Below are 55,537 nucleotides of genomic sequence, written 5' to 3'. Positions count from 1 at the left end.
CCAGTGCCCGGCGTTCTCGAATTCGACCACCTCGGCATTGCGGAAATGCGCTGCCATGCCGTTGCGTTCCGGGTTGCCAGCCCATGAATCCGCGCCATTGAGCAAGAGCGTGGGGCAAGTGATCGCCTTCCACAGATCATTTCGCTGCTCGACGGTGATGTCATAAGGTGCGCCGTCAACGTTAAGGTGCGGGTCGAACTTCCAGCTGAACGTGCCATCCTCGTTACGGTTGATGCCGTGCAGCGTAAGGTGGCGGGCCTGAACGTCGGTCAGGTACGGGTTTTCACCCTTCATGCGTGCATAGGCGTCTTCCAGCGTGGGATAGCGGCGTGGCAATCGGCCCGCAGCCTTGCGCTTCTCGCCAATGAATTCGCGAACGCGCCGCGCAAATGGCACGTTCTTGATCATCGCCTCGCGCTCTGGCGTGGGGAACAGCCCTTCGATTGCCACGATCTTGCGCACGTTTTCGGGGAACAGCCCGGCATAGCGCAGGCTGGTGTTGGCGCCCCATGAATGTGAAACGATGGTAACTGGCGCCAAATCAAGCTGGTGGATCAGCTGCGCCACATCATAGACAAGATCCATCGTGCGGTAATTGCCGTCTTCGGTCCACTGGCTGTCACCATGGCCACGGTGGTCCATCGCGATGATGTGCCAGTCTTCGCGCAGGGCTTCCGCAGTCCAGTCCCACGAACGACAATGGTCGCGTCCACCATGCACGAGCAGAAGCGGTGGTTTGTCGGCATTGCCCCAATCCACATAGTGGAGGCGCAGACGCTGGGAGATGAACGTGTTCGATGTCGGGCCAAGTAACTGCATGGCAGGGTAACTGCGCCCGAAGCGAACCGGATTCAACCCCTCGAATGGACTAAGGCGGGTCTACCGTTCCTTGGTAGCGGAAAACACAAGTTCAGGATTTCGCTCCTGCTGGTAGCCCACATCCCAAGCCGATCGGGCCATGAACACCGGGTCGCCGTCACGATCCTTGGCGAGGTTCGACATGTTGAAATCGGTGAAGGATTTCAACGCGGCATCACCGCCTTTGACCCAACGTGCAGTATCGAACGGCGAAGGTTCCAGCCCGGCTTCGACCTTGTATTCCGCCTCAAGCCGCGAGACGAGCACGTCAAGCTGAAGCTGGCCGACCACGCCAACGATCCATTGTGAACCGATCTCCGGGTAGAACACCTGAATCACGCCCTCTTCGGACAGATCGTCCAGCGCCTTGCGCAATTGTTTGGTCTTGGTCGGATCTTTCAGCACCACACGGCGCAGGATTTCCGGCGCGAAGTTGGGCAGGCCGGTGAAGCGCAGGTCGTTCTTTTCCGACAGCGTATCGCCCACGCGCAAGGTGCCGTGGTTGGGGATGCCGATGATGTCGCCCGCTTCTGCCGTATCGGCAATTTCGCGGTCCTGCGCGAAGAACAGGATCGGCGAATGGACGGCGATGGGCTTGCCGCTGCCCGAAGGCGTCAGCTTCATGCCGCGCCGGAACGTGCCGGAAACCATGCGCATGAAGGCGATCCGGTCACGGTGCTGGGGGTCCATGTTGGCCTGCACCTTGAAGATGAAGCCGGTCACATCGGCGCGCTCAGGGTCGACCGTGCCGACACTCGACGATTGCGGGCGCGGCGGCGGGGCGAACTTTGCGATGGCCTCGATCAGATCGACCACGCCGAAGTTCTTGAGCGCCGAACCGAAATAGACCGGTGTCAGATCGCCGTTGCGATAGGCTTCGATATCGAATTCAGGGTAGCCAGCACGGGCCAGTTCGATTTCTTCGGCAATGTCGGCGGGGATGTCGACAGCGGGTTCGATCTTGCCGAGAAACTCGCGACTGTCGCCTTCGGGGCGGGCAATGGTTTCATCGGCAAAGCTCATCACGCCCTGAAACACGCCGCCCATGCCGATGGGCCACGACATTGGCACCACATCGAGCGCCAAAGCATCGGCGACTTCGTCCAGTGTTTCGAACACCGAGCGGCCTTCGCGGTCCACCTTGTTGACGAACGTGATGATCGGCACCGAGCGCAGGCGGCACACCTCGAACAGCTTGCGCGTCTGCGGCTCGATGCCCTTGGCCGCATCGATCACCATGATCGCCGAATCGACCGCGGTGAGGGTGCGGTAGGTGTCTTCAGAGAAGTCCTCGTGGCCCGGTGTGTCGAGCAGGTTGAAGACGATCCCGTCCTTCATGAAGGTCATGACCGAGGACGTGACCGAGATGCCACGCTGCTGTTCGATCTTCATCCAGTCCGACCGGGCACGCCGGGCCGCGCCGCGCGCCTTCACCTCGCCCGCAAGGTGGATGGCGCCGCCTTGCAGCAGCAGCTTTTCGGTGAGCGTCGTTTTACCGGCGTCAGGGTGTGAAATGATGGCGAAGGTGCGGCGATTGGACATAAGCCGCGCGGTTAGCGCGGCTGAACGGTTACGTCCATGCGGAAGCTGCGGGTCTGGCCGGATTCCAGCAGGACGATGCCGGGCTTTTCGTGGAAGTCACCGGTGAAGTGTTCAGGGTCCGCATGGCCAGCCCAAGGTTCGATGCAGATGTAGCGTGCGCCGGGGACTTGCCAGACGCCGAGCGAGGGCGTGTCGGGAAAGGCGATTTCGAGTTGTGTGCTGTCGGCTGCGCCGTAGCGCAGGCTGCGGCTTTTCAGGTCGTCCCAGATCAGCGCATCGGCGCGGAACAGGTCTTCGGTCAGGGGGAGTTCGCGCGCAGTGATGGGCGTCGGTTCGCCTTGTGCGAGGAGCAGGCCGGTTTCGCGGGATACGCGGCGGACGGGTTGCGGCTCGTCAGCTTCGAACACCAGCTTGTGTGCAGCTTTGTCGGCCCCGCCGGGGAGCGGCCAGGCGAAGGCGGGGTGATAGCCGAAGCTGAGGGGGAGCGGATCGGCATTGGGATTGAACACGCTGGTTGCGATATGCAGCGTCACTCCTTCGATGCGGAAGGAAACTTCCAGCACGAAGCCGAAGGGGTATAGCGCGCGGGTTTCGGGCGAATCCGTTAGGCGGAAGCGGGCTTCGTTGCCTTCGACATGAACCGGCGAAAACATACTGCGGCGGGCAAAGCCGTGGCGCGGCAGCTGGTATTCACGGCCATCAAGGCGCAGCACATCGCCGCTGAGCGAACCGACGATGGGGAACAGCAGCGGCGCATGACCCGACCAAAACGCCGGGTCGGCATCGGTCATGTATTCCGCGCCGGACGAATCGGTCAGCGACCACAGTTCCGCGCCGAGCGGGTTGATCCGCGCGGTGAGGCCGTCTCCTGTGATCGTGACCAGATCTTCGCTCATCCTCGCAGCACAGCGCCTTGCTTGGCCGCAGCGGCAACGACCTTGTCGGCGATTGCCTTGAGCGCGGCTTCGTCAAACGACTTTTCGGTGGGTTGGAGCGTGACCTCGATGGCGAGGCTCTTTTGCCCCTCTGGCACGCCCTGCCCCCGGAAATCATCGAACAACCGCGCGGCGGTGATCGCCTGCTTGTCCGCGCCCTTTACTGCGCGCAGCAAGTCACCAGCGGGAAGTGCTGCATCGACAAGGAACGCGAAGTCGCGCGTGACAGCCTGTAAAGCGGGCGGGGCGAAGTGCGGGCGGGCGAATGCGCCAGCACCTTTCTTTACGGGAATGCGATCAAGGAACAGTTCAACCACGGCGACCGGACCATCGAGATCGAAGGCCTTGGCGGTGGCGGGGTGGAGCATTCCGAAGCGGGCCAGCACCTGCTTGGGGCCAAGGCGCAGGGTGGCCGACTGGCCGGGGTGGAACTGTGCGCCAGCCTCGCCCATGACTTGCAGGTTGTCGACCGGGGCACCGGCTTCAGCCAGCAGCGCCAGCGCTTCGGCCTTGGCGTCGAACGCGTCGAAGGGCTTGGCCTTGCCTGTTGCCCAGCCTCGCGGTGTGCTGTCACCGGCAAGAACGACGGCGAGGCTCAGTTTCTCGTCGCTCGCGCCATTTGCACCGCGTAGATAGCAGCGGCCGATCTCGAACAGGCGGACTGAGGTAGCGCCGCGATGCAGGTTGCGCGGCGCGGCCGAGAGCAGGCCGGGGAGCAGCGAGGGGCGCATGACCTTGAGGTCTTCGCTGATCGGGTTGGCGAGGCTCCACAGCGTTTCGCCATCGGCAAAGTGTGCGGCCTGCGCTTCGGGCAGGAACGACCACGTGACGGCTTCGTGCAGCCCGCGCGCGGCGGCGGCGCGGCGGACGCGGCGTTCGAGCATCTGTGCTGGCGTCGCAGTCGGCTTGGCCACGCCGTCTGCGCGCGGCAGCGGGGTGGAGGGCACGGCATCGAGGCCGTGGACGCGGATTACTTCCTCGACGAGGTCTGGCGCGCCGTCGACATCGGGACGCCATGTCGGGACGGTGACGGTCCAATCTTCAGCCACGTCAAAGCCGAGCGCGGTCAGGATGCGCTTCTGTTCGCCATTGCCGACATCGATGCCGCCAAGGTTGCCCGCCAGTTCCGGGTCATAGGCCACGGTCTTGCGCGCCAGCGGTGGCTCGCCTGCGCGGACCACTTCGCTGGCCTCGCCGCCGCAGATCTCGAGGATCAGGCTGGTGAGCAGGTCCATGCCGGTATCGAGAAAAGCAGGATCGACGCCCCGTTCGAACCGTCCACGCGCATCGGATGCGAGCGCGAGCGATTGCCCGGTGCGGGCGATGGCGGCAGGGGTGAAGTAGGCAACTTCGAGCAGGACGTCGGTGGTCTCGTCGGTGCAGCCCGAATGCTCGCCGCCCATGATGCCGGCGATGTCGTGGACGCCGCTGTCATCGGCAATCACGGTCATGAAAGGCTGGAGCGCGTATTCCTTGCCATTGAGCGCAAGGCAGCTCTCGCCTTCGCGCGCCTTGCGGGCGACGACGGGGCCGGTGAGTTTGGCGAGGTCATAGGCGTGGGCGGGGCGGCCATAGCCGAGCATCACGTAGTTGGTGATGTCCACCAGTGCCGAGATCGGACGTTGGCCCGCGCTCTTGAGGAAGTCCTGCAGCCACTTCGGGCTGGGGCCATTCTTCACGCCGCGAATGACGCGGCCATAGAATGCCGGGCAGCCTTCGGGATCGTCGGTGCGGACCTCCACTGGGCAGGGGAAGCTGGCGGGTGCTGGCGCGGCGGGGATGGGCTTGAGCACGCCGAGACCCGCTGCCGCAAGATCGCGGGCGATGCCGTAGACGCCCATGCAATCGGGCCGGTTGGGCGTGATGGCCACGTCGAACACCGGGTCGGAACCGATATAGTCGGCAAAGCTGGTGCCGATGGGGGCGTCTTCGGGCAGTTCGATGATGCCGTCGTGATCTTCACCCAGACACAGTTCGCGGGTGGAGCACATCATGCCGTTGGATTCGACACCGCGAATGGCCGACTTGCGCAGTTCCATGCCATTGGCAGGCACCACGCCGCCGGGCAGGCCGAGCACGCCGACGAGGCCAGCGCGGGCGTTGGGGGCACCGCAAACCACTTGCAGCGGGGTGCCGTCACCTAGATCGACCGACAGCACCTGCAACTTGTCTGCCTGTGGGTGCTTCTCCGCAGTCAGCACGCGGGCGATACGGAACTTGGTCAGGGCCGCCGAAGCATCTTCGACGCCTTCGATTTCCAGGCCGAGCGAGGTCAGCTTTTCAGCGATGAGGCGCGCGTCGGCCTTGGTATCGAGGACCGACTGCAACCACGAGAGCGAGAACTTCACGAACGTACTCCAACACCGCCGGAAAGGGTCGGCACGTCCAGCGCGCCGAAGCCATAGTGGCCGAGCCACCGCGCATCGCCATCGAAGAAGGCGCGAAGATCGTCCATGCCATACTTCAGCATGGCGAGGCGATCGACGCCGGTGCCGAAGGCGAAGCCCTGCCATTCATCGGGATCGAGCCCGCCGAATTCGATGACCTTGCGGTTGACCATGCCGGAACCAAGCACTTCCATCCAGCCACCGTCAGCCGCATCGCCGCTGCCGCCAACCACGCGCTTGCCGTTGATGAGGGTATAGCCGACATCGACTTCCACCGAAGGTTCGGTGAAGGGGAAGTAGCTGGGGCGCAGGCGCAGGGTGATGTCGTCGCGCTCGAAGAAGGCCTTGAGGAAGGTTTCCAGCGTCCACTTGAGGTGGCCGAGGTGGATGCCCTTATCGATGACGAGGCCTTCGATCTGGTGGAACATCGGCGTGTGCGTAGCGTCCGAATCCGAACGATAGACGCGGCCCGGCGCGATGATGCGCAAAGGTGCACCCCCTTTCAGCATCGAACGGATCTGCACCGGCGAGGTGTGCGTGCGCAGCAGCATCGAACGGCCTTCGGCATCCTTGTCCGGGAAGTAGAAGGTATCGTGCATCGCGCGCGCCGGATGCGTTTCGGGCATGTTGAGCGCGGTGAAATTGTGCCAGTCGTCCTCGATCTCTGGTCCACTGGCGACGGCAAAGCCCATGTCGGCGAAGATTTCGGCCAGTTCGTCCATGACCTGCGATACGGGGTGGACCGAGCCGCGGGGGAGTTCAGGCGCGGGGAGCGACAGGTCGACCGTTTCGGCGGCAAGGCGCGCTTCGAGTACGGCGCTTTCGAGCGCGGTTTTGCGTTGCGCAAGTGCCGCAGTCATGGTCTCGCGCGCGGCGTGGATCTTCGGGCCTTCGCTCTGGCGCTGGTCCGGGGTCATCCCGCCCAGCGATTTGAGCAGTGCGCTGACCCAGCCCTGCTTGCCAAGCGCGGAGACGCGGATCGCCTCGACCGCTTCGGGCGTGGCTGCTGCGGCTATGGCTTCAAGCGTTTCGGACTGCTGTTGATCGAGGTTTTCCATGCGCGCAGCCGCTAGCGGCAAATCGCGGAAAATTAAAGCGCGGAGTTATCGCGGAACGGGGGCGTGCAAGGCCTGAACCGCGCTGCCCAGAAACTCCTGCCGGGCGCGCATGACCTCCTGCAGGATGGGTTTGGGGGTTGCCGCATATTCGCGGGGGCTCATGCCCATGAAGCGGTGGAAGTCGCGCACGAACTGAGCCTGATCGTGATAGTGGCTGTCAATCGCGCCGATCCAGTGGAGCGTGGGATCGAGCATGTACTGCACGAGGCTGCGCATGAAGCGCTGGCGGCGCAGCAGCAGACGCGGGGCAAAACCGAAGTGGCGGCGGCACTGGCGTTCAAGCGTGTGCGCGGGCAGGCGTGTGGCCTCGGCCATTTCGGCGACGTTTGAGATCTCAGGATCGAGCAGCGCATTGTGACAGACAAGGATACGGGGATCGTCCGCTTCGTCCGATTGGGCTAGCTTTTGCAGGAAGAACTGCGTGATCCGGGAAAGTTCGGCCTCTTCGTCAGGAGCCTGGCCAAAAATCGCGGCCAGGGGCGCGAATGGTTGCAGAAATGGCTGCTCGGCCAAAGCATAGACGCGATCGGCATGGGCATTGGCAGGTTGGCCGACGAAGCGTGCCCAGCCAAGCGGGAGAATCCCAACCCCCCAGGTTCGCAACGTCCCGACCGTGAATTTCAGCGCGGTGCTGGTTGGCCCGGTGAAATTTGCCGCGCTCCCGGTAAGCGGGGCCTGACCCGGCAGTTCGGAATCAGGACAATCGCCTGAAAAGATGCGCACGTTGGCCCATTCCGGGTGCAGGTGATCGGTGACCCGGCCTCCATCTGCAACGACGACTTCAGTGATGTAAAACGTCGTGAAATAGGGGGCCAGCGGCGCGGGTGGCCGATGGAATCGTACCCGGACTGTGCAGTCCCCGGTCAAAGTATGTGCGCCCCGATCTTTGGTTTTCGTACCTGTCGAGCGCACAGTGCATCGCACTTGCATGAGTCGCAACGGAAAAAGGACGGATTTCCGTAGAAACCCGCCCTTTTTCAGGTGCAAGACTTGCAATCGGTTAAAGCTGGTAGCTTAGGCCGGAAGCGCAGCCTTGGCTTGTGCGATCACGGTGGTGAAGATCGCGCCCTCGTTCATGGCGAGGTCTGCCATCGTCTTCCGGTCCAGTTCGATCCCGGCCAGCTTGGTGCCGTGAATGAACTGCGAATAGGTCAGGCCTTCGGCGCGGACAGCAGCGTTGATGCGCTGGATCCACAGGGCGCGGAAGCTGCGCTTCTTAACCTTGCGGTCGCGATAGGCATACTGGCCGGCCTTTTCGACGGCCTGACGGGCGACGCGGATGGTGTTCTTGCGACGGCCGCGATAGCCCTTCGCCTGATCCAAAATCCGCTTGTGCTTGCGGTGGCGCTTGCCAGCCACACCGTGCTTCACCTTGCCGGTGGCGGTGAGCTTGAAGCGCTTTTTCACGCCGCTCTTCGTCTTCATCTTGGGCATTTTGGTCTCCTGATTTCGACGCGTCCGATCTGCCTTGGCAGCCCTTGTGGCCAGGCCGATCATCGAATCCGTGTCGGTTGAAGGACGGGCCGTTAGGCGAAGCGGCCGGGAAAGGCAAGGGTTGAGAGGTTGAGAGCATTTTCGCGGTGTCGGCCCGCTTCCCCGCCCGGCAACCTCTCCGAGTAGGCTTTGGGTGGCCGGGCGGGGGAGCGGGCCGGTGCCGCAAGCCCCCGACGGATGTCGGGGGCGCACCTAACAAGGACTCTCACCTTCCAATATCGGCGAGGTCAAACGACGTGGTCTGGTAGACCTCGTTGACCCAGTTGCCATAAAGCAGGTGCCCATGGCCGCGCCAGGTGTTGGAAGGCTGCGCTTGCGGATCGTCGCCGGGGAAATAGTGGCGGGGTAGATAGTTGCCGTCATCCCGCGCGAACTCCCCCGCCAGCGTCAGCGTATCGTATTCCAGATGGTTGAACATGTGCAGTGTGCGGGTGGCCGGATCATCGATCAGACACAGCCCGGTTTCGGCACTGTCGGCCAGCACGGTGAGGCCATGACCTTCTGGCAGGTCTTCGCGGCGCACTTCGCTCCAGCGCGAGACGGGGACGTCGAACACATCGGGCAGCCCGCGCATCCACGGGCTGGCCGGGGCGTGATTGCGATGGCGGAACACGCCTGAGGCCTTGGTGGGGAGGCCATGCTTTTCGACGCCGTGATAGTGGTTTAGCGCGGCCATAGCGCCCCAGCAGACCGAGAGCGTGCGGTGGACGTTGGTCTGCGACCAGTCGAATATGCGACGCAACTCGTCCCAGTAGCTCACCTCTTCAAACGGAATCGTCTCGACCGGTGCACCGGTCACGATCAACCCGTCAAACTTCTCAACGCGCATCTCTTCCCACGGGCGATAGAAGGCCGAGATATGACCTGCCGACGTGTTCTTGCTGACGTGGTCAGAGATGCGCAGCAGTTCGAGTTCCACCTGCAGCGGCGTTGCGCCGAGCAGGCGCGTGATCTGCGTTTCGGTGGTGATCTTGTCTGGCATCAGATTGAGCAGAGCGATGCGCATCGGACGGATGTCCTGACGCGCGGCTTCGGTCTCGCTCATCACGATCACGCCTTCGGCTTCGAGCGTGCGGCGGGCGGGGAGATTGTCGGCAATCCTGATCGGCACTGTCTTTGCGTCTTTCTTCAGCCTGCTGAAGTTGACGCCCCTGAAGTGTCCGTGTCCGTTTCGTTGCCGGATCGGCCACATCCCCTACCAGCTTTCGCTGATCTGGTACCACCTTGCCCGGATCGGCAGGTTGGCGTTGGAGCGTCACCCCAACTCTTGATGTGAGGCGACATGTAGTGCGATGCTGGTTGATTTGCAACAGGCTGAGTCAGCCACCAAAAGGCTTGCTATTGCGATCCAGTCTCATTATTAATGCGAATCATTGACAGCCCATACCCGCCGAAGGATCGCCGAATGTACATCTGCATCTGCAATGCCATCCGCGAAAAAGACATCCGCAACACGGCGCGCTGCCATGCCGGTGGCGCGGAAGACATTTATGGCCGCATGGGCTTTCGCCCGCAGTGCCGCCAGTGTCTTGACGATGCCGAAGACGTAATTGCCGACGAGCGCGCTTGCGCCATGGCGTGAGCCAGCGCTCAGCGTTCGCAGTGCAAGACATTCGCATTACTGTTTGAATCCCAACCAAACCTTGCATCCCATGCGAGTCGTTCGCGCTTGGTTCGTGGCTTGAGTGCGCCTAGAATCGCCCCATTCTCCCAGCCATTCAAGTTCGAAGGATCCCGCAATGAAGGGCGATGCCAAGGTCATCGAGTTTCTTAACAAGGCGCTGCTCAACGAGTTGACCGCGATCAACCAATACTGGCTGCATTACCGCCTGCTCGCCAACTGGGGCGTAAAGAAGCTGGCCGAATACGAACGGCACGAATCCATCGACGAGATGAAGCACGCCGACTTGTTGGCGGACCGCATCCTGTTTCTGGATGGCCTGCCCAACTTTCAGGCGCTTGGCCGATTGCGCGTGGGCGAATCGGTAGAGGAAATCCTCAAGGCCGACCTTGCGCTGGAAATGGATGCGCTGCCTTTGCTGCGCGATGCCATCGCCCATTGCGAGGAAGTGCGCGATTTCGTCAGCCGCGATCTGTTCGCCAAGATCCTCGAAAGCGAGGAAGAGCATGTCGACGTGATCGAAAAGCAGTTCGACATGATCGAACGTATGGGGCTGGCCAACTATGTGCAGCTCAACAGTGAAGCCGCAGAAGCGTAATTCACGCGCTGCCGGTCTGCCCGACGAGGTGCGAGGGGTCGATCCTCTCGCGCTTCCAGGCCTGTGTCCAACGGCGGCCTGTAGGCGTGCCGAACAGGACTTCAGGGTGACCCTTGGCTGCATACCAACCATGGTGGCGCATTTCACCTTCCAGCTGGCCCGCAGCCCATCCGGCATAGCCTAGTGCCACCAGAAACTTTGACGGACCGCGCCCTTCAGCAATGGCGCGCAGCACATCGAGCGAGGCTGACAGGCTGCACAGCGGGTTTACCGTAACGCTTCCTTCTCCACCCCAATCCGCAGTATGGAGCACAAAGCCTCGTGCGGTCTCCACGGGTCCGCCGTTAAGCACCGGAACATCGGGCGCGACGCCGGGATCAATGCCGATGTCTTCCAGCAACCCGTGCAGGGTCAACCCTTCGCGCACTTCACCAATGCCAATGCCCAGCGCGCCATGTTCGTCATGCACACACATTGCAATTACCGCATGGTCAAACCGGGCATCGCCCATTCCGGGCATGGCCAAAAGCAGCCGACCGGCAAGATATTCCGCTTCACTCATCATCGGCAGACATAGGGATGGCAGCGGCCAGTTGCGAGTCCGCAGATCGGCAGTTTGACGCGCGTCAATTCATATCAGGATTGCCTGATATAGAGATTACCTGATCCTGCAAAAACTGGAAAAGGCCCGCGCCATGTTCCGTCTGATGATGATCCTGCACTCGGTCGTTGCCACCACGCTTATGGGCATTGGCGTGACCGCCGTGCTTGCAGCCGGAATGGACGGGATGAAGCCGATTGCTATTTCTGCGCTCGCCGGTTTCTTGCTGGCCTTCCCGGTCAGCTGGCTGATCGCGCAGAAGATCACCCACCTGAAAGCAACCCAAATCAAGCAGCAACCTTGATCTTGCGATCCTCAGCAGCTTCAAGCAGGCGCTTTTCCACCGTCTTCATGCGCGCTTCGTCTGCAATCTTCTCGCCCAACACATCGGTGACATAGAAGGTATCGACCGCTCGCTCGCCGTAAGTGGCGATGTGGGCGGAGTGGACGACCAGGCGGGCTTCGAACAGAGCGCGGGCAAGGCGATTGAGCAAGGCGGGACGATCGCGTGACCCGATCTCGATTACGGTGAATCGGTTCGAGGCCTTGTTGTCGAAAATCACGATCGGGCGCACGTCGAATGCATCGGCACGCGGACGGGCGAGCGGGCGGGCGGCAAGCTGAGGCAGGAGCTTGACCCGGTTGGCCAGCGCATCGGCAATCGCGTTCTTGAGGCGGGCGATCTGGGTCGCTTCATTGATGGGACGCCCCAGCGGGTCCTGAACAAGGAAATTGTCAACCGCCGTCCCATTGCGCGCAGTGTGGATGCGCGCATCGATGATGTTGCCGCCGGCAAGGTGGATGCCACCGGCGATACGGTAGAACAGGCCGGGGTGATCTGCTGCCAGCACGGTGACGAGCGTCGCTCCGCGTGCCGGATACCAGTGGGCCTCGACCGAGAGCGGCTCGCCCAGCGCAGTGTCCATCTGCTGGAGGTTGAGCGCGATGATGTCTTCGGGTTCGGCAATCCAGTATGCATCGCCCAGCTGCTTGCCGACCGTGCCGATGAGGGCGTCACGCTCCTTCAGGATCGCACCGACGGCCTTTTTCTTGGCGGCAATGCGCTCGGCCCGGCCGTGCTGCTTGTGACCGAGGCGAAGCATTTCTTCGGCTGAAACGAACAAATCGCCAAGAAGCTGCCGCTTCCACGAGTTCCACACGCCGGGACCGACTGCGCGGATATCGACGACAGTGAGAATTAGCAGCAGGCGCAAGCGTTCCTGACTCTGCACCGTTTGGACGAAATCGGCGATGGTCTTGTAATCGGCCAGATCGCGCTTGAACGCGGTGGCGCTCATCAGCAGATGCCAGCGCACCAGCCAGGCAACCAGTTCTGTTTCAGCTGCCGAAAGGCCAAGCCGCGGGCACAGCTTCATCGCCACTTCGGCTCCCAGCACCGAATGATCGCCCTGACGGCCTTTGGCGATATCGTGGAGCAGCGTGGCCAGATAGAGCACGCGGCGTGAGGCCACCTTGCTGACGACTTCGCTGGCGAGGGGATGATCGTCCTTCGCCTCGCCCTTTTCGATCTTGGCGAGCAGCCCGATGGCGCGGATGGTGTGTTCGTCCACCGTGTAGTGGTGGTACATGTCGAACTGCATCTGCGCGATCACGCGGCCGAAATCGGGAATGAAGCGGCCAAATACGCCCGCTTCATTCATCCAGCGCAGGACTGTTTCAGGGTCTTTGCGGCTGGTGAGCACATCCATGAACAGCGCATTGGCGCGCGGATCCTTGCGCACCGCAGCGTCGATCAGGCCCGCATCGCGGCGGGCAATGCGCATGGCATCGGGGTGAATTTCAATCTGCTGCTCCACCGCAACGGCGAATATTTCAAGGAGGCGCACCGGGTCATTCTGGAAAATGCCGTCGTCGGGGACGCCTAGTTTGCCGCCATCGAGCACGAAAGCACCGATCTTCTTCTTACGGCTGCGCAGGGCAGAGAAAAAGCCGCGCTTCTGCTTGGCAAACTGGTCATCGAGCTGGGCAAGGAACACGCCGGTGAGCGAGCCCACCTGTTTGGCCTGCAGGAAAAAGTACTGCATGAACCGCTCAACCGCACTTTTGCCGGGTCGATCAGCGAAGTTCATGCGCATGGCAACTTCGCGCTGCATATCGAAGGTAAGGCGGTCCTCAGCGCGGTTGGTCAGCGTGTGAAGATGGCAGCGCACTGCCCAGAAGAAGTTCTCCGCCCGGCGGAACGCGCGGTACTCTTCTGCGGTCAGCAGGCCAACATCAACCAGTTCGGACGCGTCGCGCACCTTGTGGATGTATTTGCCGATCCAGTAGAGCGTGTGCAGATCGCGCAAGCCACCCTTGCCCTCTTTCACGTTGGGTTCAACGACATAGCGACTGTCGCCAAGACGTTTGTGACGCTGGTTACGCTCTTCCAGCTTTTCGGTGACGAATTGCTTTTCGGACCCGTTGACCACTTCGGCCCAAAAGCGCGCTGACGCGGAATCGTAGAGTTCGCGATCACCCCAGACATAGCGGCCCTCAAGCATTGCCGTGCGGATGGTAAGGTCGCTCTTGGCCATGCGCACTACTTCATCGAGTGAGCGACTGGACTGGCCGACCTTGAGGCCAAGGTCCCACAGGAAATAGAGCATCGCCTCAATCACCTGCTCACACCATGATGTGGGCTTGATCGGGGTGATGAAGGCTATATCGACATCCGAATGCGGTGCCATTTCGCCCCGCCCGTAGCCGCCTACCGCCAAAACCGCGATGCGCTCACCGGTGGAGCGATTGCTGGCACGATAGACACGCGCGACGACATGATCGTAAATGATCCTGACAAGCTGATCGACAAGGAACGCCTGTGCTTGCGCGCATTCTGTCCCCGCCGAGGGCTTTGCCTCAAGCCTGCGGGCAATCTCTGCACGCCCGGATTCAAGCGCATTGCGCAGCAGTTCGACAACAGCGGGCCGCGCCTTTTCACCCTGTTCGGCAAAGGCAGCCGCGACCGCGTCGGCAAGCGCGCGACGATCAATGATGGCGCGCTGATTGGCGATCCGGGGAAGCATCATGCCTCCCCTTTATCGTGTGAGGCGTTACCGTCCAATAACAATGGCTATGGGGCAGTAAACTAAGGTGCCAGCCACTCTTTGGTATAGCGTTCGCGCAAAGAGCGCTTGTCGACCTTTTCGGTGCCAAGGCGGGGCAAAGCTTCGTGAACTTCCCAGAAACGCACGGGAATTTTGAACGGGGCGATATGTTCGGCAAGGAACACGCGCAGTTCCTCCTCGGTTGCCGAACAATCCTCCTTGGCTAGGTAGACCGCGGCGGGAACCTCACCCAGCTTTTCATCCGGCAAGCCGAATACGCTGACTTCGGCAATGCAGGGGTGAGCGTAGATCGCGCTTTCCACCTCGATGCACGAGATATTCTCGCCGCCGCGAATGATGATGTCCTTCTTGCGGTCAACGATGAACAGGTAGCCCTCAGGGTCGAGATAGCCGAGATCGCCGGTGCGGAAGTACCCGTCAGACGTAATGGCCTCGCGCGTGGCCTTCTCGTTGTTCCAGTACCCAAGAAAATTGGCGATGGACCGGATCGAAACTTCGCCCACAGCGCCTTGCGGTAGAGCGTTGCCATCATCGTCAAGGATAGCAAGGTCGACCAGCGGGCGCGAGGCGGTGCCAGTGCTGCCGGGCTTGGCGAGGTAGTTCTCGTTGAGATTGCCACAACCCACACCATTGGTTTCCGTAAGGCCATATCCCAACAGTGGGAAAGCGTGGGGTAGCGCCTTGCGGATGCGGTCAACGTGCTCGACCGGGCGCGGCGCGCCGCCAGCGGCAAAGGAGACGCATGTGGACAAATCATATTTGTCACGATCCGGGTGCGTAGCGATTTCGAAACTCATCAGCGGCACGCCGACGAAATAGCTGACCTTTTCCCGCTCGATCAGACGCATGGCCTCGACCGCGTCCCATTTGGGCATCAGCACCAACTTTCGCCCGATGGCAAAGGACTGGAGGAACACGGGTACTTCGCCCGTTACATGGAACAGCGGGACATTGACCAATGTGGTCGGCTGCGAGTCTGCTGCGGGAGCCTCTCCACGCGCTGTCAGGATCGCCAGCATTCCTGCTGTCTGGGCGACATAGTTCATGGTGCCCTGCACCACGCCACGATGATCGGAATAGGCGCCCTTGGCCACACCGGTGGAGCCGGAGGTAAACAGCACGGTCGCCAGATCATCGCCCGTCAGTTCGGGCAGGATCGTTTCCATGCTGCCGCCATTGGCCAAAAGCGCAGCGAGTCCCTCGGCGTAGTGGCAGTCATGCTTCATAGGAAGCATCGTTGCCCCATGCTTGTGGCCCTCCAATCGCGCCGCGCGTGAAGCATCGGCGATCACGAAACGGCAATCGACAAGATCTATGCCCTGCGCCAGTTCTTCGCCCTGCCACCAACCGTTGAGCAGGGTTGCGCAGCCGCCAGCCATCAGCACGGCCATGTAGGCAACCACCCAGTTGGCCGAATTGCGCGCAGCAATGGCCACGCGGTCACCCTTTTGCAGCCCCAACCCTTCGACCATACCGCCTGCGACATGCCGCGCAGCCTTGTAGACGTCGGCAAAGCTGAGGCGTGTTGCACCATCGACGATGAAAGTCTTGTCCCCCTGCATCGCGCAGAAATAGGCGAAGTAGGCAGGCAGGTGCGGTGGCGCGGCGGCGATCATAGGCAGATCCCGATCAAACCGCCGTATGGGAACCGTATGGAACATGCCGCCTTCTGCAGTCATCGCGCCAAAAGCGCGGTCCATGGCAAGGTCCAGTTCGGTCTTCATGATACCCTTTCATTGCTCCTCACCCGCAGGCCCATCTTGATGCGGGCCTTTTCGGGTTTGCGTGCGGCCTTTCCCCTGTGCCAATACGCTACCCCAAAGGGCGCATCCGGCAGCATGGAAACGGGTCCGATCCGAAGTTTGTAGGGAGTTCACAGCTTGCTGTCACTAGTGTCAACGGTAACCGCGCTTGCCGTAACGTCAGCCGCTTCGGCAGGAGTTTCAGCACCGATTCGCTGGGAAGATCTGGGCGTTTCCCCGATCGCACTCGACCTCGGCTTCTTCGCGCTCAAGTGGTATTCGCTGGCCTATCTCGGCGGGATCGTGCTGGGCTATTGGCTTCTGTCAAAGATGATCCGCCAGCCCGGCTCGCCGATGGCGCAGCGCCATACCGATGACCTGTTCTTCTACGCCACGCTCGGTATCATCCTTGGCGGAAGGCTTGGTTATGCCGTGTTCTACGCGCCCGAACTGCTTTCCGCGCCGCAGAACCTGATCAAGCTGTGGGAGGGCGGCATGAGCTTCCACGGCGGGTTGATCGGTGTGGTGCTGGCGATTGCCTGGGTATCATGGCGGGCAAAGCTCAACTTTGTGCGGGTGTGCGACTATATCTCTGTCTGCGTGCCGTTCGGACTGCTGTTCGGCCGCCTTGCCAATTTCATGAATGGCGAGCTCTGGGGCCGCGAAGCCGGAGCGGGCGTGCCGTGGGCGATGGTCTTCCCCGGCGGTGGGCCGATCGCGCGCCATCCCAGCCAGCTTTACGAAGCCGCGCTCGAAGGTCTGGTTCTGGCGGTGCTGCTGCTGTTCCTGTTCTGGAAGACCAAGGCACGCTGGCGCACCGGGCTGCTCGTCGGGCTGTTCACCTTTGGCTATGCCCTTGCCCGGTTCACCGTCGAATTCTATCGTGAGCCCGACGCGCAGCTGATGGAATTTGCCATGCGCACCGGTTTTTCGATGGGCCAGTGGCTGACGATCCCGATGATGGCGGTGGGTCTGTTCTTCTTCCTGCGCGCGCTGATCCGCAAGCCACTGCCAGTGGGCGGAGCCGCCCCGGCGTGAAAGCACCGCTGCTCGATACCTTCACGCGGCTGATCACCAACACCGGCCCGATCAGCGTGGCGCACTACATGGCCGAATCAAATGCACACTACTATGGTGGGCGCGATCCGTTTGGCGTGGCTGGCGATTTCATCACCGCGCCGGAAATCAGCCAGATGTTTGGCGAACTGATTGGGCTGTGGCTGGCCGACATCTGGATTCGCGCCGGGCGGAGCGAGCCGGTACACTATGTCGAGCTTGGCCCAGGGCGTGGCACGTTGGCGCGCGATGCGCTGGACGCGGCACGGAAGTACGGCCTCAATCCGCGTACGCATTTTGTGGAGACGAGCGTTGCGCTCAAGGCGCAGCAGCTGGAATTGCACCCTGAGGCCTTCTGGCATGACGATCTTTCATCGCTGCCCAACGATGGCCCCCTCCTGATCGTAGCCAACGAATTTCTTGATGCGCTTCCGGTACGGCAACTGGTGCGCACGGGCACTGGATGGCGCGAACGCATGGTCGGGCTGCACGAAGGGCGGCTTGTGCCTGTGGCAGGGACCGCACCGATGGAAGTTGCCGTCCCCAGCAATCGCAGAGATGCACCCGAAAATACAATTTACGAAACCTCTCCCGCATCAGCAGCTATCGTCTATGAAGTGGCGGGCAGGCTCGCCACGCAAGGCGGAGCAGCGCTTTTCATCGACTATGGTCATGCCGAGCCGCGCTTTGGCTCCTCGCTTCAGGCCGTGCGAGCGCACCGCAAGGTAGACGTTTTCTCGTCGCCCGGTGAAGCAGACCTCACGGCACACGTCGATTTCTCTGCGCTCGCTCCGATCGCGCAATCTCGTGGTGCGCGCTGGCTGGGGACCGTAGAGCAGGGCAACTGGCTGCGTGCACTGGGCATCGATGCGCGTGCCGACGCGCTGGCGGCCTTTGCGCCTGCCCAAGCAGAAGCAGTGCGCACCGCGCGTGATCGCCTGACCGGAGAGGGGCAGATGGGTTCTCTGTTCAAGGTTATGGGAATCACCGCGCCCGATTGGCCCGATGGCGCTGGGTTCGAGCAGGCTGCATAAGCCACGCAATAGCGGCTCGCCGTTCCGAAATGCGCCGGAAACAAGGGTGATTCCCCATACCAAAATGCCTGTTGGCAAAGGCGTGACTTTGCGTCTATCAGGCCCGCCAAGTGGGGGCTGGCATGGCGCATTTGTGCGTGCCCGGCTCCCGTGCGGTTCAGGACGCGCCGGTCCGGTCGTCCCGAACCGTTCCACAATGGCAAGTTGGACCGTGTGCGATTCGCGCGCGCGGCGGCAGCAGGCAGGGAATTTCAATGGCTGAACAGGCGAGCATCGACACTTCGGCAGAAGCCGGAGAAGGCGTGCGCCGGCGCGATTTCATCAATATCGCGGCGGTGAGTTTTGCGGGGGTGGGCGGCGCGGCCGTGCTGTTCCCGCTGGTGAGTCAGATGGCTCCATCGGCAGACGTGCTGGCACAAAGCTCGACCGAGATCGACATCTCGGCGATCACGCCGGGCCAGGCGATCAAGGCGGTATTCCGCAAGCAGCCGGTGTTCATCCGCAACCTGACCCCGGCAGAAATCGCTGCGGCGGACAAGGTTGATGCCTCCTCGCTGCGCGATCCGCAGACGCTGGAAGAACGGACCAAGGAAGGCAAGACCAACTGGCTCATCACCATGGGCGTCTGCACCCACCTCGGCTGCGTGCCGCTGGGCGCGGGCGAAGGTGAAGTGAAGGGTGAGTTCGGCGGCTATTTCTGCCCGTGCCACGGTTCGCACTATGATACCGCAGCGCGCATCCGCAAGGGTCCGGCACCCAAGAATCTTGAGGTGCCCGAGTATTCATTCATCTCCGACGCTGTCGTGAAGATCGGTTGAGGACAGGAAACATGAGCTTTCCCTGGGCAAACGAATATAAGCCGGCCTTTGGCCTGACGCAGTGGCTCGATGAAAAGCTGCCGCTGCCCCGCTTCGTCTACAACGCTGTGGGCGCCGGTTATCCGGTGCCGCGCAACCTGAACTACATGTGGAACTTCGGCGTTCTCGCCGGTTTCTGTCTGGTGCTTCAGATCGTGACAGGCGTCATTCTGGCCATGCACTATGCGCCCAACGCGCTGGTGGCCTTCGATTCGACCGAGCACATCATGCGCGACGTCAACTGGGGCTGGATGATGCGCTATGCGCACGCAAACGGGGCCTCGGCGTTCTTCGTCGTCGTATATCTGCACATCTTCCGCGGCTTCTTCTACTCATCGTACAAGGCCCCGCGCGAGATGATCTGGCTGCTCGGCGTGGTCATCTTCCTGCTGATGATGGCAACGGCGTTCATGGGCTATGTGCTGCCCTGGGGCCAGATGTCGTTCTGGGGTGCCAAGGTCATCACCGGTCTGTTCGGCGCTATCCCGGTAGTGGGTGAACCGCTTCAGATCTGGCTGCTCGGTGGCTTTGCGCCCGACAACGCCGCGCTGAACCGCTTCTTCTCGCTTCACTTCCTGCTGCCCTTCGTGATTGCGGGTGTCATCATCCTGCACATCTGGGCGCTGCACATCCCCGGCTCGTCGAACCCGACCGGCGTAGAAGTGAAGGCTGAAAGCGACACCGTTCCCTTCCACCCGTACTACACGGCGAAGGACGGCTTCGGACTGGGCGTGTTCCTGCTGATCTACTGCGCAATCCTGTTCTTTGCACCGAACGCACTGGGCCACCCGGACAACTACATCCCGGCAAACCCACTTTCGACGCCCGCACACATCGTTCCTGAATGGTACTTCTGGCCGTTCTACGCGATCCTGCGCGCCTTCACCTATGACTTCTTCTTCATCCCGGCCAAGCTGATGGGCGTGCTCGCCATGTTCGGCTCGATCCTGGTGTGGTTCTTCCTGCCCTGGCTGGATACCTCGCCGGTTCGCTCGGGCCACTACCGTCCGCTGTTCCGCAAGTTCTTCTGGTTCGGTCTCATCCCGACCATGGCGATCCTGTTCTACTGCGGCGGCGCTCCGGCTGAAGAACCCTTCGTGATGCTCAGCCAGCTGGCATCGCTCTATTACTTCGCGCACTTCCTCATCATCCTTCCGCTCGTTTCGTCGATCGAGAAGCCGGAGCCACTTCCGTTCTCGATCACCGAAGCCGTGCTGGGCAAGGATGAGAGCGCTGTGCTCAACGCCAACCCTGCAGCTGCCTGACAGCCACGAAGCGTAAGAGAAAGAGAACCCCATGGTCCGTCTTTTTGGCCCCCTGGTAGGCCTGTTCTTCGCAGTCGCGCTGCTCTGGTCGTTCGGTAACGGCGCCTACTCCGCGATCACGGAACCCGCTGCCCCCACGGCAGAGCACGAGTTCCATCTCCATCCCAAGGACGTGAAGTTCGCCAGCGACGGCGTCTTTGGCAAATACGACAAGCAGCAGCTGCAGCGTGGCTTCCAAGTCTACAAGGAAGTCTGCGCCACCTGTCACTCGCTCAAGCACGTCGCATTCCGCGATCTTGCCAATCTCGGCTATTCGGAAGGCGAAGTGAAGGCGATTGCCAAGCAGTGGGGCACCAAGCAGCCGACCTTCGACGAGAAGAGCGGCGAGCGTGCAGAGCGTGACAACATCGCCTCTGACTACATCCCGACCGTTTATTATGCCGGTCAGGGCGTGCCGCCCGATCTCTCGCTGATCGCCAAGGCGCGCCACAACGGCGGTGCCTATGTCTACTCGCTGCTGACCGGCTATCAGGAACAGCCCGCCGAACTTCTCAAGAAGTTCCCGGACTCCAAGACCCCGGATGGCCTGTACTACAACCCGTACTTCGCCAACCTGAACCTTGCCATGCCCGCCCCGATCGCCAGCGACGATCAGGTCGCCTACTCGGACGGCACCAAGGCGACGGTGGACCAGATGTCGAAGGATGTTTCGGCATTCCTGATGTGGACGGCCGAACCCAAGGCGGACAAGCGCAAGCAGACCGGCTGGGCTGTGCTCGGCTTCCTGCTGGCCGCGACCGTCCTTGCATACCTTGCCAAGAAGAACGTCTGGGCTGACAAGCATTGAGCTTTCCGCTTTGACCAGTCTGCCACTGGCAACAAGAATAAAGGCCACCGGAAACGGTGGCCTTTTTCTTTGTGCGTGTCTTTCGTCATACTACCGCAAGATGCAGAGCCGAGACATCGGCGGAATATCCCGTTAGAAAGCCAGCAATGACACCCGAAGAGCTCAAACACCTCGTCCGCACTGTGCCGGACTTCCCCGCCCCCGGCATCCTGTTCCGCGATATCACCACGCTGATCTCGCACGGCGCAGGTTTCTCGGCCTGTATCGATCATCTGGCGCAAAGGGCAGAAACAGCGGGTGCAGAAGCCATCGCGGGCATGGAAGCGCGCGGCTTCATCTTCGGCGCTGCTGTGGCCGCCCGGATGGGCCTCGGCTTCGTCCCCGTGCGCAAGCCCGGCAAGCTGCCTGTGCCGACCATCGGCATCGACTATGCGCTGGAATACGGGCGTGACCGGCTGGAGATTGATCCCACCGCCATCCCCGAGGGACAACGCGTGGTCATAGTGGACGACCTCATCGCCACCGGCGGCACAGCGCTTGCCGCTGCCGAACTGCTCCGCACTGCCGGAGCAGCAGTGAGCCACGCCCTCTTCGTGATCGACCTCCCCGACCTTCACGGCGCAGCCCGACTGCGCGACGCGGGCCTGACGGTGGACGCGCTCATGGACTTTCCGGGGCACTGAAAAGCAAAAGGGCGGCCCAATGGACCGCCCTTCCCGCTTTCCATGATCGGCTGAGTCAATCCACCAGCATCAGTGCGTCGAGGGCAACCACGCCTTCGCCCAGCGGATGCAGGATCACCGGGTTGAGGTCGATCTCGCGGATCGATGGTTCAGCGCGGAGAACCTGCCCAACCTTGACGATCAGCGCAGCAAGCGCGGGCACGTCGAGCGCTGGAGAACCGCGATAGCCAGTGAGCAAGGCTGCGCTCTTGAGCTTCATCAGTTCCGCTTCAACCGCGTCCTGCGTGAGGTCAGCCGTCAGCAGCCGCACGTCCTGCAGGATTTCGGCGGTCACACCGCCGAAGCCTGCCAGCACCACCGGTCCCCATTCGGGATCGTTCTTGGCACCCACGATCATTTCCATGCCGCGCTTGCCCATCGCCTCGATCAGCACGCCGTCGAGCTTGATGGCTGAGGAATAGGCCGCGACATTGGTATGGATGCGCTCCCACGCCTCACGCACGGCAGCGCCATCGGCAAGGTTCAGGATCACGCCGCCTGCATCGCTTTTGTGGCCCAGCGCAGCCGCCTGCGCCTTCATCGCCACCGGATAGCCCACGGCATCAGCCGCAGCGACCGCCGCATCGGCGCTGGCCGCAAAGCCCCCCTTGGGGAAGGTGATGCCGATGGGGCCAAGCAAGTCTTTCGACTTGTATTCCGGGATCACGCCCGAAACTACGTCCAGCCCGGCCAGCGGGGTTGCCGGAAGATCATTTGCGCCAAGATCCTGCGCCGCCCAATGCGTCAGCCGGGTGATCGCACGCAGCGCGCGTTCGGTTGTGGGGAACCATGGCACACCTGCTGCACGCAATGCGGCAATGCGCTCGGCTGGGACATCTGCGCCCTGGTCCAGCCCGGCAAAGATCACCGGCTTGGTCAGGGTCTTGCCCTCTACCGCTGCCAGCACCGCCGGGAACTTGATTGCACAGGTGATTGGTTCGGCCTGGATGATCCCGGCCAACACGGTGCCCACGCGATCATCGTCCAGCAGCGCTTCGATGCACCGCGTATAGATTGCCGGTTCGGAAAGGCCCTGTGCGGTGATGTCCAGCGGGTTGGAAACCGGCACAAAGGGTGGCAGCGCCGCGCGCAGGGCAGGCGAATCCTCGTCATGCAGATCAACGAGCGGCAGATCCAGCTCCTCGGCAAGATCGAGCGTCAGCGCCTTGAACGCACCGGATTCGCCCAGCACCGCCGTCTTGCCCGAAGGCAGGGCCGGACAGCGTACCGCGATTTCGGCAATGTCTCCCAGCTCTTCCAATGTCTCGGCAAAGATCACGCCTGCGCGCGCGACCATCGCACGCATCAGCTTGTAGTCGCCCGCCATCGCGCCGGTGTGGGTAGCCGCGGATTCGCGCGCTGCGCTCGATTTTCCGGGGTGAAGCAGCACGACCGGCTTGCCTGCGGCCTTGGCACGCCGGGCAGCCGCAAGAAACGCCTGCGGCTTGCGGAACTGCTCAACGATCATCGCGATGACATGCGTATCGTCCTGATCGACCAGCCAATCGACATAATCTTCAACGCCGCTGGCCGCTTCGTTCCCAGTGGAAACCGAGTAGGAAACGCCCGCATCGCGCGCGAGCAGCATGGTGCCCAGCACTGCTGCCATCGCACCCGATTGCGAAACGATGCCAATGGCGCGCTTGCCCGCAGGCGGTACTGCATTGGTTTCGACGAAAGTCAGCGGAATGCGGTCAACATAGTTGACGAGGCCAAGACAGTTCGGCCCTTCAACCACCATGCCCGCTTCCTGCGCAATCCGTGCGATTTCGCGCTGTTCGGCAAGGCCTTCCTCGCCGCCCTCGGCAAAGCCCGCCGAAAAAATCACCACGCCGCCGCATTTGCGCGCCGCCAAACCCTTCACCGCATCGAGCACGCCGATACGGGGAATGGCCAGCACGGCCACGTCAACACCCTCAGGCAGCGCATCGACCGACGGGTAGCAGCGCTTGCCCATGATCTCATCGCGCTTGGGGTTCACCGGATAAACCGCACCGGCATAGCCGTTGCGATCAAGGTTGGTGAGGATCGTCGCCCCCAAAGCGCCCGGCTTGTCGGACGCGCCGACAACGGCGACCGATTTCGGGCGCAGGAAACGATCAAGCGCGGCGTGGGACAGACTCGCTACAACAGCCATGGCATCCTCCGATTTCGCTATGCGCTATAACAATTATCGAAGGAAGGGCAAGTGGCCTCGGCTCAGGCGCGGACCACCTTTTGGTCCAGGACGCCGAAAGGTGCGCGGCCCGATGCATCGACCGCTTCCATGCGCACGGTATCGCCAAAAGCCATGAACGCGGTTTTCAGCTCACCCTGATCAAGCACTTCTATCCCGCGCCGCTCAGCGATGCAGGATGAGCCGATTTCGCGGAAATTGGCGTTGGACACGGTGCCTGATCCAATCACCGTGCCTGCCACCAGATCCCGCGTTCGTGCTGCATGGGCAACGAGTTCATGGAAACCGAAGCCCATCACCGCACCATTGGCCGCACCGAAACGCTCACCATTCCAGTCGACCAGCAAATCAAGGCCCACGCGGCCGTTGGCCCAGGCCGCGCCGAGTTCATCAGGCGTCACAGCAAAGGGCGCCATCCCGCAGGCGGGCTTTGCGCCAACCCAGCCAAACCCGGTTTTCATCTCAAGTCCGGCCAGCGTGCGCAGCGACCAATCGTTGATCTGCACGATCAACTTGATGTGAGACATCGCATCGGCAGCAGTCGTGCCCATCGGTACGGCATCGACGATCACACCGAACTCGCCCTCAAAATCAATGCCAAGCTCTTCCGAAGGGAAGCGCGCATCGGCGGTCGGCGCAAGGAACGTGTCAGACATTCCCTGATACATCAGCGGCAGATCAGTCTTGGACTTGGTGATCCCCAACACGGCGTCCATCAAATCGCCATGGCTCTGAAAAGCCGAGCCATCGAGCCATTGCCAAGCACGCGGCAGAGGCGCGAGAACCTGCGCCGGGTCAAGCGCTTCGGGGAAGTGATTGATCGCAGCAAACGCTTGCGCAACCACATCCCATTCCTCGATCGCCTGCTGTAGCGTGGCGACGGGTGCCGGAGCGCAGTGCGCACCATCGGGCGAAACCAACACCAGGCGCCCGTCGCGCGTTCCATCGTTCAAAGTTGCCAGACGCATGTCATTCTCCCGGATTGTCAGGGAGAGGAACTAGCCCTCTGCCCAACTTGCCGCAAAGCAATGGTTTTGATTGCTCACTATAGACACGGTGAATGGAACGCGGCGCCGGATCAGGCGAGAGGTTGCCAGTCGAAGGCCAGTTCGCCTTCGCGATGGGCGAACCGGTTCAGGTGATCGGCGACAACCTGCTGCATCCGACCAAGATCGCCCTCACCATTGATACGGCAGGTCACCTCCAGCGCAGTATCGCTGGCCTTCAGTTCCACCGGCCCAAACGGCAGGGCAACGCGGCCCTGCTGCGGATCAAAGGTCACCTCAAACTTGTGCCCCCAGTGCTTGCACAACTGCTGGAGGTAGCGGCTTGCGCTGGCGGTGGGGACAATGGCTTGGCTGGCAGTCATACGGAATTCTCTCATAGCTTTCATGTAAGATCTAAGATATATCTTTAATCCACATCGTCAAGTGCCCTGCTGTTACCCTCACTTGCAAGGTTGACGAAACCGCCCTTGCCGTGGCAAGCGCCCGCAACCACTTGGCGCCACATGGCGCCACGCCGGACTGGGCGGGTATAGCATAGTGGTAATGCACTAGCCTTCCAAGCTAGCTAGGCGGGTTCGATTCCCGCTACCCGCTCCAACTTCCTGTCCGCCAGTATCCGATTCGTCTGGACATCCTACAAAAACCCCCGGTATTAAACGGAAATCAGGCCGTCAGTGTTCAGCCATGTCCGCATACAGCCACCAGCCGGTGGGGGTATGATTGGGGGGTATTCACAAACGGCCAATTCGATACCCCCGCGACTGGGGGTATCGGGCAGGATTATCCCGGTAAGGGGCTTGCAGGCATATGGCGCTGACAGACGTAGCAATTAGGAATGCTAAGCCCGCCGAGAAGGCGCTCAAAATGGCTGATGGGGCGGGCATGTTCCTGCTAGTCACCCCAGCGGGTGGCAAGCTCTGGCGACTCAAGTATCGAATCGACGGGCGTGAAAAGCTGCTCGCCATTGGTGCCTATCCTGAAATTGGTCTGAGTGAGGCCCGCAAGCGGCGGGAGGAGGCGCGGGAGCTGATCGCGCAGGACAAAGACCCGTCCCGCGAAAAGCAGCGCGACAAAGTGCGTTCGCGCATTCAGGCAGCCGACACCTTCACGGCCATTGCCAACGAGTATTGCGCAAAGCGGAAGCGGGACGGAGAAAAGGGCTGGTCGCCAGCGACGGCTACGCGCAGTGAATATCTGCTGTCCCTGTTGAATAGCAGTATCGGTCGGTTGGCCATTTCGGAAATCGAGCCTGCCGACGTGCTGACTGCCGTTCGCAAGATCGAAGCCAAGGGCAATCTGGAAAGCGCGCGACGCACATTGCAATTGGCAAGCATGGTGTTTCGCTATGCGGTGGCAACGGCGCGCCTTCGCTCGGACCCTACCCGCGATCTGCGCGGGGCGTTGACCGCGCCGAAAGTGACGCACTATGGTGCGATAACCGATGCTAATGGGGTGGGCGAGTTGCTTCGTGCCATTGATGGCTATGAAGGACAGGGCCTTACACAATTGGCCATGCAGATAGCGCCCCACGTATTCGTCCGTCCCGGCGAACTTCGCCATGCCGAATGGAGCGATATCGACCTAGAGGCCGCGCTGTGGATCATCCCAGCGGGTAAGATGAAAATGCGCAAGGCGCACCACGTCCCGCTATCTCGCCAAGCCGTTGACCTGTTTCGGCAGGTGCAAGCTATCACCGGCCCGACTGGTTTTGTGTTCCCGTCGATCCGCAGCCGCGCCCGCCCAATGAGTGAAAACACGATCAATGCAGGTCTGCGGCGGTTGGGCTATTCCACCGATGAAATGACTGCACATGGCTTTCGCGCGATGGCTTCCACACTGCTAAACGAAAGCGGCAAGTGGCATCCCGATGCAATCGAGCGGGCGCTCGCACATGGCGACACAGACAAGGTGCGAGCTGCATATCATCGCGGAGCGCACTGGGACGAGCGCGTTGAAATGGCGCAATGGTGGTCTGACCATCTCGACCAGCTTCGCAAAGGAGGCGATAAAGTGGGCTTCCCTGAAAAGCTGGCGGGCTAAAGTGACTCGGCGCAAGGGCACTGTGCCAGTGCGGCTGGCCCGTCACCGTGCGATCGAGTTCGGGCGCTGGTTGACGACATTTCAGCCACTTGAACGAACGATTCTATGCGCTGCAATGATGACGGAGCGCGAAATCGAAGAGGAAGATCGGGTTCGGTCAGTCGAATTGCGTGATATGGTTGAGACGTTACTTGGAAAACCGACCGGTCGCCCCCGTGATGCTGTTTCGACCTATTGCCTGCCATTGGCTGCCATCCGGTTGCTCGATTGCGGGTATACCGCGATGTCGATGCCGAGAAAATTGAGGCCGGTTGCCAAGATTATGCTTCGTGCCACTAAGCGGAAAAAAGGGCCGAAGTTACCATTGTGGCTACGGAACAGAAATTTGGCCAACGGCAACTACGCGCCTGAGACAGTTCGCCGTATCGAGTGGCTGAAACGCAAAGAGTCTGAGCGAGAAAAAATACGTCAATCCTTGGAGCCAACTGCTGAAAAACTGGAGGAATATCGCCGGTCCATGCCAAAGCCTGGGACTGATGCATTTTCGCTGATGGCAGTCCTCGCTGCACGTCGATGGTTAGTTTAGCCCTCTTTTCATCACGGATTGAATTGGCCGAACCATGCTGAATGAACTCGTTCAACCACGAACGAGGTGATTCAATGAAGATTGACGAAACAAGCATTCCCAAGATTGCCTACAGCATCAGGGAGGCGTGTGCGGCGTCCAGTTTGGGCCGCACAACGATCTATGCGCATATTGCGGCTGGCCGTCTGAATGCTGTCCGCATTGGTGGGCGCACGATTATTCCTGCGGAAGCGCTCCACGCGCTGATTGCCGGGGAGGCATGAACCATGCTCTCAAACATGCAAAACCCCGGCTGGCGGGCCGGGGCTTCGCGCGAGCTGGTTTGTCTTGGCCGGTCGCAACCCGATAGTAGTGACTCCGACGTTGCAGCGCAAACGTGCCATGTGCGTGCAGACCGTCATGCAGCTTCTGGTTTGAAACTTCACCGCAATGGCAATTCCGGTGAAGTTTCAAACGACCTCAATGTGGGCAAGGATACCGAAAATCCGGCAATTCATAGTCAATCGAGCCGCATTGCCATCGAACCGCCCTATATTGGTGATGCAGCGAAATTCACTGCGACGAGTTTGAGGGGTGGTGCCCACAACCGTGCGGATCGTGAAAGTCGGAGGCTTACGACCGATCAGGTTGGCAAGTTGATGGCGGCGGCGAAGCACGCCGACGCCATCGGGCTTCCGCTTACGCGCTTCATTACCATTCATTGGGCGTCTGCCGGGGTGGTGCTGGATGAAATGGTGAAAGCGACCGGGCGCTTCATCGATCTGCTGGCGAAAGCGCTCAAACGCTATGGCAGCGAAACGGCGTGGCTTTACGTCCATGAAGGCAGGGAGCGCGAAGGTGGTCATTGCCATCTTCTGGCTCATGTTCCGGCACGTTTGGTCGCGGCTGTGTCGAAATTGCAAAAGGGCTGGCTGCATCGGATCACGGGCCGGACCTATCGGAAGGGTGTCATTTGCAGCAAGCCGATTGGCGGGCGGCTGCGGCTGGAATGGAGCAACCCTGCATTGTTCGCAGCCAATTTTGAAACCGTGTTCAAATACCTGCTGAAAGGTGTGAACGAAGAGAGCGCAGAGTTGTTCGACATTCACAGCACCAAGCCGACTGGCAGGATCATGGGAAAGCGCTGCGGCACTTCGCAGAACATCGGCGCGAAGGCACGCAAGGACAAGGAGTTGCAACCATGACGGAACAGGACGCTAGTGCCAGCCGTGCCCAGATCGACGAGAATGGAATGCCCAATGAGCGCGCGCTCGCCGATCTGGGGGTTAATTCCATTGGTAGTGCGGCCCTTGTCACGCAAACGCTTTGCAGGGGATACTTCGGGGAACTGCCGCTTCCCGGCCTTATCGAAGCTCTGAACGACCTTTCCATCGCGGTAAAAGCTGGCGACCTTGCTGAGCAACGCGCCCTGCTGGCCAATCAGTCGGTTTCATTGAACGCCATCTTTGTCGAAATGGTCCGGCGCTCTGCTGCGAATATGGGTGAGAACATGGCAGCAACCGATCACTACATGCGTCTGGCTTTGAAAGCCCAATCGCAATGCCGCGCGACGGTCGAAGCGCTCGATCGGCTGGTCAACGGCCACCAGCAACTGGTCAAGCATGTGCATGTCAATGAGGGCGGGCAAGCCATCGTCGCAGATCAGTTTCATCACCACACCGGGGGCGCTGAAAATGGACAACTTGCCGAACAACCCCATGCAAAGGGCGCACGCGGCTCGTCGCTGCCTCGCCCGGACGCGATCCGGCAAGTCTTGCCAAGCGCCAGCGATCAAGGGACGCAAGAGGTGCCGAATGCACGGCGGCAAGGGAAGCGGCGCACCACACGGCAATTGTAATGCCTGGAAGCACGGTGCGAGGTCTGACGAAATGCAGAGGCTGGCGGCACTGCTGCGTGGGGTTGCAGACGACGAATAGGCGCTGCCTGCACCTCGTTTTCGATACCTCTCCGTTCATCCGCAGAACGGGTCTGGAGGGAACCGGGTAACTCGAACTAGGCCTTAGCTGGAATGCGCTAGCCAATCCGCCGGTCATTCTCACCGGGCAACGATGCCTTGCAGGTAAACCGGCAATTGAGCTAAGCCCTTCTTGTCGTCCGGGTCTGAACAGCCTTGGCGATGCACACACAGTGCTGAGCACGGAACCGCCTATGTCGGGCGGCTCCCGAAATACAATAGCCTCCCGGCGAATACGGGAGGCGTGCTGCCCCGTGCTCGCACGTGTTCAACCACCCGGCACCAGCCGGGCAAACAGGGGGCAAAATGCGTTCTGGCCGATCTTTGAAATTCGCTGCGGCGCTGACGGTTGCTGCTCTCCACCTCCATGCCAATGCGGGGGCCAGAGAACAGCCTGCCACCGATGCGGAGAGGGAACAAGCAGGCGATACCTATATTGGCTGCCAGATCGAAAAGGCGCGTCGGCTCGATGACGGCTTGTCCGATGCCATGACGATTGGTCGCGCCATTGCAGCGTCATGCCGGACGGAAATGGAAAATTTGGCAAGGGTCTTGGCCAAAGGCGAAAAGCGGGACCGTGTTCGTCTTTTGGTTATCGATCGGCTGGCAAGCCACGCCGCGCAAGATGCATCCGTAGTGGTTTTGCTGGAGCGCAAGCGGCGAACCGATCCCGGAATGCGCCAGTGATGAGTGATGTAGCGCCCTATATCTTGCGAGCTTCTCAATCTGTTTTCGCAGGTTACGGCACGCTCTATATAGTCGCGGCAATCTGTTGGCCGGGCTGGTTTCTCGACACGCTAGCGATCAATCACGTCCGGGGGCGATTTGATCGGAAGTACAGGCGGGAGCACCCAAATCACATAAGTATCCATAAGCGTCCCTGGCATGAACTACCGCTTGCGCTGATCACGCTGATTGCCGTCGGCGTGCTGGCTTACTCCGCTGCCTATGCCATCGTTTCGATCATTCCCTTCTCTTGGGGAAGTGAAAACGAGGATGGCGAATGGGAGGGCGCACGATACATGATCCAAGCCATGATCGCTTTCAGCGCTCCGGTCGCCCTCGTCGGTCGGCTGGAGAGGAATGCCGAGATACTCGTTTGGGGGCCAGCCGAGCGCAAGGCGCGGGTGGCCCTGACTGACGCCATCCGGTTCGCTCGCCATCTAGCACCAGAAGCCAGCAACAATATTGCCCGGTCGGTTAAACAGGCGTTGGAACCCAGTGAAGAGAAGGAAAATGGCATTGCGCAACGCTATGCTGCCGATCTTTCCCGGTGGATCAAGCGCGACATTGCCGGTGAGCTACATAGTTTGCCGGAAGATTTGGGGGTATGATTGGGGGTATCCTTAAACATAACTGCGCTAAATCCATTGGAAATTCGACGATTTCTGATGCTTTTAGGTTCCCGCTACCGCTCCAACTCCTCACAACATACTGAAAAACAACCGAAAGCTGCCAATCAGCAGGCGGATTCTTGCGCTTGGGTCACAGAGGTGGGTCACAATCGCACGCCAGATGATGGCCTAACGCTCTCAAATCGTTTGAAAAATCGTCCTCAACAGTGGGTCACACGGTTGGGTCACGAACGGTCTGTGCGCGGACTTTCGTTGAGAGGGTCAATTTACCAGTTTCGGGTGAGAGTTCCTGTCGATCTTCGAGATGCGATTGGCCGTAGCCATGTGAAACGATCCCTTGGGACGGACAGCCTCGCACTCGCCATTCAATTGAGTCGGCAGGTTGCCGCTGAGATTGATGCGATGTTCGAGCAAAAGCGTCATGAGATCGGTTTGCCCCATGATTCGCGCCTGATTCTCGGGTCTATCGCATCGACCACTGTTATTTCGACGATCCAGCCACGACCCGTGCAAGCGCCCGCCCCAATCTCAGGATCGACGCTTTCAGAAGTTTACGACCGATACTTACAAGACCCGACCAAGCGACGATCAGATCGGACTATGCTTACCCACCATACAAGAGGGCGGGTCATCGAAGATGTTTTGGGAGCAAGCAAACCAATTGGCGACATCACATGCGAGGACTGCCGCGACTTTCCGGGCGTCAGCAGCAGGACGCAGGGGCGGCCCTTTTCGTCGCAGACAGCGTGGAGTTTGGTGTTCCGTCCGCCTTTCGTGCGGTCGATACCATGAGCCAAGCCCCCCCTATTCCGCCGCCTGCGCAGCGGTGGGCCTTGATACAACTGCTGTCGATGAAGAGCCTGTCCGGGGCCTCTCCTGCTCCCGCTAAAGCACTGAAGATGCCCTCCCAGATACCACGCTCAGACCATCGAACGAACCGGTTATAAAACGTTTTCTTCGGTCCATAAACGTCAGCACAATCAGCCCAGCGGCCGCCACAGCGAAGTGCGTGGACGATCCCACTCAACACACGGCGATCATCTACCCGCGCCCTCCCGCGTACATCGGTCGGAAGCAGCGGCTCGATCCGAGCCCACTGCGTATCCGAAAACCAAAAGAAATCAGACATCTCACTGCCTCTTCGTCGAGGCAGTGAATCACGATCCGGCGTTCTTGATCCGAGGCAGCAGGCGACCAAATTGCGCCATGCTTTGGCGAGTGCTGAAAGGTCTGCTTGCCCCAAAACGTTTCATTGGCCTGCGCCTGGAGGCCACTTTCCTGCTGGCGCAACCTGCGATTCTCCTGCGGCGTCAGGGCCTGGGCTGCACTGTTTGCTACGACGATTTGTCCGATCATTTACGATCAGATACCGCCCCGGATGCGGTGCCTGATCTGGTAGTCACAGCAATCGGCCGCTTGTGAAGATATCCTGCACAAGCGGCCGTTGCAGCGATTGGCTTTAGAACCGCATCGTTGCGCCGAACAGGATCGTGCGGCCGCTGATAGTGTCGGTCATCAAGCGCTTCGCATCCTTGTCTGCATACTGAATTATGTTCTGATCGGTGATGTTCACTGCTTCCAGCGTCAACCGCAGGTTCTCATTGACATTGACGTAGGCAGACGCGTCGATGTTGGTCGTTGGCGTGAAGTATTCACCGATGTTGCCATTGCCGCCGCTGCCGCGACGATACTTGCTGCGCATGGCCGCTGACGCCCTGCCCCCCCACACTGGCGTATCGTAATAGAGTGTGGCGTTTGACGAAACCTTGGACAGGTCGAGCAGAGGCAGCGTGACCGATGTGCCGGAATAGACGACATCGGTGGTGCCATCGGCAAAGGTCACGTTTGCCACCATGCCCAATCGGTCAAACGGCGCGGGCAGGAAGTCGAAATCACGCTTGGCTGCGATCTCCACACCCTTGATCGAAGCGCCTTCGCCATTTACCGGACGGGTATAGTTGTAAAGGATCGCAGGGTCCTGTCCCGGCAGCAGCAGCGAAACCGGAAAACCGGTGGTGTTGTACGGCACCGGGGTCGTTTCTGTCGTGATGAAGGACTTCATCTTCTTGTAGAACAGGCCCACTGCAAACGAACCACGCTTGCCATCGTAGTATTCGAACGATCCTTCGACCGAATCTGCGATGAACGGGGTAAGGTTGGGATTACCTGCGCTGATCGTGCCGCCAAAGTTGGCAACGTTGATCGTGGCAGCAGCGCGCATGTCGCTCAATGCCGGGCGGTTGAGGTTACGGTTGGCGCTTACGCGCACCACGATCGATGGCGTGACATCCAGCGCCAGATTGGCAGCAGGCAGGAACCCGTCGTACCGATTGGTGATGCTGACCGGGGTCAGCGTCGTCCCGACCAGTGCAGTGCCCAGCGATTCCAGTGTGGTCCGGTAATAACGCACACCGATATTGGCCCGAACGCCCACGTCGCCCATGGACGTATCAAGGTTGTACTGGGCAAAGGCAGCGATGCTTTTTTCTTTCAGCTCGAAATCGCTGCCCACAGTCGTGTTCGCAGCTGTCAACGGAGCGGTAAGGCCCAGCAACTGCATCGTGGCTGCTACGTCGGCAACGGCATAAGGCGTAACCGATGGGCGCGAGAGCACGGTTGTCGGCACATCGGGCAGGCCGGGCCTGCCGTCATAGTTGTTCACCCTGCGGCGCTGCGAGGCACTGTTTTCAAACACCTTGTATCCGCCGCCGGCCTTAAGCGTGGAGCTGTCCGAAACGTCCCAGGCAAGTTCGCCTTTAACGTTGAAGAACTCGCTCACCATACGGTCGTCGCGGCTTTCCGCCTGGAAAAGATCCCAAGCGCTGCCATCGGTGATGTCGAAATCATACGCATTGCGCGGCGTTTCGGTATCCAGGCCCGAAAAGCTGTAGCCTTTGCCGACAGCTTCGATCTGCGCCTGTTGATATCCCGACTGGAACGTGGAGCGCGACCAGCCCGCATGCAGATCGGCATGAACCGTATCGGTCAGCGAATGCTTTGCGCCCAACGCAACCTGCCAGAAATCGGTTGTGTCGAGCGTGTCGCGCGCTTCGGTCCGCATGTCCACGCCGGTGAACGATGCTGCCGTGATGCTGTTGAACTTGTTGATCGTCACGCCCGTCAGAACTTGCGTGCCGGTGATATCATTGGCCGAAACGTTGTTCGTACCGGCAGCCCCCAAAGCGTAGGTTTCGCGATTGTTGGTCAGGCGGCCATAGAGCACGTCCAGCGTCACGTCAGTCTTGTCGTCGGGATGATATTGCAGTGCGCCGGTCACGCCCAGTCGTTCACGTTGGTTGAACCAGGTCGCATATGTCTGCGCACGGCTGTTCCACACCCGATCCGCGCCGCGTGCGTTGACCAGAAGGTTCCGGACATCTGCCGGAATGGCGGGGCCGACGTTAGGCGCGCGAAAGTTGATCTGTGACCAATTCCAGTTGCGATAGCCGAACTCCACAGTATCGGCCTTGCTGTAGGCAACCGACAGCAACCCGCCGAAATCGCCGGCCTGTCCCGAAATCAGGCCGACCACACGGGGCGTCAGCTTCTTGGTGTGCTGGTTGAACTGGCCCTTTGCCGAAACAACCACGGTTGACCCATCGTAATCGAACGGTTTGGCTGTGCGCAGACCTACCGTGCCACCGATGCCGCCTTCATCCTGCTGCGCGGTATAGGATTTTTCGACCGTGACCTGATTGAACAGCTCAGATGCAAAGATGCTGTAGTCGAATGCGCGCGTGCGGCTGAATGTGCCGCGGCTGTCCAGACCCGTTGACGTGTTGGTCAGCACTTCCATGCCGTTCAACTGGGTCCGGGTAAAATCCGGCCCAAGACCGCGCAACGAAATCTGGCGACCTTCGCCGCTGTCGCGGCTGATCGTCACGCCGGGGATACGCTGAAGCGCTTCTGCCAGATTCTGGTCTGGAAATGCGGCAATATCCTGCGCCAGAATTACATCGACCGATCCGGTTGCGGCTTTCTTGATCTGTTCGGCGCGGGCAAGGCTTTCGCGATAACCGGCAACCACGATTTCGGGCTGTGCATCCTCGTAAATGATCGTCGCAGAGTCTGCTGCCTGCGCGCTCTGGCGCTCTACCATCACCGTGCTGCCAACGATGCGAGCCTTGACTGGCGTTCCTTCCGTCATGCGACGCAAAGCTTCATCAGCGGTCATACGGCCACGAATAGGGGCGCTTTGCACGCCTGCCAGCGCTGCGGGCGAACTGGCGACCTGCAATCCCGTTGTGCGCGAATAGGCCAGAAGAGCCTCTGTCATCGGCTGTGCTGCCATGCCAAAGTTGAACACGCGCACGTTTGCATCCTGCACTTGCTGGGCCTGGACAGGCATTGCCAGCCCGGTCAAGGCGGCAGAACAAAGCAGCAGATGAGATAGGCGTCCGGACAGTAACATAAATCCCCCATTGGAAAGCTGAGACGGGGGTAAGACGTATGATCAGCGCAAAACCCGACAGAATTTTGTTGTTTCAAAACAAAGTCATATTTGTTTCAAAATTGCTACATTGCATTGTCTGGTCCGGTGCTGGCGCGAACTTGTAACACTGCCAGCATAGGGGGCAGCGAATCAAAACTTCGGATCGCCAATGCCACAGCTACTTCCCCTGTCAGAAGACGCGCTGCCATGCGCTCCCGATGAAGATTGGGCTGATCTGGCAGAAACCATCGCCCGCTATGTACGGTCGCGGACCAGTCGCATGGACCTGGTCGAAGATGTGGTTCAGGAAACGTTGTCCCGGCTCGTCACACAAAAGCAGCAGCAGAAGATTGTCAGCATTTATGCGCTGGGATTCCGCATTGCTGCCAACCTGCTGGTTGACCACCATCGCCGTGATCGTCGCTATGTCGGTGAAATCGAAGAGGATCAGGCCAGCGATGCCCCTTTGCCCGACACGGTAGTCGCTGGGCGGCAGGAATTGAACGTTCTGGCTGGCGCGCTGGCTGCCATGCCGCCGCTGCGCCGCGAGGTTATCGTGCGCCGCAGGTTGCACGAACAAAGCTGCGCCACCATTGCAAGGGACTTGCAGATCAGCCTCAAGGCTGTTGAAAAGCACATTACACGTGGATTGGCGGACCTTCAGCGGGCCTTGGCTCCCATTCGCGCGGAAACGGATGGGCGATGATTATGGGGCAGGAACGAAATCCGGAAGAGGTGGCCCGCTGGGTCAACCGGCTGGACCAGCCGACCGTGGATACTGCGGCGAGCGAGGCTTTTGACGAGTGGATGCGTTCGGATCCGCGCAATCGCGACGAATTTGCCGATATGCAGGCGCTGTGGCACTCGGACGCGTTGGTCGATGCTCTTCGCGAAGTTTCGCGCGATGAAAACGAAGCCGAAAGTGCCGTGCAAGGCGACCATTTTCTGAACCGCCGCATGGCCGGCTGGATGGTGGTTGGGATGTGTGCTCTCCTTGCCCTGTTCCTCGCTGGCCCGATGTTCTTTACCACCACCTATCGAACCGGGGCAGGCACTGGCCAAAGCATCGTTCTGGCCGATGGATCGCACGTTGATTTAAGCGGCAATGCCGAACTGGCAGTGCGGATGCTGCCGTGGAAGCGCGATGTGACGCTGATGCAAGGCGAAGCCTTTTTCGATGTCCAGCACGATCCTGACCGCCCATTTTATGTGCGCAGCGATACTACCAAGGTCCGTGTGCTGGGAACGGCTTTCAATGTTGATCGGCAAGCAGCCAACCGCGTCATCGTCGATGTCTATCGCGGCGCTGTGGCGCTTGAAGCGGACAAAGCCTCACCCCGCGTCTTGCACCGGGGTGAACGCAGCCGCGTGCTGAACGGTGGCATCAGCACAAGCCCGGCGATCCAACTTGCCACCGCGCAGGCACGGCCCGATTGGACCGCAGGCTGGTGTGAGGCGACTGACGTTCCACTGGCCGTCCTTGTGGCAAAAGTGCAGCGCCATGTATCACAGCCGATCAGCTTTGCAGACCAGTCGCTTGCCACGCTGCCGGTCAGCGGTCGCTTTCGCATAGCCGAACCGGACCGTGTACTTGTGGCAATAAGGGATGCCTATGGACTGGATGTCCGGCAGAACGGCAGTGCAATCGTGATCGCAGCCAAGGCACAATCCCCGATCGCAAATTGATTGCGCTCCGGCTTGTCGGGTTTTCAGCCGGTCGGGCGTCTTTCCCTTATTCCGCAAAACCGGGGGAAGCTACGTGACCTTGATTCACCGCCGCGATTCCGTCAGCGCATTGGGCCTGTCGATTCTAGGCAGCGCCATGCCGGGGCGCCTGCTGGCCAATCCACGGTTTGCAAAAAGCCCGTTTACGCTGGGCGTTGCCGCAGGCGATCCTTTGCCGAACGGCTTTGTCCTTTGGACAAGGCTTGCGCCGGAACCGCTGGCCGAGAACGGCGGGATGCTACCGCTGGACGTTTCGGTGCGGTGGGAAGTGTCTGAAGATCCACACTTCTGGCAGATCGTTCAAAAGGGCCAGACGCGCGCAGTCGCGGCGCTGGCCCATTCGGTCCATGTCGAAGTGGATGGGCTGCGGCCACACCGCCCCCACTGGTATCGCTTCATCGTGGAAGGCGCCGGTGAAAGTCCGGTTGGCATGGCTCGCACCGCCCCGGCGCCGGATGTCGCCATCGACCGCCTGCGCCTTGCCGTGGCCGGATGCCAGAACTTCGAAGTCGGCTATTTTTCGGCCTTTGCCCATATCGCGGCAGAACCGGATCTGGATGCCGTGTTCCACTACGGCGATTACATCTACGAGTTTGGGCCGCGTCCCGGCGTTGGCCCCCGACTTCATCAGGGCGACGAAACGCAATCGCTGGCTGATTACCGACAGCGTTATGCGCAATACAAGACCGATCCCGATCTGCAGGCGGCCCATGCTGCCGCCGCATTCATCATGTCGTTCGACGATCACGAGATTGACGACAACTGGGGCGGGATCTTTGACAAGGATGGCAGCACGCCGGCCGATTTTGCAAAACGCAGGTCGGCGGCGATGCAGGCATGGTATGAACACATGCCTGTACGCCGTTCGCAGGTGCCCGAATTCGGCGGGCGGATGTATCGCCAGCTCGATTACGGACAGCTTCTGCGGATGCACGTTCTCGATACGCGCTCGCACCGGAGCGACCAGTTGTGCGAGCGGCCCGGCGTTCCACGCATCGAAACCATCGATTGCCTGCCGGTTGATCGGCCAGACCGCAGCCTGCTCGGATTCGAACAGGAAAAATGGCTCGATTCAGGGCTTGGCAACCAGCGGCGATGGAACCTGATCGCCCAGCAAGTGATGATGATGCCGCACGATGCCCGCAAGGATGGCGGCACCCGGCCGGTCGTCAGTGCCGACAACTGGAACGGCTACAGCCACAGCCGCCAGCGCCTCATCGACAGCATCCGCAAGCACGATCTGAAGAATGTTGTCGTGGCCAGTGGCGATGTGCACCAGCACTTTGTCGGCTCGGTGCCAGTGGACGATGAAAGGCCAGACGGCCCTTCCATCGCCAGTGAATTTCTGGCCACGTCGATTTCCTCAGGCGGAACGGGCGGCGCACGCCACCCGGATGAACATAACGTGCTGGACAACAATCCCCACATGAAGCTGATCAACAACCAGCGCGGCTACCAAGTGTACAACATCACCCCGGATCGCTGGACCACCGAAGTGAAGGTTATGGATCAGGTCGACCGGCCAGGCGGCAGGGTGTCGACGCTGGCAAGGTTTGCCGTAGACCCTGCGCGCCCCGGCGTGGAGCATTGGTAGTCTGCGCTGCGGTTTGCCTGCGCCACGCTTGATGCCCAGCTCGCTTGGTCAAAAGCGAAACGTCGATCATGTTCGCCCTGAGACCGGAAAATGGAGCGGTGAAGGGAATCGAACCACGCTCGTAGCGCCTTGGCGCGGAGAGCCAAAGCAACCAGGCGGCTCAGGGACGACGGGGATAATCCCAGGCGACGAGCGACCTCCGCAAAGCTGCCATCCTCGGCAACGGCGATGAAGGAAGCGACCTCTTTCAGGTCGGGTAATTCGTGCGGTTCCAGCACTGCTGCAATGTCTCCCATGCGCTTTTTCGAATGATAACGTGCGCCTAGGTTCGCGTCGAACTGAAATCTCGAACCTGGAGACAAACATGGTTGGCAAGAAGACTATGCCGCTTGCGCTTTGGGCGCTGACTATCAGCGCCTTTGCAGTGGGCACGACGGAATTCGTAATCGTCGGGCTGTTACCCACGATCGCTGCGGATCTCGGCGTTTCCCTTCCATCAGCCGGCCTTCTGGTCAGTCTGTACGCCCTTGGTGTCACCATTGGCGCACCCATCCTCACGGCATTGACCGGCAAGCTGCCACGCAAGACGCTGCTCCTTTCGCTGCTGATGCTGTTTGCTGCCGGAAACCTGATGGCAGCCTTTGCTCCAAGCTACCTCGCGCTCGTCGCAGCCAGGTTCATAAACGGGCTCGCGCATGGTGTGTTTTTCGCGATCGCATCGACGATGCGCCACCAAGCTTGTCTCTAAGGAAAAAGAGTCGAGCGCAATTGCGCTTGTCTTCCTCGGGCTCACCGTCGCGCTGGTAACCGGTGTGCCGCTCGGAACATGGATTGGGCAGAACTTCGGATGGCACGCGACATTCTATGGTGTCGTCCTGCTCGCGCTCATCGGTCTCGGCGCCAGTGCTGTGCTGGTCCCGGCCAACCTGAAAAGCGACGCGCCGCCGACCTTGCGTCAACAGGCGCAAGCTCTCACCTCGCCGCGCTTGCTGCTCGTCTACCTCATCACCGCAGTCGGGTACGGCGGCAATTTCATCGCATTCACCTATCTCGCGCCGATGCTTACCGACATAACGCGCCTTTCCGAAGGAGCGGTCACCCTCGTCATCCTGCTTTACGGCGTATCGGTCGCGTTCGGCAATATTCTTGGTGGGGTGCTTTCCGACAAGATCGGACCGGTTCCCGCTTTGACCGTCGTTTTCGCCGGTCTTGCAGGCTCACTGGTCCTGCTTGGCTTCGGCCTCACTTCTCCTTGGGCAGCTGTCGCGGTGACCTTGTTCTGGGGCGGGTTCGCCTTCGGCAACGTCCCGCCCTTGCAGTCCTACGTCGTCCAGATCGCCCGGGAGGTATCGCCCGGAGCCACTGACGTCGCATCCGGCATGAACATCGGCGCCTTTAATCTCGGCATCGCGTTTGGCGCCTGGGGCGGAGGGTACGTCGTCGAACAGATGGGGCTCCAGGGGAGGGGCTCAATTTGGGGCGCCTTCAGATACTACCTAAACAAAATCATACACTTATGGATCATTGGGCGATTCCCGCCACCCCAACATGCCAGCCCTGTGGCAGCACTTTTCATGCCCGAATCGCCTTACATGAGCGCCCGCAATCAGGCCCGCGTCGCTGCGACGAACGCCTGCGCGCGGATGGCTACTGTTTCAGCCGATAGCCCGGCTTTGTAGAGCGCTGACCCAAGGCCCGCCCCTTGCGCGCCCGCAGCCATCCATTGCGCCAGATTATCGGGTGTCACGCCGCCCACGGCAAGGAGCGGCAAATCCTTGGGCATGACGGCGCACAGGGCTTTAAGATAGGCAGGGCTGGCCCCTTCAGCAGGGAACAGTTTCAGCCCGGTAGCCCCGGCATCAATCGCCGCAAAAGCCTCTGTCGGGGTATAGAATCCCGGCAGTGCAATCATGCCGTGTGCAACCGCTGTGCGGATCACGGCGAGATTGACGTTTGGAGAAACCATCAGTGTTCCTCCCGCGTCATGGACGGCCGCAACATCCTCGGTGCTGAGCACGGTGCCTGCGCCAACGCAAACCTCAGGGCCATACCGTCGAGCAAGGCGTGCAATTGAATCCAGCGGCTGCGGTGAATTCAGCGGCACTTCGATGATCGAAAAACCTGCCGCGATGATGGCGTCGCCCACCGCCTCAACCTCATCAGGACGCACGCCGCGCAGGATCGCCACAAGCGGGCATCGTGCAAGTGCGGCATTGAGTTGCGCAAGGGCCTCGGTGGCAGGTAGATCGGTCATGCTGCACTCGCTTTCCAGATGCGGTTCATTCCGGCCAAGAACGCAGCCTGGCTATCAATGCTGATGGCTGTGGCCCCGGCAACGGCGATAGCCGCTGCATAAAGTTCGCCAAGGTGCGCATCGGCCAGAACATGGACCTTCGCGCCCGGCGCAATCCGCGCGCCGCCAACATCATGGCCAATCAGCACACCTGAAGCGTAGGCCGCGCTATCCTCAACCGAACGACCTCCCAGAAGTGCCGCTGCCCGGACGCGAAAGAGCAGCGTGGCAAGGCTCCCGCGCAGCCCCGCCGCAACGCCGTCACGAAAAGCCACGCCATCGCGCACATCACCCGTCAGGAAATCGGCCAGCAGGCTATGGTCGCGCAGTAGGCTGAACAACTCGCCTGTCATGGCCGTGCTGAACGTGGCGATCTTGCCATCCTTCATGTGCGCCCACTTGCAGTGCGTTCCCGGTTGGCACAGCAGACTATCTGATGGAGCAAGACCTGCCGCAACCGCTCCGAGAAGCTGCACTTCCTCTCCACGCATCACGTCACCCGCCACGTCGGCCAGTCCGGGGACAATCGCAGTCTTCCCGGCCTCAACCCAGTGCAGATTTGCCGCCAGATCATCGATCCCCGCTGGCGCGCTCAAATAAGGCACGTTCACCCAACCGCGTGCGGAGCCGACCATCCCGGCCAACACCACTGGAAAATCACCAAGGCGGCTGCGAATGGCGTCCACCTCGGCGCCAAAGCCACCGGATGGCACAGACAGCAGTCCCTTGCCGTCACGCTCGGCACGCAGCACGCACCCCGCCTCATCGACAACGAAATTCCGACGATTGGTGCTGCCCCAATCGATGGCAATGAAGGCCGGTGTCATCTGTGCCATGGATTGACCGCTTCCCATCTTGCCAAACCCGGCGGCCTACGCCGTTGTCATAGTTATGGCGGAGAGCATCGGCAGGCAATACAAGCAACCGCAGCCATACACCTTGTGGCTTTCCGTTTACGCGGAGAACCATAAGCATATATGTCAGACAAATGTAAATGCGTCAGATGGTAGCATCCGTGCTATCCGACGGCGAAACGCGCCTCAGCCGGTTGCAGCGAGCCGATCAGGCGCACCACTTCTTCGCCGGGCACAGGACGGCTGATGAGATAGCCCTGGATCATGTCGCACCCTTCCTTTTGCAGGGCATCGAACAGTTCCTGCGTCTCCACCCCTTCAGCCAGAGTTTCCATGCCAAGCGCTTCGGCCAGCGTGGTGATCGCACGCACAATGGCGTGCGCGCTGCCGCCTTCTTCCAGCGCGCGCACGAAGCTCTGGTCGATCTTGATCTTGTCGAACGGGAATGACCGCAGATAGCTGAGCGAGGAATAGCCCGTGCCGAAATCATCGAGCGCCACCCGCACGCCCAGCAATTGCAGCGAATGCAGGATCTTCAGCGTCCGTTCTACATTGCCGATGAATACGCTTTCGGTGATTTCCAGTTCCAGCCGTGATGCCGGAAGGCCAGTTTGCGCCAGCGCTTGGGCAATGCAGGTGGCAAGCCCGTCTGCCACCAACTGGCGGGGCGAAATGTTGACCGCCACCGAAATGTCGCCAGGCCATTGCGCCGCCTGACGGCAGGCCTCACGCACGGCCCATTCGCCCAATTGCACGATCATCCCCGATTCCTCGGCAATCGGGATGAAAGTTGCCGGGCTAATCATCCCGTGTTCCTTGTGCGGCCAGCGCATCAGCGCCTCAAAGCCTTTGACGCGGTTTTCAGAGATCGAGAACAGCGGCTGGAAGTAGAGTTCGAAATCGCCGTCACGGATGGCGCGGCGCAGATCGATTTCCATACGGCGGCGGCGGCTCGCCTCGGCGTCCAGTTCCGGCTCGAAGAAGTGGTAGGCCCCCTTGCCGTCACTCTTCGCGCGATACAGCGCAAGGTCAGCGCTTTTCAGCAGGCTATCGGCACTATCGCCATCCTGCGGACCGATCGCGATACCAACGCTGGCAGACAGCAGAATGCCGCGCCCGTCGATGATCGCCTCGCGGTTGAGCGTGGATTCCAACATGCGGGCAATCGCTGTGCAGTCCTCTTTCGGATCGAGTCCGGTCAGCAGCAGCCCGAATTCATCCCCACCAAACCGCGCCACCATGGCATCGGGAAAGCGGTCCTGCAGTGATTGCGCCACGGTACGCAACAGTTCGTCGCCCACCGGATGACCCATCGCGTCGTTGATCGCCTTGAAATCATCCACGTCGATGAATGCTACGAACGTTCGGTGGATGTCGCTCTGCCGGGACACTGCTCGGTCCAGCTTTTCAATGAAAAAGCGCCGGTTGGGCAGATCGGTCAGTGCATCGTGCAGCGATGCGTGCATGATCTGCTGCTCGCGTTCGTCCACCGCATCGACCATCGCATTGAAGCTGTCAGCCAGCGAACGGACCTCGATTGCGCCTTGCACTTTTACTTTTGCCACTGCGCCGCCGCCATAGGCACGCGCCGCTTCGGCCAGCGATTGCAATGGCCGCGCAATCCCGCGTGACAGGCGGATCGCCGCCCAGCCACCAACAATCACACCAATCACGCTGATCAGCAGCAACACGATCCGCAAACCGTTGTACTGAGCCAGCGCCGCATCCAGCGAATGCGCCAGAACAAGGCGCGGCTCTCGTCCATCCTGCAGGCTGGCAATCGCGGATACCCGCACCAGACGTTCGCCTTTGCTGCCGTCGACTTCCGCTATCTCACCCAGCGGCACCGGTGCCAGCCGAGGCGAAAGCTTGCTTCGATCAACCACTTTCGCTTCCACCGGTACGGCCGAAAGCCGCACCAGTTGCCCCATGTCTTCGGGGCCAAGCGTGTTTACCAACACCAGCCATCCGGCAAGATCAGGCATCTCGATCGGCACGGCCGCCGCCAAAGCCTCTGTGCCGCCTAACGATACCACACCGCGATTCTGCCCGCCTTCCAGCCGACCGATCATCGCAGCCCCATCAATCGTGCTGCCCTGCCCGGATGCAATCACGCTGCCATCAAGCTGCACGATCGCCGCTTCGCTCACCCGCGCGCGATCACGCAGGCTTTGCAGCGCCGATGCCAGAGTTGGCGCATCGCCTGTGGCAAAGGCTTCGCGAAAGCCGAAATCATGCGCAACCACTTCGCCCGCATCGGCCATTTGCCGCTGCCGGGTGGCGATAATCTGATCGAAAACACGCGCATTGGCAGCCAGATCACGCTCTGCGTTGTCGCGCGCGAACAGGCTGATGCCTGACCCTGCCACCACAATCGTCACCGCCATCACAGAAGCCAGCAGAACAACATAAAGCAACGCGATCCGACTGCCGAGCGTACGTGCCCTGCGTCCGACAAATGCCATACAGCGCCGGACCAGCCGGTGCGGCTGCAACGCCCGATCCATCGTCATTTGCCCGTCCCGGGACGTATCGCCACAGCAATGCGGCTGCGCTTGCCCGGCTCCATCACCAGCTTGCCACGCCATTCACCACCCGCGCCACGCAGGCGCGGATGCCAGACGATCACGTCATAGCTGCCCTTGCCCAGCCCTTCGATATTGGCCAGCCCGTTCAAATCGCTGCGCGCGGCGTAAGGCGTATCGGTCACGCGGATGTAACCGCGCATCTGGTCATGGATGTTGCAGCCCAGCGCAATCGTGCCAGCCACCTTGAACTGCTGCGTTCTAGTCTGGTCCTTGCCATAAAGGTCGATCTTGAACGGGCCGGGTTTGGAAAAGCTATAGATCGAATGGCGCACCGTGTCGAAGTTGGGGAAAGCCACCACCGCGCCTTTGGGCACGATCAGCGTGCCCGGCAGGAACGCCTGATTCCTTTGCGTCATCGCATTGCGCCAGGGGAAATTTGGGCGGCGTGCATCGCCTGCACGCGGGACAATCTCGATCACCGCATCACGCACCGGCATCCCCGCCTGATCCACCACTTGCACCGGCAATTGCGCAGGCGGCACAGCTGATAAAAGCACCGGCGCAGCGGCCAGGGGAACAAGGCGAATCGCAGAGAATCGAAACGGGCGCTGAAGTAGGTCTCGCATGGGCTTTGAATGCCGAAAATTTCCTAATAAATTCAAAAACAACCAGTCCGGCAGTTTTAGAACTCCCTAACGAATTTTGAATAGAGGCCTGCAAACTGCCTCGACAACGGTGCGAATCTTCTCATGCACATACACTCTTTCAAGTCCTGCATCCTGCCTTCCCTCGGTCTGATGCTTGTTGCCGCGCCCCCCGCTAATGCCGATCCGCTGCTTGATGGCGGTAAGCTGGTGTTGACCAACGGCATCAGTTCGATCGAAGGTGCCAGCGGCGGCGGCCTCGCCAGCTGGGCGACCATCGCGGGCATGGAAACCGATCGCGGCGTAGGCGTCTCGGCGCATGTCACTGGTATCGAACTGGCTGACTATGGCTGGCAAAGCCACGGCGCATCCGTCGGTATCAAGGACCGCGTTGAACTCTCTTACGCCCGCCAGAACTTCGATACGCGCAAGGTCGGCGCAGCGCTCGGCCTTGGCGAAGGCTACCGCTTCAATCAGGACATCTTCGCCGCCAAGGTCCGCCTCGTGGGCGATACCGTCTACGGCTCGCCGCTGCTCCCACAGATCAGCCTTGGCGTGCAGCACAAGCGCAGCCTCGATGCCGCCATCGTCAAGGCAGTGGGCGCGGCATCGTCCGAAGGCACCGATTTCACGGCCAGCGCTACCAAGCTGTTCCTGTCCAAAAGCGTGCTGGTAAACGCTACGGCGCGGCTGACCAATGCCAATCAGTTCGGCCTGCTCGGCTTTGGCGGCGCCAACCAGACCGACCGCACGCTCCAGTTCGAAGGCTCGGTCGCCTACATGCTCACCCCGCGCCTTGTGGTGGGCGGCGAATATCGCACGCGCCCCAGCAATCTTGCCATCGCGCGTGAGGATGATGCGCATGACCTGTTCGTGGCATGGGCCATTACCCGCAACGCGACCGTCACCGCCGCCTATGCCGATGTCGGCTCCGTTGCCACATTCGATGGCCAGCGCGGCGGCCTCGTCTCGCTCCAGTTCGCTTTTTAAGGAGGCCCAAACATGACCTTCGCCCTCGCATTCGCCCTCCTCGCCGCCCAGCCGGTCACTGAGGCCCCACAGGAAGACCTGTCCGGCGTCGATTGGGAAAAGGAGTTCGGCGTCGAAAAGAAAGTCGTCGATCCCGTGACCGGCGAGCTACCGGTCGATCCCTACACCCAAGACCCTGCCAACGCGGGCGCAACGCCCTTTACTGGCGACAGCATGGCCAAGGCCTTCGGCGGGCAGGACGGCATCCGCAAGATCGTTGATCGCCTCGTAGACCTCAACGTCGATGATCCGCGCATCGCGGACATCTTCAAGAATCAGGATCTCGTCCGCCTGCGCCGCACCCTGTTCGAACAGGTCTGCTTCATCCTTGATGCAGGCTGCACCTACACCGGGCGAGACATGAAATCCTCGCACAAGGACCTCGGCACTACCCGCGCCGATCTCAACGCCTTGGTCGAAAACCTGCAGCAGGCCATGCGCGAAGCCGAAGTCCCCTTCGCCGCGCAAAACCGCCTGCTCGCCAAACTTGCACCAATGGACAAGGACGTGGTGGAGCGCTGACGCCCTACTTCTGGCACTTTGCGCAGAAAAAGCTTGACCGCCCACCCTGCGCGATCCGCAGCACCGTGCCACCACACGCGCAAGCCTCGCCCTCGCGCCCATAGACGCGCCAGTCCTTGGCGAAATAGCCCAGTTCGCCATCGGGCTGCACATAATCGCGCAAGGTCGACCCGCCCGCCGCAATCGCCTCGCCCAGCACCTCGCGGATCAGCGGCACCAGCCGGTCGAGCGATTTGCGGCTGACTTTCCCGCCCTCGCGCTCAGGGTGAATTCCCGCGCGGTTCAGCGCCTCGCACACATAGATATTGCCCAGCCCCGCCACAATCCGTTGGTCCAGCAGCAGCAGCTTCACCGCCGCAATCCGGCCTGCAAAGGCAGCGACCAGATGCTTGGGCGTAAGCCCCTCGCCCAAAGGCTCCGGCCCCAGCGCTGCAAACGGCCCCCAGGCATCAAGCGCATCGGTATCGACCAGATCAACCGCCCCAAACCGCCGCGCATCGTTAAGCGCCAGCACGTGCCCATCGCCGGTTTCCAGAACCAGATGATCATGCTTGCCGATGTCTTCGGGATCGATTCGCCAGCGCCCTGACATGCCCAGATGAAACACCATCGTCCGCGCACGATCGGTATGGATCAGCCCATACTTCGCTCGCCGCCCCATGCCCGTCACCCGCGCACCCGTCAGCGCCTGCGCCAGATCAACCGGGAATGGCCGCCGCAGATCGGCCCGGTTCATCTGCACACGGGCAATGACCTGCCCGTCAAGCACGGTTGCAAGTCCTCGGACTGTCGTTTCTACTTCTGGTAACTCTGGCATCTCCTCTCCACCCCTAACAGGCTTTGCCGTCCGGGCAATTCCCCACTAAAGGGCCTAGGCATGAGCACATCTGAAACCGCATCTTTCGGCTACGAAGACATCCCCGCAGACCAGAAGGAAGAGCGTGTTGGCGCGATCTTCTCGGGCGTCGCGCGCAAGTATGACGTGATGAACGATGCCATGTCGGTGGGTATGCACCGCCTGTGGAAGGACAAGTTCGTCCGCCGCGTGCGTCCGCAAAGTGGCGAGACGATTCTCGACATGGCAGGCGGCACCGGCGACATCGCCTTCCGCATGGCCCCCTCAGGCGCGGCGATCACGGTATCGGACATCAATCAGGAAATGCTTGATGTCGGCATCGAACGCGCGGCAAAGCGCGGTATCGAACACCTCGAATGGTCCCGCCAGAACGCCGAGGAACTCAGCTTCCCTGACCGCGTGTTCGATGCCTACACCATCGCTTTCGGCATCCGCAACGTGACGCACATCGACCGCGCCCTTGCCGAAGCCCATCGTGTGCTGAAGTTCGGTGGCCGCTTCTTCTGCCTCGAATTCTCGACGACCGAATGGCCCGGCTTTTCGGAAATCTACGACGCCTATTCGCACAAGCTGGTCCCTAAAATCGGCCAGATGATCGCAGGCGATGCCGAATCCTACCGCTACCTGATCGAATCGATCCGCCGCTTCCCGCCCATGCCCGAATTCGAAGCCATGATTCGCGCCGCCGGGTTCAAGCGCACGAAGGTCGAACCGATCCTCGGCGGCCTGGTGGCCATCCATTCGGGATGGAAAGTGTGACGCACCCGCAAGCAAACCTGCCCCCCCTCCTCTTCAGAGGAGGGGGCCGGGGGGTGGTGGCGTCCGAACCCTCACGCCTGCCAAACACCACCCCCAAACCCCCTCCTCTGAAGAGGATGGGGCTTAAGCGCTTCGCAACGGCATGACCCTCCCCGCCACGCACATCCGCCGCCTGCTCGGCTGGGGCATCACGCTTGCCCGCCACGGCGCGCTGGTCGGCATCGAGAATGACCGCAATACGCCTGCCCCCGTGCGGCGGCTGGTCAAACTCGCCCGCTGGATTGCGCTGACCGGCAAAGGCCGCAAGCCCGACTATTCGGGCGCCTTCCGCGCCATCGGTCCTGCCGCGATAAAGCTGGGCCAGACGCTCGCCACCCGTCCTGATCTGGTGGGCGATGAAGCCGCGCACAACCTGCTCGAACTGCAGGACAAACTCCCCCCGGTAGACTTCGCGCTGATCCGGGCCGAGATCGAGGGCACTTTCGGCAAACCGCTCGAAAGCCTCTACGCCTCGTTCGATCCAGACCCCATCGGGGCCGCGTCGGTGGCGCAAGTCCACAGTGCCACCACCACCGAAGGCCGCAAGGTCGCGGTAAAGATCCTGCGCCCCGGCGTGCGCGAAAAGTTCGCCCGCGATATCGAGACCTACGAATGGGCCGCCGCCCATCTCGAAGCGTTTGGCGGAGAAGCCGCCCGCCTGCGCCCGCGCATGATTATCGCCAATTTCAAACGCTGGACCGTGCGCGAACTCGATCTGCGCCGCGAAGCCGCCTCGGCCTCGGAACTTGCCGATACGATGCGCGCGCACACCGGCTATCGTATCCCCGCGATTGACTGGGACCGCACCAATGGCCGCGTCATGACGCTGGACTGGATCAATGGCGTCAAGATCAGCGATGTCGCCGCGCTCGACGCTGCCGGACACAATCGCCGCGACCTCGCCCAGCGCCTCGTCCTGGCCTTCCTGACGCAGGCGATCAACGGCGGCTACTTCCACGCCGACATGCATCAGGGCAACCTGTTCGTCGAAGCGGATGGCACCATCGTCGCCATCGATTTCGGTATCATGGGCCGGATCGACCGGCGCGCACGCCAGTGGCTCGCCGAAATTCTCTATGGCCTGACCACCGGCAATTACCGCCGCGTCGCCGAAATCCATTTCGAAGCGCAATATGTGCCGAGCTACCATTCGGTCGATGAATTCGCCACCGCCCTGCGCGCGGTGGGTGAACCGATGCGCGGCAAGCCGGTGAGCGAACTCTCCGTCGGCCAGATGCTCGACGGCCTGTTTGCCATCACCCGCGATTTTGACATGCAGACCCAGCCGCACCTGCTGCTGCTGCAAAAAACCATGGTCATGGTCGAAGGCATCGCCACCCAGCTCGACCCTGAAATCAACATGTGGGAAACTGCCGCACCCTTCGTGCGCGCATGGGTCCGCGATGAACTCGGCCCCGAAGCCGCAATCTCAGACCGCATCCGCACCGACACGGAAACCCTGCTGCGCATCCCTGATCTGATCCGCCGCATCGAAGACCGTTTCCCGCCCAAGGGCGGCGCCCCCGAAGCCGCGCCACTGCCCAAGGTAGACCTGATGTGGCAGCGCAAGCGGCGCAAGCGCGGCCCCGGCCTCGCAGGCCAGATCCTCACCTTCCTGGCAGGCGGCGCAGCTGTGATCGGCACCCACGCCCTCGGCTGGTGGGGCTGAGTTTCAATGCCCTCCTCACCAAACCGCCCTCAAACCCATCGTCACCCTGAACTCGTTTCAGGGTCCATCTCTCGACATGCACGGACAGTGTTGGCGGAGAAATGGATGCTGAAACAAGTTCAGCATGACGGTTCAGCGTTTTGAACGTCTGATCTGGACGGCAAAGCGAACCCGGTGGCACAAAACCTCTCGCACCTGCGCGTAACCAAACGCCATTTCCACGCGCTCGACCTCTCGCGCCTGCTGGCGGCCATCATGGTGCTGTTCTGGCACTATCAGCACATCTTCGTGCCGCCGGTGCCCTACCATGTGAACGTCGACCGCGCGATCCAGCCCTGGTACGAAACGCTAAGCTGGTTCTATAACCACGGCCACACCGCCGTGCAGTATTTCTGGGCGGTCTCGGGCTTCGTCTTCGCCCACGTCTATCTGGCAGACACGCACTACAAGGCCCGCTTCTGGCCCGCCCGCATTGCCCGCCTATGGCCGCTGCACCTGCTGACGCTGGGCCTGATGGCCATCCTGCAAAGCCTTTACTTCGCCCGCAGCGGCACTGAATTCATCTACCACACCAACGATATCAAGCACTTCCTGCTCTCCATCCCGCTGATGCACTATTGGGGCTGGCAGGAAAACCAGTCGTTCAACGGCCCCTCATGGTCGCTCTCGACCGAGATTCTGGCATACCTCGCATTCTTCGTGATGCTCCCCGCCCTGCGCCGCGCCCCGCTGGTGCTGGCGACTATCGTCGGCACGCTGCTGCTCTGGATCATGCTCATCGATGGCCCGAACAAGGACGTCCTGTCCTGCCTCGGCTACTTCTTCCTCGGCTGCGCAGCCTATGGCGCGCTGCTGAAGGGGTGGCTGCGCCCCGCCAGCCTGCTGCCGCTCGGCCTTGCCCTGCTGGTCGGCGCGTTCTGGCTGAAAGCCACCTACCGCGCGGGCGATGCCGCCACCATCGCAGGCACATTCGCCGTGCTGTTCCTGATGCTCGCCGCAGACCTGTCAGACGCCAAGGGCCGCCTCACATTCGGCCAGAAACTGGGCGATGCCTCATATGGCATCTACCTCTGGCACATCCCTCTGCAACTCGCGCTGGTCCTGCTGATAGACTCCACCGGCAACAGCCGCGACATCGCACGCGAACCGTGGTTCCTCGTGTTCTACGTGACGCTGGCCATCGCTGCAGGCTTCATCAGCCATGCCAAGTTCGAACGCCCGGCCCAACGCGCGGTCTTCACGTTCTGGACCAAGTGGAAAGCCCGCAAACCCTAAATCCTCCCCGTTTTTGCGAAGCACAAATGGGGAGGGGGACCGTCAGCGTAGCTGATGGTGGAGGGGCAAAACGCTACCGCTACCGCTCCCCACTCCGCAACCACCCGGTAATCGAATAGCGCCGAAACGCAGCCGCCCGCGTCACCTCGCTGACACTATGCATCTGCGGCACCCGAAAAAGGTTCAGCGTGTTGAACGCGGGAACAAACCCGCCCAATTCCGGCTCATGAATCAGCAGCAATCCACCCCATTCGGTCCGCCAGACCGGCGTCAGGCCAAAGACATAGGCCGCATGGCGATTCTTGCCCGCCACCGCATCATCATGCCCCGTCAGGAAATCACCGGGCGAATAGGCGGTGCCTTGCGCATCGGCAAAGGCGATGTCCGCCGCGCCCACAACCTTTCGCAACAGATCCCGCGCCTCTCCGCCTGACATCCACTCCGCAAACGCCGCTAGCGAATCGCTACTCACAGCCCGTGCCGCCGCCGCATCGGGCACGCGAATCGATTCATAGCGGTACTGAAAGCCCTGCCGCGCCTGCGCATAGATCGCATTGTCCAGATCCGCCCGCGCCGCCTCACTCATCTGCGCACGCGTTTCGCGCGACAGTTCATAGACCTTGTCGGCAACGTTCAGGACCTGCACCCAGTCACTGCGTTCCCGCAGCAGAAGATGGAGCGCTTCGGCAGACTCGCGCGCCAGAAAGTCCTTCACCTGCACCCGCCCGTCGCGCGCAAATTTCGCCGCCAGCGCGCCTGCATCAAGATCGGGGTTCAGCACAAATCCCATCGCAGCAACCGCCATCGATCAACCGGCAATATCTTCAAGCCGGTGATGCGGCAGCATCCGCCATGCCGCCAGCATCAGCAGCACGTGCCCCGCTTCCACAGCCATCGGCACGGGCCAGCCGGGATAGGCCCCGGTCACCGCCAGATTGATCGCCCGGCCCACAAACGATGTGCCAAACAGCAGCGCAGGCACCAGCAGCAGGTCGGCATTGCGCCGCCACGCGCCCCACATCATGCAGAACGCGGCCACGCCAAAAAACGAGGTGAAATCCGCCCGGATCGTTGAAATTCCGGCAATTCCGGTTGCTGCAATGCCAAAACCCATCCCCGCAGCCTCCGGCCCGGTCAGAAATCCGATGGCCAGAAACAGGTCGAACAGGCCCGCCAGAAATACCAGCGCCGTCAGGATCAATCGCATGGGCAAGTCCTTTGATTTGGCAATGCAGCCACCCTGCCCCAACCGGCCCCCACACGCAAAAGGATTGCGCGCAAGGCCGGGCCATTGCACAAGCCCCACCCATGAACGGTAAGCGCATCCTGCTCATCATCGGCGGCGGCATCGCGGCCTACAAGGCCTGCGAACTGGTGCGGCTGATCCGCAAGCAGGGGGGCAATGTCACCTGCGTCCTCACCGAAGGCGGCGCGCACTTCGTCACCGCGATGACGCTGGCTGCGCTCAGCGAAAATCCCGTCCATACAACGCTGTGGGATCTCAAGAACGAGGTCGAGATGGGCCACATCCAGCTATCGCGGCAGGCCGATCTCGTCGTCGTCTGCCCCGCCACGGCAGACCTGATGGCACGCATGGCGGGCGGGATCGCCAACGACCTTGCAACCACACTGCTCCTCGCCACCGACAAGCCGGTGCTGGCGGTTCCGGCCATGAACGTGCGCATGTGGCAACACCCAGCGACCGCGCGCAACGTCGCCACGTTGCGCGGTGATGGCGTGCAGGTGATGGAGCCGGATGAAGGCGCGATGGCTTGCGGCGAATTCGGCCCCGGCCGCCTGCCGGAACCCGTCGCTATCGCTGCGGAAATTGTGCGGATGTTGGCGCAAGGTGCTTCGACAAGCTCAGCACGAGCGGACGTTGGAGAGCCTGCCTTTCAAAACCCCGCTCATCCTGAGCCTGTCGAAGGATGCCTATCCGGCAAGCACATCCTCATCACCGCAGGCCCGACGCACGAGCCGATCGACCCGGTGCGCTACATCGCCAACCGGTCGAGCGGGAAGCAGGGCTTCGCCATCGCCGCCGCCGCTGCACAGGCTGGTGCGAAGGTCACGCTCGTGTCCGGGCCGGTAAATCTCGATACACCGCAAGGGGTTACGCGGGTGAATGTGGAGACAGCCCGCCAAATGGCCGCTGCCGTCGACGCCGCCCTTCCCGCCGATGTGGCCATCATGGTCGCCGCCGTGGCGGACTGGCGCAGCGCCGGAGAGGCTGCGCTGAAAATCAAGAAGGACGGGTCCGGCCAGGTCCCGCCGCTACAACTGGTTGAAAACCCCGACATTTTGGCCACGCTCTGCAAGTCGGATCGCCGCCCGCCGCTGGTCGTCGGCTTTGCTGCCGAAACCAACGACGTGCTGGACCACGCCCGCGCCAAACTTGCGCGCAAGGGGGCGGACTGGATCGTCGCCAACGATGTTGCCACCCACGCAATGGGCGGGGAAATCAATGGCTTGCATATCGTCAGCGCTGCTGGCGTGGAAAGCCTGCCCGAACTGCCCAAAGCCGCCGCCGCCGCCGCCCTGATCGAGAGAATCGCCAATGCACTCGCCTGAAATCCCCGTCCTCGTAAAGCGCCTGCCCCACGGAGAGGGCTTGCCCCTGCCCGCCTATGCCACCGAAGGCGCTGCCGGAATGGACGTTGTTGCCGCCGAGGATTTGGACCTTGCCCCCGGCGCGCGCCATGCCGTTTCCACCGGGCTTTCCATTGCGATTCCCGCCGGTTACGAAATTCAGGTACGCCCGCGCTCGGGCCTTGCGCTCAAGCACGGCGTCACCGTTCCCAACACGCCCGGCACCATCGACAGCGATTATCGCGGTGAGTTGAAAGTCATCATGATCAACCTCGGAACAGAGAGCTTCTCGATCCGCCGCGGAGACCGCGTGGCGCAATTGGTGCTCGCGCCGGTCACGCGCGGAACGTGGCTTCCGGTGGAGGAACTCGATGCCACCGCGCGCGGCGAAGGCGGGTTCGGATCGACTGGCGGCCTTGCCGCGCTTCAGGGCTGAAAAAAGGGGCCTCGCATCGCTGCAAGGCCCCGTTTGGTGCGTTTAGGTGCAGTTAGGTGCATTTTGGTGCACTTCAGGATCAGTTGACCCGCTTCACCGTCGTCTTCTCGGGAGCGATTGAAATCCTTAGGGTTTCACCGTTGTTTCCGGGGAAATCGGTGAACATCGCTTCGACCAGATTTGGCACCACATAGGACAGCCGGTTGGACTGCGATGCAGCTTCTGCCTTGCCTTCGAACAGGCGCTGACCATCGGTGCGGCGATCGATCTTCAGGTCGATGCCGGACGTGTAAACCGTCACCACATCAACGCCGCGACCGCCCCAGCCGCCACCGCCGAAGAAGAACGGATCGTTCCATCCCCAGCCCCAGCCGCCGCCGACAAAGCCACGACGGCCCCAGCCGCCGCGTCCCCAACCGGGACCCCAGCCGCCCCAGCCACCCCAACCACCCCAGTAGGGATCGTTGAAGCCGGTGGAGCGAACGCGGTCCCGTCCGCCATCAATGCCATAGTCGAACTTGACGATCAGATCGGCGACTTCGGCATTGGCAGCACGATAGCCCAGCTTTTCCATCTGTCGGCCAACCAGCGTTGCATATTGTGCAAATTCAAGGCCCCCGGCATCGCGCGGATCATCGGCGACGACAGCGAAGGTCTGCCCGGTGGGAGCTGGAAGCTGCGACTGGAAGCGCTTCACGTCCGCCTTGAACGGCGTGGTGCAGCCAGCCAGCGTGACCATCATGAGTGATACCGCCGAAAGCCCGAGCAATCGGCGCCGGGCGGGCGATCTTGGCTTGTTGTGCATATGAGAATTCATCCTGCGACTCCTATCGTGCCGTCCGCCGCCCCAATGCCCGCCGCGAACCTGATGATTCACCAACGGACTTGCCGGACGCTATTACGCTTAGCATGTCTGCAATTTGGACGGGAAGTGCTGAATGCACGTTGAATGGTGCCTGCAACATATGTTGCAGGCACGCATTGTTCAGCAATGAAGGTGACGGAATTCAGCCCCTTACGAGGCCGAGCGCCTGATAGGTGCGTGCCAGAGTGGGAGCGGCGAGATCACGCGCCTTCAATGCACCCTTGGCCAGAATCGCATCGAGCGCCTCGCCATCCTCGCGCAATTGGCGATAGCGCGCAGCCATTGGCGAAAGCGTTTCAACCAGGAGTTCACCCAGCGCAGGTTTGAACTGGCCGAAGCCCTTGCCTTCGAACTGCGTCAGCACATCTGCCGGAGAAGTGCCTGCCATTGCGGCATAAATGCCCACGAGGTTGTTGGCTTCGGGGCGCCCGGCAAGGCCCTCGACCGTTGCGGGCAGCGGTTCGGGATCGGTCTTGGCCTTCTTCACCTTCTGCATGATCGCATCGGCATCGTCGGTCAGGTTGATGCGGCTCATGTCCGAAGGATCGGACTTGCTCATCTTGGC

General features: G+C 61.1%; 55 protein-coding genes, 1 tRNA gene, 2 pseudogenes and 1 riboswitch (1 of these 59 cut by a window edge). Of the genes and pseudogenes, 32 read left to right on the top strand and 26 right to left on the bottom strand.

Annotated elements, in window-relative coordinates; translation table 11 throughout:
• From B7X90_RS02980 to metA, 8 genes are all read right to left on the bottom strand, one after another.
• Positions 1-819 carry the 5' portion of an alpha/beta hydrolase gene (locus tag B7X90_RS02980; RefSeq protein ID WP_292621522.1) on the bottom strand. Its footprint begins 54 nt before the window's first position, so 819 of the gene's 873 nt are visible here — the first part of the coding sequence; its start codon is at positions 817-819; its stop codon lies beyond the left edge, outside the window.
• A gap of 60 nt (positions 820-879) precedes the next feature.
• The gene (locus tag B7X90_RS02975; protein WP_292621521.1) at positions 880-2,400 is read right to left on the bottom strand and encodes a peptide chain release factor 3; all 1,521 of its coding nucleotides are present in this window, start codon (positions 2,398-2,400) and stop codon (positions 880-882) included.
• Positions 2,401-2,411: 11 nt separating this feature from the next.
• Positions 2,412-3,296 (bottom strand): aldose 1-epimerase family protein, encoded by an 885-nt coding sequence (locus B7X90_RS02970; protein ID WP_292621519.1) that lies wholly within the window; start codon positions 3,294-3,296, stop codon positions 2,412-2,414.
• Positions 3,293-5,683, bottom strand: a complete 2,391-nt coding sequence (gene pheT / locus B7X90_RS02965) for a phenylalanine--tRNA ligase subunit beta (protein ID WP_292621518.1) — start codon at positions 5,681-5,683, stop codon at positions 3,293-3,295. Before pheT ends, B7X90_RS02970 begins: the two co-directional genes overlap by 4 nt.
• The gene (gene pheS / locus B7X90_RS02960) at positions 5,680-6,780 is read right to left on the bottom strand and encodes a phenylalanine--tRNA ligase subunit alpha (RefSeq protein ID WP_292621516.1); all 1,101 of its coding nucleotides are present in this window, start codon (positions 6,778-6,780) and stop codon (positions 5,680-5,682) included. Before pheS ends, pheT begins: the two co-directional genes overlap by 4 nt.
• A gap of 45 nt (positions 6,781-6,825) precedes the next feature.
• Positions 6,826-7,707, bottom strand: coding sequence for a helix-turn-helix domain-containing protein (locus B7X90_RS02955; RefSeq protein WP_292621514.1), 882 nt, complete (start codon positions 7,705-7,707; stop codon positions 6,826-6,828).
• Positions 7,708-7,854: 147 nt separating this feature from the next.
• Positions 7,855-8,274 (bottom strand): 50S ribosomal protein L20, encoded by a 420-nt coding sequence (gene rplT / locus B7X90_RS02950; protein ID WP_292621512.1) that lies wholly within the window; start codon positions 8,272-8,274, stop codon positions 7,855-7,857.
• A 265-nt stretch (positions 8,275-8,539) separates the two neighbouring features.
• Entirely contained in the window at positions 8,540-9,445 is a 906-nt protein-coding gene (gene metA, locus B7X90_RS02945; RefSeq protein ID WP_292621511.1) for a homoserine O-succinyltransferase, read from the bottom strand.
• A gap of 49 nt (positions 9,446-9,494) precedes the next feature.
• Positions 9,495-9,613, bottom strand: a riboswitch (SAM-I-IV-variant riboswitch).
• 126 nt (positions 9,614-9,739) lie between these two features.
• On the opposite strand from metA, the gene B7X90_RS02940 reads away from it, so the two are divergent.
• A complete protein-coding gene (locus B7X90_RS02940; protein ID WP_292621510.1) occupies positions 9,740-9,916 on the top strand; it encodes a (2Fe-2S)-binding protein in 177 nt (58 codons plus the stop codon).
• 157 nt (positions 9,917-10,073) lie between these two features.
• Positions 10,074-10,553: a bacterioferritin gene (bfr, locus tag B7X90_RS02935; RefSeq protein WP_292621508.1), complete on the top strand. Its 480-nt coding sequence runs from the start codon at positions 10,074-10,076 to the stop codon at positions 10,551-10,553.
• A 1-nt stretch (position 10,554) separates the two neighbouring features.
• On the opposite strand, the gene B7X90_RS02930 is transcribed toward bfr, so the two are convergent.
• On the bottom strand, positions 10,555-11,115 hold the full coding sequence (locus B7X90_RS02930; RefSeq protein WP_292621507.1) for a YqgE/AlgH family protein: 561 nt from the start codon (positions 11,113-11,115) through the stop codon (positions 10,555-10,557).
• A 133-nt stretch (positions 11,116-11,248) separates the two neighbouring features.
• Here B7X90_RS02930 and B7X90_RS02925 point away from each other — a divergent pair, with 133 nt between their 5' ends.
• Entirely contained in the window at positions 11,249-11,458 is a 210-nt protein-coding gene (locus tag B7X90_RS02925) for a hypothetical protein (protein WP_292621505.1), read from the top strand.
• Here the strand turns inward: B7X90_RS02925 and B7X90_RS02920 are convergent.
• Entirely contained in the window at positions 11,442-14,183 is a 2,742-nt protein-coding gene (locus tag B7X90_RS02920; RefSeq protein WP_292621504.1) for a [protein-PII] uridylyltransferase, read from the bottom strand. The two genes, B7X90_RS02925 and B7X90_RS02920, sit on opposite strands and share 17 nt — an antisense overlap.
• 59 nt (positions 14,184-14,242) lie before the next feature.
• The gene (locus B7X90_RS02915) at positions 14,243-15,946 is read right to left on the bottom strand and encodes a class I adenylate-forming enzyme family protein (protein WP_292621503.1); all 1,704 of its coding nucleotides are present in this window, start codon (positions 15,944-15,946) and stop codon (positions 14,243-14,245) included.
• Between the two features lie 168 nt (positions 15,947-16,114).
• Here B7X90_RS02915 and lgt point away from each other — a divergent pair, with 168 nt between their 5' ends.
• The 6 genes from lgt (at position 16,115) to B7X90_RS02885 (ending at position 21,706) form a co-directional block, all read left to right on the top strand.
• The gene (gene lgt, locus B7X90_RS02910) at positions 16,115-17,002 is read left to right on the top strand and encodes a prolipoprotein diacylglyceryl transferase (RefSeq protein WP_292621556.1); all 888 of its coding nucleotides are present in this window, start codon (positions 16,115-16,117) and stop codon (positions 17,000-17,002) included.
• Complete coding sequence (locus B7X90_RS02905; protein WP_292621554.1) at positions 16,999-18,054, top strand: SAM-dependent methyltransferase; 1,056 nt, start codon at positions 16,999-17,001, stop codon at positions 18,052-18,054. The genes lgt and B7X90_RS02905 overlap by 4 nt, the downstream gene beginning before the upstream one ends.
• 254 nt (positions 18,055-18,308) lie before the next feature.
• A complete protein-coding gene (petA, locus tag B7X90_RS02900; protein ID WP_292621501.1) occupies positions 18,309-18,872 on the top strand; it encodes a ubiquinol-cytochrome c reductase iron-sulfur subunit in 564 nt (187 codons plus the stop codon).
• An 11-nt stretch (positions 18,873-18,883) separates the two neighbouring features.
• The gene (locus B7X90_RS02895; protein ID WP_292621500.1) at positions 18,884-20,176 is read left to right on the top strand and encodes a cytochrome b N-terminal domain-containing protein; all 1,293 of its coding nucleotides are present in this window, start codon (positions 18,884-18,886) and stop codon (positions 20,174-20,176) included.
• A gap of 31 nt (positions 20,177-20,207) precedes the next feature.
• The gene (locus B7X90_RS02890; RefSeq protein WP_292621498.1) at positions 20,208-21,023 is read left to right on the top strand and encodes a cytochrome c1; all 816 of its coding nucleotides are present in this window, start codon (positions 20,208-20,210) and stop codon (positions 21,021-21,023) included.
• Between the two features lie 146 nt (positions 21,024-21,169).
• A complete protein-coding gene (locus tag B7X90_RS02885; RefSeq protein ID WP_292621496.1) occupies positions 21,170-21,706 on the top strand; it encodes an adenine phosphoribosyltransferase in 537 nt (178 codons plus the stop codon).
• Positions 21,707-21,761: 55 nt separating this feature from the next.
• Here the strand turns inward: B7X90_RS02885 and B7X90_RS02880 are convergent, their stop codons facing one another.
• The 3 genes from B7X90_RS02880 to B7X90_RS02870 form a co-directional block, all read right to left on the bottom strand.
• Positions 21,762-23,882, bottom strand: coding sequence for an acetate--CoA ligase family protein (locus B7X90_RS02880; protein WP_292621495.1), 2,121 nt, complete (start codon positions 23,880-23,882; stop codon positions 21,762-21,764).
• A gap of 62 nt (positions 23,883-23,944) precedes the next feature.
• On the bottom strand, positions 23,945-24,889 hold the full coding sequence (locus B7X90_RS02875) for a fumarylacetoacetate hydrolase family protein (protein ID WP_292621493.1): 945 nt from the start codon (positions 24,887-24,889) through the stop codon (positions 23,945-23,947).
• A 110-nt stretch (positions 24,890-24,999) separates the two neighbouring features.
• Positions 25,000-25,290, bottom strand: coding sequence for a DUF2218 domain-containing protein (locus B7X90_RS02870; protein WP_292621491.1), 291 nt, complete (start codon positions 25,288-25,290; stop codon positions 25,000-25,002).
• A gap of 161 nt (positions 25,291-25,451) precedes the next feature.
• Here B7X90_RS02870 and B7X90_RS02865 point away from each other — a divergent pair.
• From B7X90_RS02865 to B7X90_RS18330, 10 genes are all read left to right on the top strand, one after another.
• A tRNA-Gly gene (locus B7X90_RS02865) sits at positions 25,452-25,525 on the top strand.
• A 210-nt stretch (positions 25,526-25,735) separates the two neighbouring features.
• On the top strand, positions 25,736-26,968 hold the full coding sequence (locus B7X90_RS02860; protein WP_292621489.1) for an integrase arm-type DNA-binding domain-containing protein: 1,233 nt from the start codon (positions 25,736-25,738) through the stop codon (positions 26,966-26,968).
• Positions 26,969-27,086: 118 nt separating this feature from the next.
• A complete protein-coding gene (locus B7X90_RS02855) occupies positions 27,087-27,554 on the top strand; it encodes a hypothetical protein (RefSeq protein WP_292621487.1) in 468 nt (155 codons plus the stop codon).
• A 74-nt stretch (positions 27,555-27,628) separates the two neighbouring features.
• On the top strand, positions 27,629-27,817 hold the full coding sequence (locus tag B7X90_RS02850) for a helix-turn-helix domain-containing protein (RefSeq protein WP_292621486.1): 189 nt from the start codon (positions 27,629-27,631) through the stop codon (positions 27,815-27,817).
• A gap of 3 nt (positions 27,818-27,820) precedes the next feature.
• Positions 27,821-28,738 (top strand): hypothetical protein, encoded by a 918-nt coding sequence (locus B7X90_RS02845; RefSeq protein WP_292621485.1) that lies wholly within the window; start codon positions 27,821-27,823, stop codon positions 28,736-28,738.
• Positions 28,735-29,391, top strand: coding sequence for a hypothetical protein (locus B7X90_RS02840; RefSeq protein ID WP_292621484.1), 657 nt, complete (start codon positions 28,735-28,737; stop codon positions 29,389-29,391). Before B7X90_RS02845 ends, B7X90_RS02840 begins: the two co-directional genes overlap by 4 nt.
• Entirely contained in the window at positions 29,324-29,470 is a 147-nt protein-coding gene (locus B7X90_RS18335) for a hypothetical protein (protein WP_366409658.1), read from the top strand. Before B7X90_RS02840 ends, B7X90_RS18335 begins: the two co-directional genes overlap by 68 nt.
• 344 nt (positions 29,471-29,814) lie before the next feature.
• Positions 29,815-30,195 carry a hypothetical protein gene (locus B7X90_RS02835; protein ID WP_292621483.1) on the top strand — a complete coding sequence of 127 codons (381 nt, stop codon included), beginning with the start codon at positions 29,815-29,817 and terminating at the stop codon, positions 30,193-30,195.
• A complete protein-coding gene (locus B7X90_RS02830) occupies positions 30,195-30,842 on the top strand; it encodes a hypothetical protein (protein WP_292621482.1) in 648 nt (215 codons plus the stop codon). Before B7X90_RS02835 ends, B7X90_RS02830 begins: the two co-directional genes overlap by 1 nt.
• A 57-nt stretch (positions 30,843-30,899) precedes the next feature.
• Positions 30,900-31,655, top strand: coding sequence for a DUF6538 domain-containing protein (locus B7X90_RS18330; protein WP_366409656.1), 756 nt, complete (start codon positions 30,900-30,902; stop codon positions 31,653-31,655).
• Here B7X90_RS18330 and B7X90_RS02820 read toward each other — a convergent pair.
• Positions 31,598-31,992, bottom strand: a pseudogene (locus B7X90_RS02820) (IS5 family transposase); the annotation flags it as partial. The gene B7X90_RS18330 and the pseudogene B7X90_RS02820 overlap by 58 nt on opposite strands.
• An 89-nt stretch (positions 31,993-32,081) precedes the next feature.
• Between B7X90_RS02820 and B7X90_RS02815 the strand changes: the two are divergent.
• Entirely contained in the window at positions 32,082-32,285 is a 204-nt protein-coding gene (locus B7X90_RS02815) for a hypothetical protein (RefSeq protein ID WP_292621479.1), read from the top strand.
• Between the two features lie 37 nt (positions 32,286-32,322).
• Here the strand turns inward: B7X90_RS02815 and B7X90_RS02810 are convergent, their stop codons facing one another.
• Entirely contained in the window at positions 32,323-35,211 is a 2,889-nt protein-coding gene (locus B7X90_RS02810) for a TonB-dependent receptor (RefSeq protein WP_292621478.1), read from the bottom strand.
• Positions 35,212-35,464: 253 nt separating this feature from the next.
• Between B7X90_RS02810 and B7X90_RS02805 the strand changes: the two genes are divergently transcribed.
• From B7X90_RS02805 to B7X90_RS02795, 3 genes are all read left to right on the top strand, one after another.
• A complete protein-coding gene (locus B7X90_RS02805) occupies positions 35,465-36,001 on the top strand; it encodes an RNA polymerase sigma factor (protein WP_292621477.1) in 537 nt (178 codons plus the stop codon).
• A 2-nt stretch (positions 36,002-36,003) separates the two neighbouring features.
• Positions 36,004-36,981: a FecR domain-containing protein gene (locus B7X90_RS02800; protein ID WP_292621476.1), complete on the top strand. Its 978-nt coding sequence runs from the start codon at positions 36,004-36,006 to the stop codon at positions 36,979-36,981.
• Between the two features lie 73 nt (positions 36,982-37,054).
• The gene (locus B7X90_RS02795; protein ID WP_292621475.1) at positions 37,055-38,614 is read left to right on the top strand and encodes an alkaline phosphatase D family protein; all 1,560 of its coding nucleotides are present in this window, start codon (positions 37,055-37,057) and stop codon (positions 38,612-38,614) included.
• On the opposite strand, the gene B7X90_RS18325 is transcribed toward B7X90_RS02795, so the two are convergent.
• Positions 38,530-38,910: a LysR family transcriptional regulator gene (locus tag B7X90_RS18325; protein ID WP_366409655.1), complete on the bottom strand. Its 381-nt coding sequence runs from the start codon at positions 38,908-38,910 to the stop codon at positions 38,530-38,532. The two genes, B7X90_RS02795 and B7X90_RS18325, sit on opposite strands and share 85 nt — an antisense overlap.
• 68 nt (positions 38,911-38,978) lie before the next feature.
• On the opposite strand from B7X90_RS18325, the gene B7X90_RS02790 reads away from it, so the two are divergent.
• Together B7X90_RS02790 and B7X90_RS02785 are read left to right on the top strand one after the other, a co-directional pair.
• Complete coding sequence (locus B7X90_RS02790; RefSeq protein ID WP_292621474.1) at positions 38,979-39,362, top strand: MFS transporter; 384 nt, start codon at positions 38,979-38,981, stop codon at positions 39,360-39,362.
• Entirely contained in the window at positions 39,310-40,293 is a 984-nt protein-coding gene (locus tag B7X90_RS02785; protein ID WP_292621473.1) for an MFS transporter, read from the top strand. Before B7X90_RS02790 ends, B7X90_RS02785 begins: the two co-directional genes overlap by 53 nt.
• Here the strand turns inward: B7X90_RS02785 and B7X90_RS02780 are convergent.
• From B7X90_RS02780 to B7X90_RS02765, 4 genes are all read right to left on the bottom strand, one after another.
• Positions 40,221-40,868: a 2-dehydro-3-deoxy-6-phosphogalactonate aldolase gene (locus tag B7X90_RS02780; protein WP_292621472.1), complete on the bottom strand. Its 648-nt coding sequence runs from the start codon at positions 40,866-40,868 to the stop codon at positions 40,221-40,223. The two genes, B7X90_RS02785 and B7X90_RS02780, sit on opposite strands and share 73 nt — an antisense overlap.
• Positions 40,865-41,743 (bottom strand): 2-dehydro-3-deoxygalactonokinase, encoded by an 879-nt coding sequence (locus B7X90_RS02775; RefSeq protein ID WP_366409654.1) that lies wholly within the window; start codon positions 41,741-41,743, stop codon positions 40,865-40,867. Before B7X90_RS02775 ends, B7X90_RS02780 begins: the two co-directional genes overlap by 4 nt.
• 182 nt (positions 41,744-41,925) lie before the next feature.
• On the bottom strand, positions 41,926-44,274 hold the full coding sequence (locus B7X90_RS02770) for an EAL domain-containing protein (RefSeq protein WP_292621471.1): 2,349 nt from the start codon (positions 44,272-44,274) through the stop codon (positions 41,926-41,928).
• Positions 44,271-44,846, bottom strand: coding sequence for a methylamine utilization protein (locus B7X90_RS02765; RefSeq protein WP_292621469.1), 576 nt, complete (start codon positions 44,844-44,846; stop codon positions 44,271-44,273). Before B7X90_RS02765 ends, B7X90_RS02770 begins: the two co-directional genes overlap by 4 nt.
• A gap of 192 nt (positions 44,847-45,038) precedes the next feature.
• Between B7X90_RS02765 and B7X90_RS02760 the strand changes: the two genes are divergently transcribed.
• A complete protein-coding gene (locus B7X90_RS02760; protein WP_292621467.1) occupies positions 45,039-45,923 on the top strand; it encodes a DUF3034 family protein in 885 nt (294 codons plus the stop codon).
• A 12-nt stretch (positions 45,924-45,935) separates the two neighbouring features.
• A complete protein-coding gene (locus B7X90_RS02755; RefSeq protein ID WP_292621466.1) occupies positions 45,936-46,484 on the top strand; it encodes a group 1 truncated hemoglobin in 549 nt (182 codons plus the stop codon).
• A gap of 4 nt (positions 46,485-46,488) precedes the next feature.
• Here B7X90_RS02755 and mutM read toward each other — a convergent pair whose 3' ends face one another.
• Positions 46,489-47,301: a bifunctional DNA-formamidopyrimidine glycosylase/DNA-(apurinic or apyrimidinic site) lyase gene (gene mutM, locus B7X90_RS02750; protein WP_292621464.1), complete on the bottom strand. Its 813-nt coding sequence runs from the start codon at positions 47,299-47,301 to the stop codon at positions 46,489-46,491.
• 60 nt (positions 47,302-47,361) lie between these two features.
• Here mutM and B7X90_RS02745 point away from each other — a divergent pair, with 60 nt between their 5' ends.
• The 3 genes from B7X90_RS02745 (at position 47,362) to B7X90_RS02735 (ending at position 51,082) form a co-directional block, all read left to right on the top strand.
• Positions 47,362-48,099, top strand: a complete 738-nt coding sequence (locus B7X90_RS02745) for a class I SAM-dependent methyltransferase (protein ID WP_292621462.1) — start codon at positions 47,362-47,364, stop codon at positions 48,097-48,099.
• Between the two features lie 142 nt (positions 48,100-48,241).
• Positions 48,242-49,807, top strand: a complete 1,566-nt coding sequence (gene ubiB, locus B7X90_RS02740) for a 2-polyprenylphenol 6-hydroxylase (protein ID WP_292621461.1) — start codon at positions 48,242-48,244, stop codon at positions 49,805-49,807.
• Positions 49,808-49,981: 174 nt separating this feature from the next.
• Entirely contained in the window at positions 49,982-51,082 is a 1,101-nt protein-coding gene (locus B7X90_RS02735; protein ID WP_292621459.1) for an acyltransferase, read from the top strand.
• A gap of 79 nt (positions 51,083-51,161) precedes the next feature.
• On the opposite strand, the gene B7X90_RS02730 is transcribed toward B7X90_RS02735, so the two are convergent.
• Positions 51,162-51,887: a 2OG-Fe(II) oxygenase family protein gene (locus B7X90_RS02730; protein WP_292621457.1), complete on the bottom strand. Its 726-nt coding sequence runs from the start codon at positions 51,885-51,887 to the stop codon at positions 51,162-51,164.
• A 3-nt stretch (positions 51,888-51,890) separates the two neighbouring features.
• Positions 51,891-52,289 (bottom strand): hypothetical protein, encoded by a 399-nt coding sequence (locus B7X90_RS02725; RefSeq protein WP_292621456.1) that lies wholly within the window; start codon positions 52,287-52,289, stop codon positions 51,891-51,893.
• A 101-nt stretch (positions 52,290-52,390) separates the two neighbouring features.
• On the opposite strand from B7X90_RS02725, the gene B7X90_RS02720 reads away from it, so the two are divergent.
• Entirely contained in the window at positions 52,391-53,653 is a 1,263-nt protein-coding gene (locus B7X90_RS02720) for a bifunctional phosphopantothenoylcysteine decarboxylase/phosphopantothenate synthase (RefSeq protein WP_292621454.1), read from the top strand.
• Positions 53,640-54,107, top strand: a complete 468-nt coding sequence (gene dut, locus B7X90_RS02715; protein WP_292621452.1) for a dUTP diphosphatase — start codon at positions 53,640-53,642, stop codon at positions 54,105-54,107. The genes B7X90_RS02720 and dut overlap by 14 nt, the downstream gene beginning before the upstream one ends.
• A 79-nt stretch (positions 54,108-54,186) precedes the next feature.
• Here the strand turns inward: dut and B7X90_RS02710 are convergent, their stop codons facing one another.
• Both B7X90_RS02710 and B7X90_RS02705 read right to left on the bottom strand, forming a co-directional pair.
• Positions 54,187-54,924, bottom strand: coding sequence for a DUF4136 domain-containing protein (locus B7X90_RS02710; RefSeq protein WP_292621451.1), 738 nt, complete (start codon positions 54,922-54,924; stop codon positions 54,187-54,189).
• A 190-nt stretch (positions 54,925-55,114) separates the two neighbouring features.
• Positions 55,115-55,537: pseudogene (locus tag B7X90_RS02705) on the bottom strand (tryptophan--tRNA ligase); the annotation flags it as partial.

The sequence above is a fragment of the Novosphingobium sp. 17-62-19 genome (assembly GCF_002256775.1).
Classification (GTDB): Bacteria; Pseudomonadota; Alphaproteobacteria; order Sphingomonadales; family Sphingomonadaceae; genus Novosphingobium.
The sequence above is the reverse complement of the archived record's forward strand: the minus strand, read 5'-3'. Positions and strand labels throughout refer to the sequence as shown.

What these genes read in the sequence shown, in the direction of transcription:
- B7X90_RS02975 (WP_292621521.1), bottom strand. Translation starts at nt 2,400, where the DNA reads ATGTCCAATCGCCGCACCTTCGCCATCATTTCACACCCTGACGCCGGT.
- B7X90_RS02970 (WP_292621519.1), bottom strand. Translation starts at nt 3,296, where the DNA reads ATGAGCGAAGATCTGGTCACGATCACAGGAGACGGCCTCACCGCGCGG.
- pheS (WP_292621516.1), bottom strand. Translation starts at nt 6,780, where the DNA reads ATGGAAAACCTCGATCAACAGCAGTCCGAAACGCTTGAAGCCATAGCC.
- rplT (WP_292621512.1), bottom strand. Translation starts at nt 8,274, where the DNA reads ATGCCCAAGATGAAGACGAAGAGCGGCGTGAAAAAGCGCTTCAAGCTC.
- B7X90_RS02940 (WP_292621510.1), top strand. Translation starts at nt 9,740, where the DNA reads ATGTACATCTGCATCTGCAATGCCATCCGCGAAAAAGACATCCGCAAC.
- bfr (WP_292621508.1), top strand. Translation starts at nt 10,074, where the DNA reads ATGAAGGGCGATGCCAAGGTCATCGAGTTTCTTAACAAGGCGCTGCTC.
- B7X90_RS02930 (WP_292621507.1), bottom strand. Translation starts at nt 11,115, where the DNA reads ATGAGTGAAGCGGAATATCTTGCCGGTCGGCTGCTTTTGGCCATGCCC.
- B7X90_RS02925 (WP_292621505.1), top strand. Translation starts at nt 11,249, where the DNA reads ATGTTCCGTCTGATGATGATCCTGCACTCGGTCGTTGCCACCACGCTT.
- B7X90_RS02920 (WP_292621504.1), bottom strand. Translation starts at nt 14,183, where the DNA reads ATGATGCTTCCCCGGATCGCCAATCAGCGCGCCATCATTGATCGTCGC.
- B7X90_RS02915 (WP_292621503.1), bottom strand. Translation starts at nt 15,946, where the DNA reads ATGAAGACCGAACTGGACCTTGCCATGGACCGCGCTTTTGGCGCGATG.
- petA (WP_292621501.1), top strand. Translation starts at nt 18,309, where the DNA reads ATGGCTGAACAGGCGAGCATCGACACTTCGGCAGAAGCCGGAGAAGGC.
- B7X90_RS02895 (WP_292621500.1), top strand. Translation starts at nt 18,884, where the DNA reads ATGAGCTTTCCCTGGGCAAACGAATATAAGCCGGCCTTTGGCCTGACG.
- B7X90_RS02890 (WP_292621498.1), top strand. Translation starts at nt 20,208, where the DNA reads ATGGTCCGTCTTTTTGGCCCCCTGGTAGGCCTGTTCTTCGCAGTCGCG.
- B7X90_RS02885 (WP_292621496.1), top strand. Translation starts at nt 21,170, where the DNA reads ATGACACCCGAAGAGCTCAAACACCTCGTCCGCACTGTGCCGGACTTC.
- B7X90_RS02880 (WP_292621495.1), bottom strand. Translation starts at nt 23,882, where the DNA reads ATGGCTGTTGTAGCGAGTCTGTCCCACGCCGCGCTTGATCGTTTCCTG.
- B7X90_RS02875 (WP_292621493.1), bottom strand. Translation starts at nt 24,889, where the DNA reads ATGCGTCTGGCAACTTTGAACGATGGAACGCGCGACGGGCGCCTGGTG.
- B7X90_RS02870 (WP_292621491.1), bottom strand. Translation starts at nt 25,290, where the DNA reads ATGACTGCCAGCCAAGCCATTGTCCCCACCGCCAGCGCAAGCCGCTAC.
- B7X90_RS02860 (WP_292621489.1), top strand. Translation starts at nt 25,736, where the DNA reads ATGGCGCTGACAGACGTAGCAATTAGGAATGCTAAGCCCGCCGAGAAG.
- B7X90_RS02855 (WP_292621487.1), top strand. Translation starts at nt 27,087, where the DNA reads ATGACGGAGCGCGAAATCGAAGAGGAAGATCGGGTTCGGTCAGTCGAA.
- B7X90_RS02850 (WP_292621486.1), top strand. Translation starts at nt 27,629, where the DNA reads ATGAAGATTGACGAAACAAGCATTCCCAAGATTGCCTACAGCATCAGG.
- B7X90_RS02845 (WP_292621485.1), top strand. Translation starts at nt 27,821, where the DNA reads ATGCTCTCAAACATGCAAAACCCCGGCTGGCGGGCCGGGGCTTCGCGC.
- B7X90_RS02840 (WP_292621484.1), top strand. Translation starts at nt 28,735, where the DNA reads ATGACGGAACAGGACGCTAGTGCCAGCCGTGCCCAGATCGACGAGAAT.
- B7X90_RS02835 (WP_292621483.1), top strand. Translation starts at nt 29,815, where the DNA reads ATGCGTTCTGGCCGATCTTTGAAATTCGCTGCGGCGCTGACGGTTGCT.
- B7X90_RS02830 (WP_292621482.1), top strand. Translation starts at nt 30,195, where the DNA reads ATGAGTGATGTAGCGCCCTATATCTTGCGAGCTTCTCAATCTGTTTTC.
- B7X90_RS18330 (WP_366409656.1), top strand. Translation starts at nt 30,900, where the DNA reads ATGCTTTTAGGTTCCCGCTACCGCTCCAACTCCTCACAACATACTGAA.
- B7X90_RS02810 (WP_292621478.1), bottom strand. Translation starts at nt 35,211, where the DNA reads ATGCCTGTCCAGGCCCAGCAAGTGCAGGATGCAAACGTGCGCGTGTTC.
- B7X90_RS02805 (WP_292621477.1), top strand. Translation starts at nt 35,465, where the DNA reads ATGCCACAGCTACTTCCCCTGTCAGAAGACGCGCTGCCATGCGCTCCC.
- B7X90_RS02800 (WP_292621476.1), top strand. Translation starts at nt 36,004, where the DNA reads ATGGGGCAGGAACGAAATCCGGAAGAGGTGGCCCGCTGGGTCAACCGG.
- B7X90_RS18325 (WP_366409655.1), bottom strand. Translation starts at nt 38,910, where the DNA reads ATGGGAGACATTGCAGCAGTGCTGGAACCGCACGAATTACCCGACCTG.
- B7X90_RS02790 (WP_292621474.1), top strand. Translation starts at nt 38,979, where the DNA reads ATGGTTGGCAAGAAGACTATGCCGCTTGCGCTTTGGGCGCTGACTATC.
- B7X90_RS02785 (WP_292621473.1), top strand. Translation starts at nt 39,310, where the DNA reads ATGGTGTGTTTTTCGCGATCGCATCGACGATGCGCCACCAAGCTTGTC.
- B7X90_RS02780 (WP_292621472.1), bottom strand. Translation starts at nt 40,868, where the DNA reads ATGACCGATCTACCTGCCACCGAGGCCCTTGCGCAACTCAATGCCGCA.
- B7X90_RS02775 (WP_366409654.1), bottom strand. Translation starts at nt 41,743, where the DNA reads ATGGCACAGATGACACCGGCCTTCATTGCCATCGATTGGGGCAGCACC.
- B7X90_RS02770 (WP_292621471.1), bottom strand. Translation starts at nt 44,274, where the DNA reads ATGACGATGGATCGGGCGTTGCAGCCGCACCGGCTGGTCCGGCGCTGT.
- B7X90_RS02760 (WP_292621467.1), top strand. Translation starts at nt 45,039, where the DNA reads ATGCACATACACTCTTTCAAGTCCTGCATCCTGCCTTCCCTCGGTCTG.
- B7X90_RS02755 (WP_292621466.1), top strand. Translation starts at nt 45,936, where the DNA reads ATGACCTTCGCCCTCGCATTCGCCCTCCTCGCCGCCCAGCCGGTCACT.
- mutM (WP_292621464.1), bottom strand. Translation starts at nt 47,301, where the DNA reads ATGCCAGAGTTACCAGAAGTAGAAACGACAGTCCGAGGACTTGCAACC.
- B7X90_RS02745 (WP_292621462.1), top strand. Translation starts at nt 47,362, where the DNA reads ATGAGCACATCTGAAACCGCATCTTTCGGCTACGAAGACATCCCCGCA.
- ubiB (WP_292621461.1), top strand. Translation starts at nt 48,242, where the DNA reads ATGACCCTCCCCGCCACGCACATCCGCCGCCTGCTCGGCTGGGGCATC.
- B7X90_RS02730 (WP_292621457.1), bottom strand. Translation starts at nt 51,887, where the DNA reads ATGGCGGTTGCTGCGATGGGATTTGTGCTGAACCCCGATCTTGATGCA.
- B7X90_RS02725 (WP_292621456.1), bottom strand. Translation starts at nt 52,289, where the DNA reads ATGCGATTGATCCTGACGGCGCTGGTATTTCTGGCGGGCCTGTTCGAC.
- B7X90_RS02720 (WP_292621454.1), top strand. Translation starts at nt 52,391, where the DNA reads ATGAACGGTAAGCGCATCCTGCTCATCATCGGCGGCGGCATCGCGGCC.
- dut (WP_292621452.1), top strand. Translation starts at nt 53,640, where the DNA reads ATGCACTCGCCTGAAATCCCCGTCCTCGTAAAGCGCCTGCCCCACGGA.
- B7X90_RS02710 (WP_292621451.1), bottom strand. Translation starts at nt 54,924, where the DNA reads ATGAATTCTCATATGCACAACAAGCCAAGATCGCCCGCCCGGCGCCGA.